This window comes from Brachybacterium sp. GCM10030268 (genome assembly GCF_042666305.1).
Taxonomy (GTDB): domain Bacteria; phylum Actinomycetota; class Actinomycetes; order Actinomycetales; family Dermabacteraceae; genus Brachybacterium.
Map to the genome: position 1 here is coordinate 1 of NZ_JBHTCW010000007.1, position 53,728 is coordinate 53,728.

The following is a 53,728-nucleotide window of genomic DNA, read 5'->3' on the forward strand; positions in this document are numbered from 1 at the left end:
GTGCTTGGAGTGGTGCAGCTCCATGATCTGCCCCGAGATGGACGGCGCGAGAGCCCCGTAGTCGTAATCGAGATCCGGAAGCGTGTATTCCGCCATGATCAGTCCTTTCGATGAGGGATGCCTCGACCTTAGAACCTCGAGCGGGCTTGAGGTCAAGGCGTCTCACGTCGGCCCGGCGCTCAGCTCTCCGGGATGTCATCGAGCCGTCGCGGGCCGGAGCCGGTCGCGGCGAGGGCGTCATCCGGATTCAGCAGCGCACAGGCCCGCAGCGAGAGGCATCCGCAGCCGATGCAGCCGGTCAGCTCGTGCTCGAGGCGCTCGAGGCCGCGCCGGCGCTCCTCGAGTTGGCTCTTCCACCGGCGGGAGGCGCGCTGCCAGTCGGCGTGCGAGGGCGTGCGCTCCATGGGGACGTCACCGAAGGCCTCGTGCACCTCGGACAGCGGCATCCCCAGACGTTTGGCGACGGTGATCAGCGAGACCCGGCGCAGCATGTGGCGCGCATAGCGACGCTGGTTCCCGGCTGTGCGCACCGAGGCGATGAGGCCGAGATCCTCGTAGTAGCGCAGGGCGGAGACGGCGACCCCGGTGCGACGGCTCATCTCGCCGATGGTCAGCAGCTCGTCGGGTTCGTGCGCGTCCACGGGCACCTCCTCGTTCCGTGTCAGCCGGGTCGTCTCGTGGTGTGTCGGATCGTGTCCCCGTGTGTCCACGCGCGTCTCCCCCGCTTGACCTCAAGTGCACTTGAGATCTTACGGTGCGGGAAGCTTCGATCGGGAAGGACGCTCAGCGTGACCTATGTGATTGCACTGCCCTGTGTGGACGTGAAGGACCGCGCCTGCGTGGACGAATGCCCCGTGGACTGCATCTATGAGGGCGACCGGATGCTCTACATCCAGCCTGACGAGTGCGTCGACTGCGGCGCCTGCGAACCCGTCTGCCCCGTGGAGGCGATCTTCTACGAGGATGACACGCCGGACCAGTGGGCCGACTACTACAAGGCCAACGTCGAGTTCTTCGACGATCTCGGCTCCCCCGGCGGCGCGGCCAAGATGGGCGTGATCCACAAGGACCACCCCCTCGTGGAGGCGCTGCCGCCGCAGGAGAACCCGCTGGAGTAGATGTCGAGAACCGGCCATCGGTTCCGTCCCCCGGGTGAACGCGGCCACAATGGGCCGCACACCCGAGAGGACATCCACCATGGCCAAGTACCTGATGCTCAAGCACTACCGCGGGGCACCGGCCGCCGTGAACGACGTGCCCATGGACCAGTGGAGCCCCGACGAGGTCGACGCCCACGTGCAGTACATGGACGCTTTCGCCGACCGGCTGCGGGAGACCGGCGAGTACGTGGGCTCCGGGGCGCTGGCTCCGGAGGGAACCTTCGTCCGATATGGCGGGGAGGGGAAGCCGCCGGTGACCGACGGGCCCTTCGCCGAGACCAAGGACCTCGTCGCCGGGGGGATGGTCATCGACGTCGACAGCTACGAGCGGGCGCTCGAGCTGGCCGGTGAGCTCTCCGCCGCCCCCGGCAAGGGCGGCGAGCCGATCCACGAATGGCTCGAGCTGCGCCCGTTCCTCGGAGAGCAGGCACCGGGCGCCGAGTGAATCCACCCGCGCTGGACGAGGTCGCGCTCCGAGAGCTCGTGCCCGCCGTCCTGATCGCCCTCCGCCGCCGCGGCGCCGATTTCCCGGCGGCGGAGGACGCCGTGCAGGAGGCCCTGCTCGAAGCGCTCACCGCCTGGCCGCAGAGCCCGCCCCGGGACCCGAAGGCCTGGCTGGTCACGGTGGCGTGGCGGAAGTTCCTCGACGCCGCCCGCTCCGAGACGTCCCGACGGCGCCGGGAGCAGGCCGACGCCGAGGCCGCACCGTCGGGCCCGGTGGCGTCGGCCGATGAGACGCTGCAGCTGTACTTCCTGTGCGCGCACCCCTCGCTGAGCCCGTCCTCGGCGATCGCGCTGACGCTGCGCGCGGTGGGAGGTCTCACCACCAGGCAGATCGCCGCGGCGTACCTCGTGCCCGAGGCGACGATGGCGCAGCGCATCTCCCGTGCCAAGCGCACGATCGCGGGCTCGCGGCTGGATCGGCCCGGTGACGTCGCCACGGTACTGCGGGTGCTGTACCTGATCTTCACCGAGGGCTATTCGGGCGACGTGGACCTCGCAGCCGAGGCGATCCGGCTGGCCCGGCAGCTGCACACCGCAGTGGATCATCCGGAGGTCGCCGGGCTGCTCGCGCTCCTGCTGCTCCATCACGCACGACGCCCGGCCCGTTTCACCGCGACCGGCGCGCTGGTCCCCCTCGCCGCGCAGGATCGCACCCTGTGGGACACCGACGTGATCGCCGAGGGCGTCGGGATCCTGCAACGGGCCCTGGCCCGTGACCGGCTCGGACCGTTCCAGGCCGAGGCCGCGATCGCCGCCCTGCATGCCGACGCTCCGAGGGCGGAGGAGACCGATTGGCTGCAGATCCTTCAGTGGTACGACGAGCTGCTGCGGTTCTCCGACACCCCGATCATCCGCCTGAACCGGGCCGTCGCCCTCGGGGAGGCCGACGGGCCCCGCGCCGGGCTCGCGGCTCTCGCCGAGCTCGACCCGGCCCTGCCCAGATACGCCGCCGTCTCCGCGCACCTGCACGAACGCTGCGGGGACGTGGCCACGGCCGCGCGGCGGTACGTCGAGGCCGCGGCAGCGGCCACCAATGTCGCCGAGCGCGACCACCTCATCAAGCAGGCGGCCCGGCTGAACTCCCCTCCGGCCTGACGCGGCCTCAGCCCGCCTGCAGGATCAGCCGCACCAGCTTGCCGAGATCGGACATCGGGGCGTCGTCCCGCAGAGCGCTCTGCATGGTGCGCACGGTGCGCTCGCGCATCGCATGGCTGAGCACCAGGGCGACCATCGTCCGGGCCGCGAAGGCCGGCTCGACCCCTTCCTGGAGGAAGCCGCGCTCGTCCAGAGCCGCCAGGCACTGCTCCAGCACGTGCTCGTGCACCCGGCGCAGGCGCGCCACCCGGAACCGACCCGGATGGTCGGAGCTGATCACGTTGGCGTCCAGCGTCGCCAGCAGCTGGATCGGCGTGCACCCGGGGTGCCAGAACCTGGCCAGTCCCCGCAGCAGCGTGTCCGGATCGGCGCCGAGCTCGTCGATCTCGTCCAGGGCCTCCTGCGCGTGGGCCTCGAGGAGATCGATGACGGCGTCCAGCAGCGCTTCCTTCGACGCGAAATGGTGCAGCATCCCCGGGTGGGAGATGCCGACCCGCGCCGCGATGTCACGCAGGCTGGCCCCGTAGTACCCGTACTCGGCGAACATCTCCGCCGCGCCCTCGAGGGTCTTCTCGCGGCGCGAGGAGCGCTTCTCGCGGGTCGGTGGCGCCGCGGGGGCCTGCACAGTCGCCGTCGGCGCTGCGGCCGTATCAGCCGGGAGTGCCACACCCTCGGGCGGGACCACGGCCGCTGAGTCGACGCCCGCCATCAGACCACGCTCAGCGCCGGGACGTCGCTGCTCGGTGAGCAGTCGGGCAAGGGCTCGGGAGGGAGCAGGAAGCGCACGGGCTCCAGGACGGAGCGCAGTTGAGCCACGCCCGTCGTCTCGATGTGACGGGCCTCGGTGAGGTCGATCGTCACCTGGAGGGGGCCGAGAGCGCACGCCCGTCGGGCCAGCGGGAGGAGGGTCTGCTGAGTGTCTTCGGTGAGGCACCCGGTGACGAGGAGCCGGATCTCGCGGGCATCCACATCAGCACGAACGGTGACCGAGATTCTGTGGGTCATGGCGGGCCTTCTTGCGCATCACGAACGGCGCGGCCCCATGCTTGACCAGCGAGACCGACTTTACCAGCGGTCCATATCAGATCGAACCCAGCTGTGGCTCAGACCATCCTCAGGCGTCGAAGTGCGTGTTCGGCTCCGCCGGGTCGAGCTTGGTCACGAGTTCCGCGGCCAGCTCGCGCAGCTTGACGTTGCGATGGCTCGAGGCGGCCTTGAGGATCGCGACCGCCTCTTGCTGCGCGCACCGGTTCTGGGCCATGACGATGCCCACCGCCAGATCGATGACGGTTCGGGATTCCATGGCGGCGTGAAGATCCTTCTCGGTCTCCCGCAGTCGCGCCATCCGCACCGCCAGCCGCAGCGCGTTCGAGGCCTGGCGGACCTCGTGCTCGAGCAGCTCGACCTTCTCGGGACCGAAGTCGTTCGGCGTCGGGGAGTAGCTGTTCACGCCCGCGAATCCTTCTTCGCCGAGCTCGAACGGGATCCCCAGCACCGAACGGACACCCTCCTTCGAGGCGATGGCGTGATACTCGGGCCACCGGTTGTCGTCCCGCGTATCGCCGACGCGGATGATGGTGTGCTCGCGGATCGCCGTCAGGCAGGGCCCGTCGGCGAAGCTGGTCTGCGTCTCATCCAGCGCCTCCGCCTGGGGGCTGGAGGCGGCTGCTGTGGCCGCCCTCTTCTCGCGCAGGAGACTGACCGCGCACCACGCGGTCCCCTCGCCGTCCGAGAGTCGCTCGGCCAGGATGGACGTGAACTCCCGCAGGAAGCTGGTGATGTCTTCGCTGTCCAGCAGCAGATCCTGGACAGAATTCGCCGGAGCATCCGCGCCGTCGTCCCGCATGAACCGCCCGTCCCGTAGTAGGTCAGCCGACAGTCCGCCGACCGGTGACGACCGTGGCCGACCTCGCCACTCTACGCGCCGATATGTGGGCATGGGTGGGGCCCATGTCGACCAGCTGGTCGGTCACCTCCCGGTGGTCGCCAGCGCGATCCGGCCGGTCCCGGACACGTGCAGAGAGCACTCATCGGGAGTGATGAACAGGGCCTGGCCGCGGGTCGGGGCGGCGCTCTCGTGCCGGCCGCGCAGCTGCGGGGCGCCGTCCAGGACGAGGGCGATCCCTGGGCCGTTCAGCTCGGCGGAGACCTCGCCGTCGGCCGGTGCGCTCAGCACGCTGAGCTGGAAGTCGCGTTCGTCGGGACGGTAGATCGCCACGCCCTCGGCTGGCTGGTCCGCCGTGTGGACGGGTCCCGGGGTCTCCGCGAAGCGCGTGATGCGCTGGAGCTCGTCGACGTCGAGATGTTTTCCCGTCAGGCCCGCGCGCACGACGTTGTCGGAGGCGGCCATGACCTCGACGGCGAGGCCCCGCAGATAGGCGTGGACGTTGCCCGGCGGCAGGTAGACGGCCTGGTCCCGCTCGAGGGTGACGCGGTTCAGCAGCAGGGCGACCAGCAGCCCGGGATCACCGGGCCGGGCGGCGGCGATCTCGGCCAGGGTGGTGATCTCGGCGGCGAACTCCCCGTCCACGGCCGGCTCGGCGACCGCGGCCGTGACAGCGTCCAGCAGCGGCGCAGCGGCGGTGTCGTCGAGGAACTGCGCCATGACCTGCCGCAGGGCGGGCTCCGTCGGCCCTTCGAGCTGCGCGGCCAGCTGGGTCAGGATGCGCTGGGCATCCGGCCGGTGGGCGGCTCGCTCGCTCAGCTCGGTGAGCAGCCGCCGAGTGCGCTCGAGAGGCCGGAACCCCGCCAGCGCGTCGAAAGGATCCTCGAGGGCGAGCGCGATCTCGGGTTTGTGCCGGGGATCCTTGTAGGTGCGCACCGGGCTGTCGACGGGAACGCCCCGGGCGTTCTCCGCCTCGAACCCCTCCCGGGCCTGCTCAGCATCGGGGTGAACCTGAATGGACAGCGGCTCGCCGGCGGCCAGCAGCTTCATGAGGAACGGCAGCTCGTCACCGTCGCGGTCAGCACCCAGCGTGCGCTCCGGCTCGGCCGCGATCCAGGCATCGAGGTGCTCGTGACCGCCGGTACGGGAGGGGTCGAGGATGCGGCTGGGGCACAGCGGGTGCGCACCCAGCCACAGCTCTGCCTCCGGGTACCCGCTGGGAGCGCGTCCGAGGAACTCCGGGATGAGCGTGCGTGATCCCCAGGCATAGGGCCTGGGCTCGTTCGTGATCTCGACGAACATCAGCGCCGACGCATCTCGGTGCCGCGCACGGACGCCTTGACCGTCGCGTGCTCGCCCTCGCCGAGCGGACGGATCCGGTACCGGCCCACCTCGGCGGGGACGATGAAGGTCTCCGCGTAGTGCACGGTGAAGGGGTCGAAGGCCCCGTCGGGACTCTCGATGACCGCTTCGGTGCCCTGGACGAGGTTCAGCACGTTCACGGTGCCCTCGGTGTCGTGCTCGACGGGCGCGGTGAACCAGTGCCGGCGCACCTCGATGAACTCGAGTTCGTGCAGCCCGGTGCGCTCCTCGCGCCAGCCCTCCCCCTCGGCCACGGGCTCGACGGGGTTGACCAGCTGCTCGCGGGTCCACTCCGTGTCGCGGTCCCATTGGACGTTGGCCATGGCGTGGTCGAGGTGGATCGGGCGCGGGATGCCGTCCAGGCCCACCCGGCCCCAGTCCCACATCTTGAAGGTGAAGATGTACGGCGTCGCGGAGATCTCCAGCACCATCGATCCGGCGCCGGAGGCGTGCACGGTCCCGGCCGGGATCGCGAAGTGGTCGTGCGCCTGCGTCGGGAAGGTGTTGACGTACTCCTCCGCCTCGAAGGGCGCCTCCCCTGTCTCCGCGCGGCGCAGCGCGGCCTCCATCTCCCGGGGGTCGATGCCGGGCTTGAGCCCGAGGTAGACCTTCGCGTCCTCGTCGGCGTCGAGCATGTAGTAGCTCTCGTCCTGGGTGTAGGTCATGCCGAAGGTCTGCTTGATGTATTCCGTCAGCGGGTGGACCTGCAGCGACAGGTTCCCGCCGCCGATGGTGTCCAGGAAGTCGAAGCGGATCGGGAACTCCGCGCCGAAACGGGCGAAGGTCTGTGGGCCGAGCAGCTCGCGCGGGTGGCTGATCACCACGTCAAGAGCGGGGATCTCGAGCACCTCGGAGCCGACGGACAGCAGCAGGCTGTTCTCCTCCGGGACGCAGTCGAAGCACCAGGCGTAGTTGGCGGCCTCAGGATCCAGACCGCAGACCTCCTTCATCCACTGACCGCCCCAGACGCCGGGATCGAAGAACGGCACCACCCGGAAGGGGCGCCGCGCGGCAGTCTCCAGGCCCACACGGAGGGCATCACCGGTGGTGAGCTTGACCTCATCGACGGAGGCATTGGCATCCAGCAGGAAATCCAGGTGATCGAACAGGCTCAGCTTGTGGCGGTCGGCCGTGCGCCATTCGACGAAGTAGCCGCGCTTGAACTTCCGCAGTGCGTCGTCCTCGCCGTTGCCCGCGCGCCAGTTGCCCCCGCCCCGGCGGAAGCGCTGCTGGATCTCCCAGCGCGCCAGATCGGCCAGCACCAGAGTTGCCGGCTCCAGCGGGACCAGCGCCGCGCCCCACCCGATCAGCACGTGCTGGCGGGGATCACCGACGACGCGATCGGCCAGCGCCTGCAGGCGAGCGGCGTCGTAGAACTCCTCGAGCCGGTGATGGGACATGATCCCGAAGACCCGGTCGTCGGTGAGGTCGCCCTCGATCTGGGCGGCGATGGTCTCGGGCGGCAGCGCCGCCTCCTCCTCCACGTCGATCACGACGGCCTCCGGCATCGCCTCATCGGCCGCGGCGATCAGGGCCGGAAGGTCGCTGCCGGGATAGGCGTCGATGACGATGGTGCCCCCGTGGGCATGCTCCGCCAGTGCGGTCCAGGCCGCGGATCCCCGCCACGCCTCGTGGTCACCGGGGACCTCGATCACGGGCTGCTTGTCATAGTTGCGCGCCGCGGCGCTGGCTGGGATCCGCATCGTGCTCCTGCTCATCTGCTTGGTATCGTTACCACAGCATGCCACACGCGCCGCGAACACGGAAGGATGGGCCGATGCCCCTCGACCCACAGACAGCGAGCACCGTCACCGCGGTGGACATCGGCGGGACGCACGTCTCCTCCGCCCTCGTCGCGCGGGGGCAGGAGGTCCGTCAGGAACGGCGCGACCCGCTGGACGCCGACGCTGCGGCCGAGGTCATCCTGGACCGCATCGCCGACTGCGCCCGCGAGCACAGCCGCCGCAGCGAGCGGGTCGCGCTCGCCATCCCGGGCCCCTTCGACTACGCGCGGGGCCACGGCGACTTCAAGGGCGTCGCGAAGTTCGCCCAGCTCAGCGGGGTGGACATGCGCGGCGGGCTCGCGGCGCGCTGGGACCGCGATCCCGCATCGGTGCGCTTCGTCAACGACGCCGAGGCCTTCGGTCTGGGTGAATGGGCGGCCGGCGCCGGCGCGCGCGTGGACCGATGTGTGGCCATCACGCTGGGGACGGGGATCGGCAGCGCCTTCGTCGACCGCGGACGCTGCCTCAGTTCGGGTCCCGAGGTCCCGCCCGACGGGAACCTGCACCTCGCCGAGGTCGACGGTTCCCCGGTGGAGGACCTCGTCTCCCGCCGCGCCCTGCGCCAGGCCTATCGCGAGCGCACCGGCCGACTCGCCGACGTCGCGGAGATCGCCGCGTGCGCCCGCACCGGCGACCGTGATGCCATCGCGACCCTCGAGACCGGGATGGACGCCCTTGGCCGCGCCCTGGCTCCCTGGCTGCAGCGTTTCGGGGCGGAGCGCCTGGTCATCGGCGGTTCCATGGCCGCCTCCGAGGATCTGCTGCTCCCGACGCTGCGCCGGAGGCTCGCCGCCTCCCTGGGGGGCGAGGAGCAGGTCCCGCACGTGGCGCGCGGCGTGCTGCCCACCGAGCAGGCGAGCATGATCGGCGCGGTCCTGGGCACGTCGGAGGCCTGATACCCGACGCATGCGGGTATCGCTACCACCGCGGCAACCCCGCTGGACGGGGCGCCTTCGACACCAAGGGGCCATCGTCCCGAGTTTGTCGGCGTCTACCTGCGGCATCGGCGCCAACCCCAGACAAGCCCCTTGCGCGCCGTCGCTGTTAACGTTACCTTCGTGCCGTCACTCCGGCGCGGTAGTCCTCTCCGTGCTGCCGATGTGCCCTGAGAGAGATAGGAGCCCCGGTGTCAGCGACGACTCGGATCACCACGCCGGTCAGCAGACGCACCGCACTGTCCGCCGCAGGAGCGGCCGGTGCCGTCGCCCTGCTGCCGGGATGCGCCCGCGGCACGCTCACCCGGGCCGCCCCCGGGCCCGACGTGACGCTCAGCAACGACAATCCCACCTGGGCGCCCGGCCTCACCGACGCCGGGGACCTGCTGCGCGAGCAGACCGGCCACGGCATCGCCGTGCGCGCCACTCCCGACGTGAGCAGCTACCAGCAGATCGTGCGGACCTCGGCCCGCACCGATTCGACCACCGGCCTGGTGAAGTGGTGGAACGGCTACCGGCTGCGCGACGTGGCCCGCAGCGGCATCTTCGCGGACCTCACGCAGATCTGGGACGAGGCGGAGGCCCAGCAGTGGGTCGACCCCGCGATGAGGGAGAGCTTCAGCGTCGACGGCACGCCCTACGCGGTCCCGCTGCACCAGTCCTACTACGCGATGTTCTACTCGCGGCCGGCGTTCGACAAGCTCGGCCTGCAGCCCCCGCAGACCTGGGACGACCTCCTCGGCGTGGCCGACGAGCTCAAGGCCGACGGCATCACCCCCATCGCCAGCGGCGGCACCAGCACCTGGGAGGCGATCATCTGGTTCCAGCAGCTGGTCAACGGCCTGGACCCGGACTTCTACACGGACCTCACCGAGGGCCGGGCCTCCTACCTCGACGACGTCGCCGTCGAGGCGATGGAGACCTGGGCCGAGCTGTACGACCGCGGCATCTTCTCCCCGCCGGACTTCTCGGTTCCCGAGGTCCCCGGCCGCTTCGAGGAGGCGACGGTGGGGATGAACCTCTACGGCACCTGGAACGCCAACACCTACGTCCAGGCCGGCCTCGGCGACGTCTTCGGACTGTTCATGGTCCCGCCCGTGGACCCGTCGGCCGCGCCGACCATCGTCACCGAGAGCGGGGCGCTGGCCGTCGCCGAGAACGCGCACAAGCGCGAGGAGGCGCTGGCGGTGCTCGGCTCCTGGCTGCGCACCGATGTCCAGCAGGTCTGGGTCGACTTCCTCAACGATCTCTCGGCGAACCTCGAGGCGCTGCCGCCCGTGCCCGCGGTCCAGGAGCTGGCCGCGACGGTCGCCGAGACCGCACCGCAGTTCGCCACCCGCTACTGGGAGGCGTCCCCGCCGGTGATGGTCGAGGGCAATGTGCAGGAGCTGGGCGCCTTCATGGCCTCGCCCAGTTCGCAGAACGCCACGGCGACGCTGGTGAAGATGCAGAAGCGCGCCGAGGACGAATGGAAGAAGTGGAACCTGTGATGACGACGTCGACCTCCGCCCGACCTGCCGCCCCCACCCGCACCCGGACCACCCGCGGTGTGCTCGCCCTGTTCCTCACCCCGGCCGTCGCCCTGGTGGCCGTCGTGCTGTTCACGCCCTTCGTGGTCACCGTCTACCGCAGCTTCTTCAGCGACAACGGCCTGCAGCGCAGCTGGGTGGGGCTGGAGAACTACGTGACGCTGGTGGGCGATCCGAACTTCGGCCGCTCCCTGGTCAACACGGGCATGTGGACCGTCGGCAGCCTGCTGCTGCCGGTGCTGCTGGGGCTGCTGATCGCGGTGGGCACCAACAACCTCGGCTGGGGGCGCATCGCCCGCTTCGCCGTCGTGCTGCCCTACGCCCTCTCCGGGGCGACCACCGCGATCCTGTGGAACTTCATGCTCGCCACCGACGGCGCGATCAACGACATGCTCGGCATGCTCGGGCTGACCGCCCTGCAGCAGGAATGGCTGCTGCAGTGGCCGATGAACACCATCGTCATGATCCTCGCCTCCACCTGGCAGGCGACCGGGGCGGCGATGATCCTGTTCCTGGTGGGTCTGCAGTCCATCCCGCCGGAGACCATCGAGGCCGGCCGGCTGGACGGGGCCACGGGCCCCCGCATGCTGGTCAGCATCATCCTCCCCCAGCTGAATCCCATCACCATCGTGGTGGTCGGGATGTCGCTGGTGGCCAGCCTCAAGACGTTCGACATCGTCTGGCTGCTGACCAAGGGCGGCCCCGGCACGGCCTCGGAGACCCTGGCGCTGACGATGTACCGCCAGACGTTCACGCTGAGCCGCTACGGCTACGGGGCCGCGGTCGCCGTGGTCCTGACGATCATCGTGCTCGCCGCCTCCTGGATCTACCTGCGCCGCCAGCTGCGGACGACCGCCTGAGGAAAGGACCCTCGAGATGATCCGACGTCTGCATGGCGCCCTGCTGATCCTGGTGGCGGTGATCTGGCTGATCCCCTCCTACCTGGTCGTGGTCAACGCCTTCACCGCCGCCGACGCCTACTCCGGGCCGAGCTGGTGGTTCGTGTCCTTCGACTTCCTGGCCAACCTGCGCGTGGCCTTCGAGACCGCCGCGATCGGGCAGGCGATGGTCAACAGCTTCCTGTACTCCGCGGGGGCCGGCGTCCTCTCGGTGCTCATCGCCGCGCTGGCCTCGTTCGCCGTGGTGGTGATGCCCGTGCGGCACCCCGCCATCTGGTTCTGGGCGATCTACGCCGGGACCCTGCTGCCGCTGCAGGTGTTCCTCTCGCCGCTGTTCAACGGGTACGCGGCCACGTCCCTGTACGACACCCAGTACGGGATGCTGCTGATCTACACGACCCTGGCGATCCCCTTCGCCTTCTTCGTGGTGCGCAACTACATGACCACCGCCCCGAAGGAGATGATGGAGGCCGCCCAGCTGGACGGGGCGAGCTGGATCGTGATGTTCCTGCGCATCCACCTACCCCTGGCCCGCGGCGCCCTGATCGCCGCGTTCCTGTTCCAGTTCCTGGCCACCTGGAACGACCTGCTGTTCGGGATCACCCTCTCGACCAGCCCCAACGTGCGACCGTTGATGGCGGCCCTGGCGGAGCTGAACGGTCAGTACGCCGGCCTCGGCCCGCCGGTCATCCTGGCGGCGGGCATCATCGCCTCGCTGCCGACGGTGATCCTGTTCCTGTCCTTCCAGCGGTTCTTCGTCGGCGCCCTGCGCCTGGCGCCCTGAGCACCGCTGGCCCCCGACCCACCGCACCTGACGACGATTGGTCCCCTCGATGACAACCGCACTGGTCAAAGACGAACCCTGGTCCCTCGACCGAGCCCGCGCCGGGCTCGTCGACCGCGCCGTGGCCGCCGAGGCCGTCCTCGGCGGCCGCCGCCTCCGCGCTCTCCCCGAGCCCCTGCTGCGTCGCGTCGACGGGCGCATGCACCAGTCCATCCGCCTGCTGGTCGACGGCGAGGTCGACCCCGGACACATCCGCCAGGTCCGCCTGCGCGGGGCCGACGGGTCGTCGGCCCCCGTGCAGACCCTGCCCGGGCCGGCCGGCAGCGTCCGCGCGCTGGTCCCGGCCACCGAGGAGACCCGGCAGATCACCCTGGACCTGCCGGACCTGGGCGCCGACGATGCCGTGACCCTCGAGCAGGCCCCGGTGCGCGAATGGTCCATCCACCTGGTCCAGCACTCGCACTACGACATCGGGTACACCGATACGCAGGGCATCGTGATGCGCGAGCAGCTGAACTTCTTCGACTCCTGCGTGGAGTTCGCCCGCGCCTCCCGCGACCTGCCCGCCGAGGCGCAGTTCCGGTGGACCGTGGAGGCGCTCGAACCGTTCGTGGCCTGGATCGAGTCCCGGCCCCGCGCGCACGTCGAGGCGTTCATGGATCTGGTCCGGGCCGGGCAGATCGAGCTGACGGCTCTGCCCTACAACCTGCACATGGACACCTGCTCCACCGATGAGCTGCACGAGCTGCTGCGCATCCAGCGCGACCTGCGCCGCGAGCACGGCGTGGAGATCCACTCCGCCATGCAGACCGACGTGCCCGGCCAGCCCGTCGGCCTGCCCGCGGCGCTGGCCCAGCAGGACATCTCCTACCTCTCGGTGGCGCACAACTGGGCCGGCCGCTCGGTGCCCCAGCTGATCGGCGGCCAGCATCTGCCGCGCCTGTTCCGGTGGGCCTCCCCCTCCGGCGAGAGCGTGCTGGTGTGGATGACCGACTCCCCGCACGGCCTGGCCTACATGGACGGCGCGAACGTGGGCCTGTCCAGCGACTACGACAGCGTCGAGGAGTACCTCCCGGCCTACCTCACCTCGCTGGCGACCAACGGCTACCCCTACGCCCCGGGCGCCTTCGGCTGGCACGGCCCGGCGGTGGAGGACCGCGAGCCGTACCCGCACGACATCCTGCACATGCGGGTCCTGGGCCGGCACAGCGACAACGCCCCGCCCACGCTCCTGCAGTCGCGCATCGTGGAGCAGTGGAACCGGACCTGGGACTTCCCGCGGCTGCAGATGTCCACCCACACCGACTTCTTCCGCGCCGCCGAGGAGCGCGTGGGAGAGCAGATTCCCGCTCTCACCGGCGACTGGGGCGACTGGTGGGTCGAGGGCATCGGCAGCGGCGCGCGCCCGCAGGCCATGGCCCGCCGCGCCCAGGCGCTGCTGACCGACGCCCAGCTGGTCAGCGCCGTCGGCAGCGAGCTCGGCGGCGAGTCGATCCCCTCCGAGCCCGAGCGTGCGCGCCGGCTGCACGAGGAGATCTCGCTGTTCAACGAGCACACCTGGGGCGCCTCGGATCCCTGGACCACCGCCGACACCGGGCGGAATGCCGGCGAGGAGCAGTGGCACTGGAAGTTCGCCCGGGCCCTGGAGGCCCGCGACGATGCCGAGCTGCTGCTGGACACGGCGGCCGCGCACGCCGGCGTCGGCCTCCGGGAGGACCCGGAGGCGATCGCCACGTTCGCCGCCATCAACCCCACCTCTCTGACGCAGAGCGGCACCGCCTCGCTGTTCATCAGCGAGGCCCGCTCCCCGCTGGGTCAGCCGCTGGTGGTGCGCGATTCCCGCACCGGCGAGGCGCTCCCCCACGAGGCCGTGCCGCAGACCAACCCCGACAACCGCGCCGCCGGGCACTTCCTGCGGGTGCGGGTGCCGGACGTGCCGGCCACGGGCGCCGTGCGCCTCACCGTCGAACCCGGCCCGACCGAGCAGCCCGAGGAGCCGGCCCCGTCGGAGGCCGGCACGGTCCTGGAGAACGAGCACCTCCGCGTCGAGGTCGACCTCGCACGCAGCTGCATCGCCTCGATCCTCGACAAGGCCACCGGCCGCGAGCTCGTCGCCCAGGACGCCGTGGTGGGCATGAACGCCTACCTCTACGACACGTACACCTCGGCGCCCGGCTACAACCACCAGGCAAACAAGACCTCCTCCTCCGAGGAGCTCGAGCTGCTGGGCAGCCGCAGCCTCGCCAAGCCCGCGGTGCTGCTGGAGCACACCAGCACCCCCGTCGAGCAGCGCCTGACCTACGAGTTCCCGGCCGACGGGGTGGACTGGGCGCGGGTGACCCTGCGCCTGCCCCGCGACTCAGCGCACGTGGAGATCGAGAACCGGCTGGCCAAACCCACCACGATGACGAAGGAGAGCGCCTTCTTCGCCTTCCCCTTCGCCCTCGAGGCGCCGCGCACGCGCTACGAGATCACCGGCGGGGTGACCGGCCCGGACCTGCCCGAGGTGCCCGGCGCGCCCCAGCACATGAAGGCGATCCGTGACGGGGCGACCTTCGAGGACGATTCCCTGGCGGTCGCCTGGTCCACGGCCGACGCGCCGCTGATCCACCCCGAGGTGGTCGCCCTGCCCTACGCCCCGTTCCCCGAGAGCATGTCGCCCCGCCAGCCGGGAACCGTGTACTCGTGGATCCACAACAACGTGTGGGACACCAACTTCCCCGTCGAGCAGGCCTTCGAGACCACGTTCCGCTACGCGATCGGCGTGCGCCGCGCGGGCGAAGACGTCTCCACGCCCGCCCTGGCGCACCGGACGGCCTCCCAGCTGACCCATCCCCTGCTCGGGGTGCTCGCCACCGGCGGGCAGGCCGGCGCAGCCGCTGCCCCGGCCGAGTGGTCGCTGCTGGAGCTGGACGACGACCGGGTGCGCCTGGTCGGCGTGACACCGGGCGAGACGACGGGCACCCGCCTGGTGCGTCTGCAGTCCTACGCCGAGGAGCCCGTCACCGTGCTCCTCCGCCCGACCGGCACGGTCTCCGCCGCGCACCGTGCCACCTACCTGGGTGATCCGCTCGCCGACCTCAGCGTCGGCGAGAACGGGATCGCCGTGGACCTCGCACCGTGGGAGATGACCGCGGTGCTGCTGACAAGGAGCGGTTCATGACCCGCGTGCCCCGACCCTCCCGCCGTTCCCTGACCCTCGGACTCGGGGCCACGGGCCTTGCCGCGATGCTGCCGTGGGCGGCGGCGCCCGCCTCGGCCGCTCCCGCCCGCGGCCGCTGGCGCCGGCGCGCCGCGGACACCTACGCCGCCATGCAGCGCCACACGTATCTGCCCGAGCAGCGACTCCACCTCGAGGAGAAGGGCGAGGCCGGCGACCCGTACGCCTTCGTGTGGACCGCGAGGGAGACCGCCGCAGCCACCGTCGACCTCGACCGGCTCCCGCCGGCCGGCACACGCTACGGCACCGATCTCGAGGCACGCTTCGACGCCCTCGAGCACTACTGGGACGACGAGAGCGGGTCGTACGCCTCCTATCCGGTGCCGCCGCTCGGTGCGGGCGGTGACTCCTACTTCGACGACAACGCGGTGATCGGCCTCGAACAGATCCGCCGCTACCGGATCACGCAGGATCCCGACGCCCTCGCCGCCGCCGAGCGCATCTTCGAGTTCCTCCCCCGCGCCTGGGACCCTGCCGGCGGCATGCACTGGGTCGACGCCGACTGGAACCCCCATCGCGGAGCCACCAACGTCACCTCCCTGACCTCGGAGCTGGCCGCGCACCTGTACGAGCTGACCGGGCACGAGCACTACCTCGAGTGGGCCCACCGCACGTGGAGCTGGGTGCACGAGACCATGCGCCGCGAGCCCGGCCTCGACGCCAACAGCATCGACACCGACGGTAGCGTCAACGAGACGCTGTGGACCTACAACTCCGGCGCGATGATCGGGGCGGCGGTGCTGCTGCACCGCGCCACCGGGGAAGCCTCCTACCTCGAGGCCGCCCGGGAGGACCTGCGCGGGGCGCTGGACCACTGGGGCGCGCAGGAGACCCTGTACGCCCAGCCGGTCATCTTCAACGCGATCCTGTTCGCCAACCTGCTGCTGTCGACCACCGTCGTGCCGGAGACCCTGAGCGAGATCGAGGGCGTCATGGAGCCCTACGCCCAGCGGCTCTGGGACGAGAACCGGGACGCCGAGAGCGGCCTGTTCTCCTTCCAGGCCGGAGGCGGCGGCGCGCCGGATCCGTCGGCCACCGCGCAGACCCTGCACCAGGCCGGGGCGATCCAGGTGTTCGCTCTGCTCGGCTGGAGGCCGAAGGACTACCCGCTGGCGACCTGAGTCAGACCGGGGCGGCGGAGCTGCGGCGGCGCGTACGGATCCGGGTGGGAAGCTCGATCGTGCGCGTCGGCCGGTCCGTCCGCTTGCCCTGCAGGCGCATGACCAGCAGCTCCGCGGCGGTCCGGCCGAGCTCGCGGGCGTCGTGGGTGACGATCGAGATGTCCCCGGGGACCAGCTCCTCGAGGTCGAAGTCGTCGAACCCTGCCAGCCGGACCTCATCGAACAGGTCCACGCCCCGCTCGCGGCCGGCGGCGTGGACGGCCTTGACGACTCCGACCATGTTGCGGTTGTTGGCGCTGAAGAAGGCCGTCGGCGCCTCCTCGAGCGCGAGCAGCTCCCCGGCGGCGACCTCGGCGGCGCGCACGTCCTGCTGCGCCCGCCGCACCAGCTGCCCCAGCACCGGGACGCCCGCGGCGCGGTGGGCCCGCTCGAAGCCCTCGTACCGCCGCTGACCGGTGAAGACGGAGAGCGCGTTGCCCATGAAGGCGATGCGCCGGTGGCCCTCGGCCAGCAGCTGCGCGGTGGCCTCCTCCGCCCCGCGGATGTCGTCGACCAGGACGGAGTCGACGTCGACCCCGTCCTCCCGGCGCGAGGCGAGGACCAGCGGCACGCCGTGACGCTGCTCGGGCTGGAGGTGCTCGGTGGAGCCGCCCGCGGGGACCACGATGAGTCCCTCGGCCTGCCGGCCCACGAAGTCCGCGACCAGCGTGGCCTCCTGCGCCACGTCTTCGTGCGAGATGCCGACGAGCACCCGTCGGCCGTCCTCCCCGAGGATCTCCCCGATGCCGTCCAGCAGCTCGGCGTAATAGGGGTTGGTGAGGTTCGTGATCACCACGCCCACCAGGCCGCTGCGGTGGCCGGGGCGCAGGCTGCGCGCATTCTCGTTGCGCCGGTAGCCCAGCGCACGGGCGGAGGCTTCGACCTTCTCCCGCATCCCGGGGCTGACGTTCCCGGTGCCCGACAGCGCGCGGGAGACCGTCATCGCGCTCACGCCGGCATGACGCGCCACGTCGCTGATCGTCGGGTGCGAAGAAGCCATGCGGCCAGCTTATGGCACCAGGTAGCGCTGGAGCGTGGACCCCAGGGCGTCGACGACCTGCCCTCGGTCCATCTCGACCACCGGGGGCAGCTGGAGGATGTAGCGGCACATCCCCAGCCCCAGCATCTGGGTGGCGACCAGCCCGGCGCGGTGGCGGGCGTCGGCCGGCTCGATCCCGAGCTGCTGGACGGCCCGCACCACCTGCTCGGCGAAGATCGCGCGGAGGCGGTCGGCGGCGGCGGGCGTGGTGGCGGCCGAGCGCAGCAGGATCATCAGCAGCTCGTCCTCCCCCTCCCAGCGGTCCAGGAAGTGCGCGGTGAGCACGGCGCCGATCTCGTCGGCGGGGATCTGAGAGAGGTCGGGCAGGCGCAGATCGAGGTCCACGGCGTCCGCGAAGAGGGCTTCCTTCGATCCGACGTGACGCATGACCAGGGCCGGGTCGATCCCGACGTCCTGCGCGAGCGCCCGGATCGTGGTGCCCTCGTACCCGTCGCGGGCGAAGCGCTCCCGGGCGGCGGCACGGATCAGTTGCTTGGTCTCGGCGGCGGAGCGTCTCATGGCCCCATCCTAGGTCAACGCGTGTTGACATAGCCGCCGGGCGGTGATCCACTGAGGTCAACACGCGTTGACCTACGGAAGGAACCGCCATGCTGCCCGCCACCACCCGAGTCCTCGTCGTCGGTGCCGGACCGGTGGGACTGGCCGCCGCCGTCGTGCTGCGCCACCTCGGCCATGAGGTGACCGTCGTCGATTCCCAGGCCGAGGCCGCGAACACCTCCCGCGCTGCGGTGGTCCATCCGCGCACCCTGGAGCTGCTCAGCCCCTACGGGGTGGTCGAGGAGATGGTCGAGCGCGGTGTCCACACCCCCCGCTTCACCGTGCGCGACCGGGACGCGATCCTTGTGCCGGCACCGTTCAGCAACCTCCCGACCGACTACCCGTACGCGCTGATGCTCTCCCAGGCGGACACCGAGGCCTACCTGCTCGCCCGGCTCCGCGAGCTCGGGGGCGAGGTGGTCCGGCCCGCCACCGTCGAACGGCTCGACCGGGAGGCCGACGGGGTCATCGCGACGTTCGAGGACGGACGACAGGTGCGAGCCGAGTACGTCGTCGGCGCCGACGGGATGCACAGCACGGTGCGCGAGCAGTCCGGCATCAGCTTCACCGGGGATACGGTCTCGCAGTCCTTCAGCCTCGCCGACGTACGGCTCGGCTCCGGAGTGTCCGGCCGGGACGTCATCCTGTACTTCTCGCCTGCCGGGACGCTCGTGTTCGTCCCCCTGCCCGACGGGCTGCACCGCGTGGTGGCCACCGTGGCCGAGGCGCCCGAGCATCCCGACGTCCCCTTCGTCCAGCGCCTGCTCGATGCCCGCGGTCCGAAGCGGCGGCCCGCGGTCGTCGAGGAGGTCATCTGGGGCTCCCGCTTCCGCGTGCACGAGCGGCTGGCCGATTCCTTCCGGGTCGGGCGGATCCTGCTCGCCGGCGATGCCGCCCACGTCCACTCCCCCGCCGGCGGCCAGGGCATGAACCTCGGTCTCGATGACGCCGTCCATCTCGGCCGGGCCCTCGCGCAGGTGCTCGACGGTGCCTCGGACGCGGTGCTCGAGACCTACTCCGACGTCCAGCTGCCCAAGGCCCGCCACGTCATCCGTCTCGCCGGGCGGCTCACGTCGCTGGCCACCGTGCCCGGCGCGGCGCGTCCGGTGCGCAACATCGCGCTGTCCCTGGCGGGCCGGATGCCGGCCCTCCAGCGAACCCTGGCGCGGCAGCTCGCCGGGCTGGATCGGCCCGACCGTGCCCCCTGAACAGGCACCCTCACGCCGGCATCTTCAGTGATCCGCCGTGCACGGCCCAGTTCGAGCCGACCGCGCTGGGCATGGTCGGCGACGAGAGCAGGATGATGGTCCGGGCGATCTCATCGGGTTCGATCAGCTTGCCCGTGACCATCCCGTTCTGCGCCGGGAACTGCTCGAGGAGCTCTTCGTGCGTGACCCCCATCTCGGCCGCCAGCTTGGCCACCAGGCTGTCCGCTCCGGTCAGCAGCGGCGTGCGGGTCGCCGACGGAGTGACGACATTGATCCGGACCCCGGACGGCGCCACTCGTTCCGCCAGTCCACGGGAGAACGTGATGAGCGCGGCTTTGGCGGCCGGGTACGGCGCGGGGACGCTCCCCGGAAGCAGCACCGAGTCCGAGCCGATGTTCACGATCGCCCCGCGGGTCGCCGCAAGTGCCGGCAGCGCCGCACGGATCGTGCGCACCGCCGAGTAGAGGGTGAGCGAGAAGGTCGCGTCCCAGATGCCGTCGTCCCCGCCGAAGGGATCGCCCAGCACCCCATCCGGTACGTCACCTCCTCCGGCGGCGTTGACCAGGACGTCGAGTCGCGGATCGGCCGAGAGCACCGCGTCGACCATCCGTCCGGGGCCCTCCGAGGTCGCCAGGTCGGCCGCGACAAAGGCAGCCCCCGAGGCCTCCAGCTCAGGCGTGCTGCGACGAGCGACCGCGGTGACCGAGGCCCCTTCAGCGAGGAAGGCGCGCACGGTCGCCAGACCGATTCCCTTGCTCGCTCCGGTGACCAGTACGCGCTTGCCTGCGAGGTCGAGATCCATGGTGTCTCCGATGTCCGACTGAATGAGGTACGAGTAGTGAAACCCCGGGATCGAAGTTATGTCAATAGCTGAGGCATAGCTGTCTCAGTTGCAGGCTGAACACGGTAGGCTTCGGCGCAGTACGATGCCCTCATGGAGCGCAGCCGATGAACGACGCCGATCGGACTCGACCGTTGCGTGCAGATGCGCGGGAGAGCATCGCCCGCATCCTCGATGCCGCGCAGGAGGTCTACGCCGGCGACCCCAACGCGTCCCTGGACCGTGTCGCGCAGGTCGCCGGGGTCGCTCGCGCCACCGTGCACCGTCACTTCAGTTCGCGCCAGGTGCTGCTCGACGCGCTGGTGCGGGACCAGAACCGGCGCTACCGGGAGGCTCTCGAGCAGGCCCGCGTCACCACCGTGCCGCCCCTGGTCGCGTTCTATCGCGTGGTCGAGCGGATCTTCGAGCTCAAGCTGGCCCGTCCGTTCGTCCTCTCCATCACTCCGGGACCGGAAGAGCCCGGTTCACCGGCATCGGATCCCGAGATCGCGCAGAGCCTGGATCTGCTGCTCAGGCGCCTGCACACCGCGGGAGACATCACCGTCGATGACACCGCGTGGGGCCGGCGGGTGTGCTTGGCACTTCTGCACGAAGCCCACGAGCTCCCGGCCGGCTCCCCCGCCCTCTCGGCACCGGGCAGCACCGCGCCGGACGATGTGGGGGCACGGGTGGACCTGGTCGTCAGGTCCGTCATCGGCGCGCTCGGCGGGGACAGCAGATAGTCCAGGGCCGGCGCCTGGGCATGGCTGCACGCCGCCCTGCGTGATCGCGCCCATCATGCCGCGCCCGAGTCCCGCCGCCCCTGCTCACGGCCGGCCTGCTCATGGCGCAGCGCCCGGGACGACGCGACAGCAGCGCGACCTACGCGAGATCAGTGTTGAGCGCGCGCGCTGCCCCGACACGGCGGTCAGCTTCGGACGGCGGCTACGGCGTCGTCGTAGAGGCGCTCGAGGGAGACCGCGCCGTTCTGCTGGATCCAGTGCTCCCCCGCGACATCGAGGCAGGTGAGCGAGGCGACCACGATGGCGGCCGCGGCGAGCTCGGGCTCGATGGCCGAATCCGGATCCGCCGCCCGGACGCGCTCGGCCATGATCGGGACCAGCAGCTCCTGCCAGCTGAGCTGCTTCTCCAGGTGGCGTGCCCGCAGGGACGGGGTGTCGTACAGGATCCGGCCGAACTCCAGTTCCATCTCGTCACTAACTCGCATCGACGCCTGCAGCTCGAGCAGGGCCGCCTTCATCGCATCCCACGGCGACTCCTCCGCCGGGCGCTCGGCGAGCGCGGCCGCCACGATCGCTCCCCGATCGGCCAGCTCACCGACGACGACGTCCTCCTTGCTGGCGAAGTACCGGAAGAACGACCGACGGGAGATGCCTGTCTGCGCCGCGATCTGGTCGACCGTCGTGGCCTCGAAACCCTGCTGGACGAACAGCCCTGTCGCTGCCTGGGCGATCTGCCGGCGAACCTCCCGCCGGGTGCGGTCGCGAAGGCTCTCCGGGGAATCGGTCATCCGGCGATGATATCGACCAGCAGACCTCTGCGCCACTTCTGGCACTCAGTGCCATACGTGACGTATGGTGGCGTCATGACGAACCTCGACTTCTCTTCACAGACCACCCTCATCACCGGCGCCAGCTCGGGTATCGGCCGTGCCGTGGCTCGGGAGCTTGCCGCCCGTGGCTCCGACCTCGTTCTGGTGGCGCGCCGGATCGACCGGCTCGACGCCCTCGCCCATGAGCTGCGGAACGCTCACGACATCCGCGTCGAGACCGTCCCGGCCGACCTCTCCGTGCGTCGTCCCGGCCCGGCGATCCGCGACGAGCTGGCGCGGCGCGGAGTGGGCGTCACCAGCCTCGTCAACAATGCCGGTTTCGGCAGCGACGGAGCGTTCGAGGACGAGGACCCCGAACGATTGGCCGACGAGGTCGCCGTGAACATCGCGGCCGTGGTCGACCTGTGCCACACCTTCCTCCCCGACCTGCGCGCGGCGGGTCACGGCATGCTGATAAACGTCACCAGCGAAGCGGGGTACCAGCCGATCCCGGGCATGGCCACCTACGCCGCGACGAAGAACTTCGGGATCGCGCTGACCGAGGCCCTGTGGTGGGAGCTGCGCGGCAGCGGTATCCGCACCGTGGCCTTCGCCCCCGGCCTGACCGCCACCGAATTCTTCGACCGGATCGGCGGCGAGCAGTACAGCGGGAACCGGAAGACCCCGGAGCAGGTGGCGACGGCCATGCTGCGCGCCGTCGAGAGACCCGTCCCCGGCCCGACCGCCGAGGCGAACCGGTCGACGGGTCCGGTCGCGTGGGTCGCGGGTCTGCTGCCGCGGCGGGCGCGGCTCGCCCTGGTCGCGCGGGTCGCGGGCGCCGATCGGCTCATGCAGGCTCGCCGGCCCGTCGCTCAGGCCGGCTGATGCTCCGCGGCGGCCGAGGGGTCGAGGATCGCCGGCACCTGACCGTCGTCCGTCGCGATGAGCTCCTCGAGCTGGGAGCGGCAGGTGCCGCAGCCGGTGCCGGCGCGGGTGGCCTTGGAGACGGCCGCCGGGGTGGCGCATCCGGAGCGGATGGCCCCGCAGATCGTGCCCTTGGTGACCCCGTTGCACTGGCAGATCACGTCGGCGTCGTCCATCTCCTGCGGCCGGCGCACGGGAGCCGCCGCCTGGGACGCCAGTGGCCTGGCGAGCAGATGCACCGGGTCGCGCGGGACCGGCGTGCGGCGGGTGAAGGCCGCGCTGAGCGAGGCCGCCGCCTCGTCATCCCCGATCACGGTGGCGGCGATCAGCCGGCCTTCCTGCACCACCACCTCGGTGTAGCGGCCGCCGGAGGGGTCGCTCAGGCGTACTGACCGCGGCGCATGTGCTTCCGGCTCGGGCCGATCTATGCGGCCCATCGCCACCAGCGCGAAGCCGACGGCTTTGACGCGCACCAGCTCGCGCCCGCGCAGCGAGTCCGTCGCGGCGGCCGGTGCGACCGGCGCGTCCGCGCTGCGCGGTGTCCAGGACTCGACGAGCCGGCGGGCATGCTCCCAGCCCTGCGCGACCAGGCCGCTCGCCCCTTCCGGCGGCTGGGCGCAGTCCCCGATGGCGAACACGGCTGGATCCAGCGTGGTCGCGAGATCATGGCCGACGACGATGCCGCGATCGCACTCGAGCCCCGCCTCGGAGGCCAGCGCCACGTGCGGGACGGTGCCGGCGCACAGCACCATCAGCTGCGCCGGGTGCGAGCTGCCGTCGGAGAGCTCCACGCTCGCCACCCGGCCCTTCTCGAGAGTGGCGCGAGCAGCGGTGACGCCGGTGACGACGTCGATGCCGAGCCGCTCCAGGGAGGTGCGGGCGATCTCGGAGGCATCCGGGTCCAGCTGCCGCTCCATCAGCCGGTCGCGGTGGTGGACCAGCGTGACGCGCAGTCCCCGGGCGGCGAGGCCGGTGGCGACCTCGAGGCCGAGCACGCCGGCTCCCAGGACGAGGGCCCGTTCGGCACGGCCCGCGGTCTCCAGGATCCGTCGGGCGTCGTCGAGATCCTTCAGGGCGCTGATGCCGCCGGCGAGCCCGTCGGCGGCGCGCAGGCCGGCCACGTCGGGGATCCGCGGGGCGGAGCCGGTGGCGAGCACGAGCCGGTCGTAGGTGTGCAGCTCGCCGCGGGCGTCGGTCACCTCGCGCCGGGCGCGGTCGATGCCGACGGCCCGCACCCCGCGCAGCACCCGCAGGCGGTCACTCGACTCGGTCTCCAGCGCGAGGGAGCCGGCGTCGGTCCTCCCCGCGACCAGGGAGGAGAGCATCACGCGGTTGTACGGCTGGTGGTCCTCCTGGCCCAGCACGGTGACCTGGGCCGGCGGGTCGGCGCGCACGATGTCGGCGGCGAACCTGGAGCCGACCATGCCGTGTCCGATCACGACGATCCTCATGCGGGACTCCTCTCCTGGGGGGTGATCTCGACGGCGGTCATCTTGAATCCGGGCATCCCGGAGAACGGGTCGGTGGCGTCGCTCGTCAGCAGGTTGGCGCTGCCCGGCCCGGAGTAGTGGAAGGGCATGAACACGGTGTCGGGGCGGATGGCCTCGGTGATCCGTGCGGGCGCGGTGGTCTCCCCGCGACGCGTGCGCAGGTGGACGCCGTCGCCCTCCTCGATGCCGAGCCGGTCCGCGAGCAGGGGGTGCATCTCGACGAACGACTCCGGCCGGGCCGCCAGCAGCGAGGGCACCCGGCGGGTCTGCGCCCCGGACTGGTACTGCTCGAGCAGGCGCCCGGTGGTCAGGTGGATCGGGGCGTCGGTGCGCACGTCGTCGTGCGAGACGAGGTGCTCCACGGGGATCAGGCGCGCGCGGCCGTCGGGCGTGGGGAAGCCGTCGAGGAAAACCCGCGGAGTGCCGGGATGGTCAGGAGCCGGGCACGGCCACTGGATGCTGCCCTCGCGGTCGAGGCGCTCGTGGCTGAGACCGGCGTAGTCGGCGCGGCCGCCGGCGGAGGCGCGGGCCAGCTCGTCGAACATGGCCGAGGCGTCCGTGGGGAAGCCCTCGGGGTGGCCGAGACGGGCGGCGAGCTCGTGGAGGATCCACAGTTCGCTGCGGGCCTCACCGGGCGCCGGCCGGGCGCGGCGGCGACGGATCACGCGACCCTCGAGGTTGGTCATGGTGCCCTCCTCCTCGGCCCATTGGGCGACGGGGAGGATCACGTCGGCGCACTCGGCGGTCTCCGAGGGCACGGTGTCCAGCACCACGAGGAGATCGAGCGAGGCCAGCCGCTCCCGCACCGCCGCCGAGTTGGGGGCGGAGACGACGACGTTGGCGCCGCTGACGATCAGGGCGCTGGGGCCGTCCGGCGTGCCGAGCACGCTGAGCAGCTCGACCGCGGGCACGCCGGGGCCGGGCAGGGAATCGGGGTCGATGCCCCAGACGCCGGCCACGTGCTCGCGGGCGGCGGGGTCGGCGATCTGGCGGTAGCCGGGCAGCTGGTCGGACTTCAGTCCGTGCTCGCGACCGCCCTGGCCGTTGCCCTGGCCGGTGATGGGCCCGTACCCCGAACCGGGCCGGCCGATCAATCCCAGCAGCAGGGCCAGGTCGATGGCGGCGGTGACCGTCGCGGTGCCCTGCGTGGACTGCTCCACGCCGCGGCCGGTGAGGATGTAGGCGCCACCACCGCCTCGCGACGGGGACGCCGCGGCGAGAGAGCGCGCGACGCCGCGGATCTGATCGGCCCCGATCCCGCACACGGCTTCGGCACGCTCGGGCCACCACAGGCCCGCGGCGGCGCGCAGATCCTCGAGCCCCGTGGTGCGCTGGTCGACGTACTCCTCGTCGACCAGTCCCTCGGCGAGGACCACGTGGATCAGGGCCAGGATTACCACCAGATCGGTGCCTGGCACAGGGGCGAGGTGGGTGCCGGCCCCGTCGGACGTCAGCGCCGCGGTGGCCGAGGCGCGCGGGTCGAGCACGACGAGCCCGCCCCGTTCCCGCACTCCGGCCAGATGCTGGACGAACGGGGGCATGGTCGCGGCGACGTTCGAGCCCAGCAGCAGCACCGCGTCCGCGCCGCCGAGATCGGCGAGCGGGAATCCCAGACCGCGGTCCAGCCCGAGAGAGCGGTTCGACGCGGTCGCAGCGGCGGACATGCAGAAGCGGCCGTTGTAGTCGATGAAGCGCGAGCCCAGCACGACCCGCGTGAACTTGCCCAGGGCGTAGGCCTTCTCATTGGTCAGGCCCCCACCCCCGAACACGGCGACGGCATCGGCACCGCGGCGCGCCTGCTGCTCGCGGATGCCGGAGGCGACGACGTCGAGGGCCTCGTCCCAGCTCGCGTCGCGGAATTGCCCGTCGGCCGTACGCAGCCGGGGCGTCGTGATCCGGTCCGGGGCGGTGAGGACCTCCGCCGAGGTCCAGCCCTTGCGGCACAGGCCCCCGCGGTTGGTGGGGAAGTCGCGGCCGTCCACCTCCAGCGGCTCCCCATCGGTGGCGGTGAGCGTCTGGGCGCACTGCAGGGCACAGTACGGGCAGTGCGTCGCAGTGCTGGACATATACCCGAGACTGGGCCGGGGCGAGGATCCGGTCAGTATTCGGCCACCGCCCGGGACGCGCTGTCACGGTTCGGTAACTGTCGCGCTGACCGCTGTACGCCTCGAGCTTCCCGGAGTTCGGCGGTCCGTCCTCAGGTGTCCACTGAGAGGTCACCTGGATTCTCCCCGCGCGGCGCACCCTGTGGGCGGACAGTCCTCTCATTCCTCGGGAGCTCCTCACATGTCTCAGGACACCGCCCCGCCCCGCGCAGACATCCCCACCGAGAAGGCCGGGTTCCTCGGCCCGGACCGCTGGTGGCATGTCAGCTTCGGCCTGCTGATGGCCATCGCACTGATCGGCTTCACCCTGTGGTCCTTCGACTACATCGGGGACGAGGCGAACCGCACGATCCTGATCACCACGATCATCTTCGGGCTGTTCATGGCCTTCAACATCGGCGGCAACGACGTCGCCAACTCCTTCGGCACCTCCGTCGGCGCCGGCACCCTGAGCATGAAGCAGGCCCTCATGGTCGCGGCGATCTTCGAGGTCAGCGGCGCCGTGCTCGCCGGCGGCGAGGTGACCGACACGGTCCGCAGCGGCATCGTGGACCTCGGCGCCGTGGACCTCGCCCCCATGGACTTCGTGTTCATCATGATGTCCGCCCTGCTGGGCGCGGCCGTCTGGCTGCTGATCGCCACCCGCATGGGCTGGCCGGTCTCGACCACCCACTCCATCATCGGCGGCATCGTCGGGGCGGCCCTGACCCTCGGCGTCGTCACCGGTGCGGGCGGCGCGGAGATGATCCAGTGGGGCCAGATCGGCCAGATCGCCTTCTCCTGGGTGCTCTCCCCCGTCCTCGGCGGAGCCGTCGCCTGGTTCCTGTTCGGCCGGATCAAGCAGCACATCCTGGTCTACAACGAGGAGGCCGACGCCAAGCTGCGCGAGTTCAAGCAGAAGCGGGCCGAGCTGCGCCGCGAGCACCGCAGGGACTTCGAGCGGCTCGACGAGCTCCAGCAGATCTCCTACACCAACGCGATGACCCGCGACGCCGTGACGGTCACCCAGCACGATGTCGATCCCGAGGAGCTCGAATCGGACTACTTCCGCCGCCTCCACGAGATCGAGTCCGATCGGGACGCGGTGGACACCCATCGGGCGCTGGAGACCTGGGTGCCGCTGCTGGCGGCGTTCGGCTCCATCGTCATCTCCTCGATGCTGCTGTTCAAGGGGCTGAAGAATCTCCACCTGGAGATCAGCTCGGTGGGGAACTTCCTGATCATGGGCATGATCGGGGCCGCCGTGTGGATGGCTGTGTTCATCTTCGCCAAGACCCTGAAGGACCAGACGCTCTCGCGCTCGACGTTCCTCATGTTCAGCTGGATGCAGGTCTTCACCGCCGCCGCGTTCGCCTTCAGCCACGGCTCCAACGACATCGCCAACGCCATCGGCCCGTTCGCCGCGGTGATCGACGTGCTGCGCGACCAGTCCATCGACGCGGAGGCCGCCGTGCCGCTGCCGGCCATGGTCACCTGCGGTGTCGCGCTGATGGCGGGGCTGTGGTTCATCGGCCGACGGGTGATCCGCACCGTCGGCACGAACCTCACCACGATGCATCCGGCCTCGGGCTTCGCCGCCGAGCTCTCCGCCGCGGGCGTCGTCATGGCGGCCTCGGTGCTGGGCCTGCCCGTCTCCAGCACGCACATCCTCATCGGCGCCGTGCTCGGCGTCGGCATCGTCAACCGGGCCGCGAACTGGAAGCTGATGCGGCCGATCGCGCTGGCGTGGGTGATCACCCTGCCGTGCGCCGGACTCATCGGCGCCATCAGTGTCGTGACGCTACGGGCGATCTTCGGCTGAGGCTACTGCGGCGCGCCGACGTCCGCGAAGGAGTACGGGGGCCAGGGCCCCAGGAAGCGGATGCGGGCGGCGGGAAGGGAGTCGTCGATCTCGGCGAGCTCCTCGCCCAGGGCCCGGGTCGCATCGGCCCGGACCAGGCAGGCGGCAGTGATCACCGGCACCAGAGAGGCCTCGCGGACCGGCGCGCGGTACTCCTCGATCTCGAGGCAGTGGGCGGCGATCCGCGAGCGCCACGAGGGGTACAGCTCGTCGGCCGCCGCATCCGTGCGCTCCTTCGAGGTCTTCTCGAGCTTCTTCTCCATCAGCCGGCGCACCCCGGCGGGACGATCGGCCAACTCCTCCAGCTGACGCGCGATCTCCGGGTCTGCCTGCGTGTGCTCCTCACGGTCCAGGGAGATCTCGATGCGCAGCTCGGCGGTCCCGTCGAGCTCGCCGAGCCGGCGCGCCAGGCCGTCCCCGGTGGACTCCAGCCAGGCCCGCAGCTGATCGGCGGCCGAGGCGCCCGTCTCGTCGTCCGGCCGCACGATCACGTTGAAGGACACGGGCAGTACCGCGCCGGCCCCGTTCCAGGCGTCCTCGACCACGTCGCTGTGCTCGAGGATCCAGCGCTTGACCTCGTCGTCGGGCCCCTCGTACGGCGGCGCGTCATGAGCGTGGACGACGGCGGCGACGCCGGCAGCCTCGGAGGTGACGACGTCCAGCTCCTTGCCGTCGATGCCGCGGACGCGGGGGCGGAACGGGCCGGCCGGAACGACCGCATAGACGTACAGCTCGCTCATCCAGTGGTGTCCTTCCGCTGCTCCTCGGCCCAGCGGGCGGGATTGATCAGTTTGTCGACCACCTCGTCGACGACGTCGTCGAGTCCGTGGTGGAGGTCGGTGACGGAGTCGGTGATGCCGTGCTCGGCCTTGATCTGCTCCATGGCCTCATCGAGCTCGAGCAGCGCCTCGCCCAGCCGGTCCTGCTCCTCCTCGGTGAGATCGCCGCCCTCCATCCGGCGCACGGCCTGGGTCTCCAGCGCCTCCTGGATCACCTCGACCAGCGTGACCACCAGGGTGAGCACGCCGTGCTTGAGGCTCGCCTCATCGACTTCCAGTGCCATGGGAGACCTCCTTCCGCTCCTGGAGCTGCTGCTGCCATTGTGCGATGTCCGGGGCCGAGAGGCGGATCGTGCCGTCGGCGGTGGTGAGCTCGAGGATCGTCGCGTCGGCCGTGGGGTCGGGCACGTCCGTGAGCTCCGCCGCGGTGATCTCGGCCGGCTGGATCCGCACCGGTGCCCGCATGTCCAGCGGCGATCTCCACACCAGGCCCTCGTCGGCGCTGAGCACTGCCCGGCCGGTGCGCCAGATCCCCCCGTCGGCCCGCGGTTCGAGGTACCACATGGGCCCCTCGCGCAGAGGGCCGACGTCGACGGGCTCGTCGTCGCCGGTCAGCCCGGTCTGCTCGCGGACGAGCGAGATGAGGCGGTCGGGCTCGACGGCGGAGAGCTTGGACTCGGTCCCGTCCTCGAGCGTGACCAGGATCCGGGTGCGCTGCTCGCCGCCGACGGAGTCCTCGCGGATCGGGCGTATCGCGGTGATCGCTGCCAGCGGCGCCTGCCAGAGGGTCTCGGCGGGATCGCGGCGGTGGATGATCAGGCGCCGGTCGGTGAGGTAGGCGCTGCCGGGGCGCCAGGTGCGGTGGAAGCCCTCCTGGTAGTGGCCGCCGGCCATCTTGGCGATCAGGTCCTCCCCGTCGGCCAGCGGCAGGTGGCGGGCCATCGAGGCGCGCACCCAGGCGCGGGTCTGCTCGTCCCACTGGCGCATCATGCCGTACTCCAGCATGGTCTCGATGCCGGCGATGGTCGCGCGCAGGTTCACCCCGATCAGCGGGATCTCCGCCACCGAGATGATGAGGTCCAGGTCCAGGTGGACGCCCTTGTTCAGCAGGACCTCGATGAGATCCGGCAGGGTCGCGCGGGGGTCGCGCGTGGGTTCCAGGGCGCGCTGGGATCCCTCGGAGGGCTCGGCCACGACGGCGGCCTCAGTCGTCCCGGGTCCCCGCGTCGGCCTGCGCCGCGGAGTCCAGCTCCCGGGTCTCCCCCGCCTCGAGGCTCTTCGACTTCGCGCTCTGCCAGCCGCACCAGGGGCAGAACTCGTTCATCAGCTGCTTGAGCTCGGCGCGCTTGCCGCACTGCGGGCAGGTGTCCTTCTGCTCGATGGCCTCGCGCCAGGCGACGGTGTCGCGGTCCGTGCCGGCGGGGAAGTCCAGGCCGTAGCGGGCTGCGGTCTCGAACGAGGCCAGGGCCGCGCGGATCCGGATGCCCAGCAGCTCGACGCCGGCGACGGAGACCATGATGTCGGCGTTGAGGACGAGCCCCTTGTCCAGCAGGGTCTCGACGACGTGCAGGAGGGTCCCCTCGCGGTCGCGCTGGGGCTCCATCGCGCGGCCGGACTGGTTGACCATGCTCATCACTGACTCCTGACTGTCGGGACCCGGGACTCAGTCCGAGGGGCGGCCGCGGACGTATCGGTCCTTCCGATCATAGGAGAGCAGGTCGCCTCCGCCGTCGAGATCGACCTCGTACTCGGCCAGCAGATCGGCGCTGTCCGGGACGCGGCGGGATTCGACCACCTCGAGGCGCACCTTCCAGCGGTCCTCGTGCCAGCGGACGCCGACGACGGACTCGGGGGCCCGGCCGGTCAGAGTGCTGAACTGGTCGAGGGCCTTCTTGACGGCGTCGACGGCGGAGACGCGGCGGCTCTGCTGCTCGGCCTGGTCCTGGCTCTGCTGCTCGCCCTGGTCCTCGCCGTGGCCCTGCTGCTGGTTCTCGTCGTCGTTCATGGTGTCTCCTTCGCGCGGGCTCGGCGGGTCGATTCCATCAGCCGGGCGACCAGTTCGCGTTCGAGCCGGTCGGCCTCGTCCTCGTCGATGCTGCCGGCCTGGCGGGCGTCGGCGACCTCCTCGAGGGCGCGGCGGATCGCGGCGGGATCGTAGTACTGGCGCTCGGCTTCCTCGAGCACCTGCTCGGCGACCCAGACGGTGCCCCGCATCGGCAGCAGCGGTGCGCCCAGGAGGGCGGAGAACAGTCCCATGCTCGCTACACCTCCGGCACGAAGTCGTACGGGGCCTGCGGCCCCACCAGTCGGAAGCGCAGGCGTTCGTGGTGCTCGCGGGCGAGGTCCTCGATCGCGGCCTCGAAGGGCTCGAGCTCCCCGCGGGGGACGAGCACCGCGGCCTCGACCACGTCGTCCGCCCCGCCCGTGCTGCGCACGGAGACGTCGGCGGTGACCTCGCGGAGCCGGGCCAGGACCATGTCGGATTCGGCCGGCTGCCAGCTCTCCAGGGTGCGCACGATGATCTCGCCCAGGCGGATCCGCTGCGGGCGGGTCTCGTCCTCACTGGTGCCGGCGATCGCCTCGCGCAGGCGGGCCGCCTCGTCGTTGCTGGTGACGATCTCGCGCAGTGCCTGGTCGCGGTCGAACCGCACGGCGAGCGTGTACTGGGTGTGTCCCTCGAGGTGCTCCAGCGCCTGGACGTAGACGTCCTCGCGGGGTGCGAGCACGTCGGCCTCGACGTCGGCGTCACCCTCCAACACGGTCGCGAAGGCCATCGGCAGCACCGGACGCGTCCGGCCGATGGCATCGAGCACGCGCGTGTGCGCCATCAGGTCGTCGGGGGTGCCCAGTGCCTCGGTCGGCTCCAGCTCGCCCACCACCGCGGCGGTGCGGCCGGAGCCGACCGTGCGCACGGGCTTGCCCTGCACGCCCTGGAGGTCGCCCGGGACCTCGTAGTCCGACGGCACGACGCCGTACAGGTACAGGTCAGAGGTCTCGGTGGTCATGGCAGGGGTCGACGTCACTCGGACTCCGAGGCCTGCTTCTGCGTGTTCTGCTCGGCGTTCTGCTCATCGCCGTCCGAATCGCCCTTGCCGGGCATGACGGCGTCCTTCAGGCCCTGGACCGCGCCCTTGGTCTTGCCCTGGGCGCCGTCCTCGACCATGCCGCCCATCATGTCGGGCAGATCGCGCCCGCCCTGCTGGGTGAGGTCGAGCCGGTTGGTGGCCTCGGCGAAGCGGAGGTACGTGTCGACGCTGGCGATGACGACGCGGAGGTCGACCGTCAGGATCTCGATCCCGACCAGCGAGACGCGGACGTAGGCGTCGATGACCAGGCCCTTGTCCAGGATGATCTCGACGACGTCGGCCAGCGAACTGGACGACGGACGATCGACGTAGCTTCCTCGTGATCTCTCGACTGTGCTCGTGCTCATCGCGCTCCCTGCTTTCTGGGGCTGAGACTGCGTCGTGTGACTGTGCGCTCAATCTCCCCGCTCGGGGGACCGACGTCAAGAGGTGGGAACGTCCGGCCGGTCGGGGGCGAGGGAATCCAGCAGCATCGTCAGGCCGTGCTCGAACTCGGCGCCGAAGTCGTAGCCCTGCTGCAGCGCATGGGTCCGGGCGAACTCGGTGAAGAAGGGGTAGCGGCGGGCCGTCTCCTCGTCCAGGAGGGCTTCCGCGACGGCTTCGAGCTCATCGGGGCTGGAGAACGGCAGGCTCACCTCCTGCAGCACGAACCCGTAGATATAGGCGTCCAGTGCGGCGACGGCGTGCGCGGTGGCCGGGACGGAGAAGCCGTGGGTGCGCAGGGAGCGCAGGGTCGCCTCGTGGTATTCGAGCGTGGCCGGGCCCGGCCGGCTGCGGGAGTCGAGCAGGCCGACGGCCCAGTGGTGGCGCGCGAGCACGGCGCGCGCGGAGCAGGCTCGCTGCTCCATCGCGGCCCGCCAGCCGGCCGCGGGATCGGGCGGGGAGATCTCGGAGAAGACGGCATCGACCATGTGGTCGAGCAGGGCCTCGCGGCCCGGGATGTGGTTGTACAGCGACATCGCCTGCACGCCCAGGCGGCCGGCGACCGCGCGCATGGAGACGCCCGCGATGCCGTCGGCGTCGGCCAGCTCGAGCGCCGCCGCGACGATGCGCTCCGGTGTGAGCGCTGCGCGCTGCGTCGACCGCCGCGAGTCCATCCGTCGTCCGCCCCCTCGTCCGTTCCCTCGGCCGCAGACCGCCCTTGACGTCCGCGCGAAGCCAGCCTACGTTGACTTACAGCGTAAGGCTTACGGCGTAAGGGGAATGTTATGCGCGCACTCGTCCAGGAGCGCTTCGGAGGGCCGGAGACGCTGCCGCTGCGGGAGCGGCCGATGCCGCAGCCGGGACCGGGAGAGGTCGTGGTGGAGGTGGCGGCCGCGGGGCTCGATGCCGGCGTGGTCCATCTCCTCGAGGGCCGGCCGGCCATGGTGCGGCTCTCGCGCCCCGGGCGGGAGGGCCGTGTGCTGGGCAGCGATCTCGCCGGGCGCGTCCACGCACTCGGACAGGACGTCGAGGGATTCGCGGTCGGTGACGAAGTGTTCGGCCTGGCCTGCAGCGGTGACGGATCCCTGGCTGAGTTCGCGCGGGCCCGGGCCGACCGGCTCCACCGGCGCCCGGACACGCTGGGCGCCGAGGAGGCCGCGGCCCTGCCCGTCTCCGGCTGCGCGGCGCTGCATGCAGTGCGCGACGCGGCTCGGGTGCGGCCCGGTCAGCGGGTGCTCGTGCTCGGCGCCGCGGGCGGCGTGGGGCATCTCGCCGCTCAGATCGCACGGGCCGACGGCGCGGCGGTGACCGGGGCCTGCAGCACCGGGAAGGTCGAGCTGGTGCGCGAGCTGGACATCGCGGAGGTCATCGACCACACCCGGGAGGACCCGCTGGAGCGCGGCCCATTCGACGCCATCATCGACACCGGCGGCCACCGCCCGCTGCGGCGCCTGCGCTCGGCACTGACGCCGACGGGCGCGCTGGTCATCGTCGGCTCCGAGCCCGAACGGGCCGTGGCCGGCGGGCTGGGCCGCTCCGCGCTGGCGGCGCTGCTGAACCCTGTCTCCCGGCAGCGCCTGGTCATGCTGGTCTCCCACGAATCCCGGGAGGACCTCGCCGCCCTGCTCGACCTGGTGGAAAGCGGCCGGCTGCGGCCGACGGTCAGCGCGCGCTACCCGCTCGAGCGCGGCGCCGAGGCCCTCGCGAGCCTGGGCCGCGGCCGGGGCACGGGGAAGGTCGTGGTCACGATGAGCGAGCCGTGATCCCCTCAGCGATCGCGACCCCGATGTAGGTCCCGCTGAAGGCGACGAAGCTGATCACGACGGCGACGGCCCCGCCCAGCAGGGCCGAGTGAGGTCACGGGCGGGCTCACGGATGGCCGTCGGTCACCGTGATGACGTCGTCGAGCCGGCGCAGGGTGTCCTGCAGCTCCTCGGCCCTGGCCCGGACCCGCTCACGCACGGTGCGGAGCATGCTGCGCTGCTCCGCGTCGATGTGACCGGCCTCCACGCACGGCATCAGCTGGGCGACGTTCCGGCTGGTCAGGCCCGCGGTGAACATCTCCTGGATGACCGCACCCGCTCCACGACATCGGCGGTGTACAGACGCTGGCCCGACGGGCTGCGCTCGGCGCTGACCAGTCCCTGCTGCTCGTAGTAGCGCACAGAGACGCCGGCGCGCTGCGCCACCTCACCGATCCGCATCATTCCTTTGTGGTGGTCATGGTGTGCTCCCGATCGCGTTGCCTCTGACATTGGTGTCAGCTCCTAGCGTGCCTCACATGGACATCAACAATTCAGTCGCACTCGTCACTGGCCTCCGCCGGACCATGTCCTGGCGATCACCCGCCCGCTGGCCCATTGGACCTGGGTGCTCTCGCAATCGGATCGGTGGGGACAACGGCTTCAGCTCCCGCTGGAAGCGAAACAGATCAGCGGCACCGACCGAGGAGACGTCTTGCCGTGCGAACTCGTCGGCCGCCTCAATCTCCGGACGGCACCGGCTGTTCGCGACTGCGATAGCTGAGCAGGCCGTCCACGCCGCGGAGGAACGTCTCGCAGATCGGCGCCTTGTCATCCGCGAGACATCCGGCTGCCATCGCGCCGTCCCGCAGCATCACGAAGTGCCGGGCGGCAGGTTCGGGATCGATCTTCCCCGTGGCGGTGAAGAGCTCGCACATCGTGGTCAGGAACCACTCTCGCTGCGTCAGGACCGCCTGGTGCACAGGGTGGTCGGGATCGGGATACTCGGCAGCGGCGTTCAAGAAGGCGCAGCCCCGGAACCCGGGCCGTTCGATGTCGCCGGTGATCGTCCGGCTGACGGCCCGGACGCCCTCATCGGCATCCGCAGACTCCGCGCGGGCTGCGTCGATGCCGGCCCGGATGGCCTCATCGGCCCGAGTCAGGTAGGCGACGATCAGATCGTCCTTGCTGCGGAAATGCTTGTACAGCGTCGCCCGGGTCACCTGCGCCTCCGCGATGATCCGATCGATGCCGACCGCGTGGATGCCCTGGCCGTAGAAGAGCTCCGTCGCAGTGTCGAGCAATCGCGCGCGAGCCTGTGACGTCTGTGCTTCCATCTCGATCTCTCCTCAGCTCCCTTGCAGGTCCCGGCGGTCCGACGGGCGAAGCGTCGATGTTCCGGGCGACCCACGCTAACAGATAGAACGATCGGTCTTGACACCGTGCGACGGCCCGGTCACTATATGGGTGTACCGATCGTTCTATCTAGCCGAGGAGAACCCCATGTCATCCGATTCGCTGTCGTCCCCTTCCCTGCAGGCCCGCGCAGCAGACCCCGTCCCCGACACCACCGGTAGCACGAAGGCTCTGCGCAATCTCTACTTCGTGCGATTCGGGTTCGCCATCATCTGGGCGATCCTGCTGATGCTGATCGCGACCAGGATCAATCCCGCCGCCATCGCCCTGATCGTCATCTACCCCCTGTTCGACGTCGCGGCCGCGATCATCGACTACCGCTCATCCGGATCCAGCCGACCGAAGGCGCCGCTCTACATCAACATGGCCCTGAGCCTGCTGACCGCCATCGGTCTGGCCATCGCCGTCGGCTCCGGCGTGCCGAACGTTCTGCGGGTGTGGGGCGCGTGGGCGATCACCGCGGGCATCGTGCAGCTGATCGTCGCCATCCTGCGCTGGCGCCTCGGCGGCCAGCTGGCGATGATTCTCAGCGGTGGGATCTCCGTCCTGGCCGGTGGCTCCTTCATCGCGATGGCCGGCGGCCCGGGCGCAGCCCTGACGGGTGTCGGCGGCTACGCGATCCTCGGCGGCATCTTCTTCCTGATCTCGGCCATCCGGTTGCACGTCGTCATCCCGAAGGCGGTCGAGTGATGACCGGGCCCGCCAGCACTGCTGCCGACGTGATCATCATCGGCAGCGGACCGGTCGGCGAGAACGTCGCCGACCGGGTCGTCCGAGGCGGCCTCACCGCGACCGTGGTGGAGCAGGATCTCGTCGGCGGTGAATGCTCCTACTGAGCATGCATGCCGACCAAAGCACTGCTCCGCGACGCAGCCGCCCTCCGCGCCGCCCGTGCGCTCCCGGCCGCCGGCCGGGCGGCCCAAGGTTCCCTGGACTCGGCTGCGGTGGTGGCCCGCCGGGACCGATTCGCCTCGCAATGGAACGACGCCGGGCAGGTCGAGTGGCTCCGCAGCGCCCAGATCACCCTCGTCCGGGGACAGGGACGGATCACCGGCCCTCGTACGGTGAGCGTCACCGATGCCGACGGCACGACCACCACGCTGCACGCGCGCCACGCCGTCGTCATCGCCACCGGAAGCAGTGCCCGTATCCCACCCGTCGCGGGGCTGTCGGACGTCGCCCCGTGGACGAGCCGAGAAGCGGCTGCGGCGCAGCGGATCCCCGACCGGTTGGCGATCATCGGAGGTGGCGTCGTCGGCTCGGAGATGGCCACCGCATACAGCGCGCTGGGATCGCAGGTGTCCCTGGTCTCGCGCACCCGGCTGCTCCCGGGCACCGAGCCGTTCGCCGGCGAGCAGGTCGCCGCGGCGCTCCGGTCCTCCGGCGTCGCCCTGCATCTGGATGCCGGCGCCACCGAAGCTCACCGGTCCGCATCCGGCGAGGTGGAGATCCGACTGTCCGACGGCACGACTCTCACCGCCGACGAAGTGCTGGTCGCCACCGGGCGGAGAGCCAACACGGCCGACATCGGCCTGGACCGGATCGGACTGGAACCAGGCAGCTGGCTGACCGTGGACGACGCTCTCGCCGTCCTGGATCCCCACGGCAGGCCGGTGGCGGACGACTCCCCCGACGGGCCGGGCACCGCCTGGCTCTTCGCCGCCGGAGATGTCAACAACCGCGCTCCGCCGACCCATCACGGCAAGTATCAGGCCCGAGCGCTCGGCGACGCCCTTGCCGCACGGGCCGGCGGCACCCCACCGGACTTGCGTCCGTGGGGACGGCACGCGGTCACCGCGGATGCCCAAGCGCCTACGCAGGTCATCTTCACCGATCCCGAGGTCGCGGCCGCAGGCATCACCGCCGAGGTCGCCGCGGCGGCCGGGAAGAGAGTCCGCGTGATCGACCACGACCTGGGGGCCGTCGCCGGTGCCGCCCTGCATGCCGACGGCTACCAGGGCCAGGCACGCATGGTCATCGATGCAGATCGGAACATGCTGATCGGATTCACCGCTGTCGGCCCCGATGTCGCCGAGCTGCTGCATTCCGCGACCGTCGCGATCGCCGGAGAGGTCCCTATGGACCGGCTCTGGCATGCGGTCCCGGCCTACCCGACGATCAGCGAGATCTGGCTTCGCCTGCTGGAGTGCGATGGTCGGGATCACTGAACCGGATCATTCCCAGCAATCGCCTGGCCCGCTGCAGGGACCAGCGCGGGCGGCGGGTCCGTTTCGGTCACGGCAGTTGGTGCACGCTCTGAACCGTCATCACCTCGCCAGGTCGATGGGGAAGGCCGGTGCTGCGGGGGACAACACGGCAATGGAAGCCTTCTTCGCGCTGCCCCCGAATGAACGTGCTGGACCGAGGTCGTTGGCGCACCTGCGAGAAACTATGGTTTGCGATCATCACCTGGATCGAGCGGGCCTACCACCATCGCCACCGAAGGGCCCGGCCGAGCTCAATGGTACCGATCAAATTCGAAACCATCATAATCCCAAACGTATGCCTGGCGGCCTAACCCCAGCTGACACCTGAATGCGCATGAGTCCCGACGGCCCTGTGTGCCGGCGCTGAACATCCTCCCGTGCGTGCGAGCGCTATAGGCCGTCGGCGTTGGGCCGGCTTGGTCGCTCTGAGCGCGTCTCGCGGGCCTCGCGGGCCTCGCGGCAGACGGAGGTTGTCCGCGCCGCGAGTCGGTTGCGATAAACCTGAGGCGTCATTGCTCGGCCTCGTGCGAGGCGTTCAAGAGGTCCCCATGCGGAGCATCCGCCCGGGTCATCGCTCTAAAGAATCGGATCAGGATATCGCGCTCGCTGGGCGTCATCGCGGCCGCTGCGGCAAAGCGGCGGGAGTGCTGCCTTCCGACCGTGGCCCGCGCGGAGCGACGCGTCGACTCGGTGACGCGGATCTCGGTCGTCCTGCGGTCGGAGGGGTGCTCTGTGCGCGTGAGATGCCCGCCGTCGACGAGGCGGTCGACGAGTTTGGTCGTCGACGCGCTCGAGATGCCGACGTCGTGTGACACGTCTTTCGGAGTGACGATCTCTCCGCGCTGCTGCGCCCGCATGATCATGCGGATCGCACGCATGTCGGTCTCGTTCAGTCGCATGTATCGCGCCGAGATCTTCGCGAGTAGGCGAGACGCCTCCTGCCATTCGGCCAGCGCATCCATCACCTCGAACGTCTGTGCGATGTCACTCTCGGCGAGTTCGGCGACATCCAGGAGGCCAGGGTCGATCGACGCATGGCGCGGGCTCATCCTGGACTGCTTCTGATCGACCACACGTACATCGTACATATCCTATGGTAGGTTGATGTCTCGCTAGGCGAAAGAAATGGAGCTGGTCCGTGGAGCACGTGGTTCTCGTTGATGATGATGGCGTCGCTGTCGGCACCCACCCCAAGGAGACCGCTCACGGGGAGAAGACCCCGCGCCACCTTGCCTTCTCGTGTCACGTGGTGCGATCGGACGGTCACGTGCTGATGACGCGTCGCGCGCTCGGCAAGCGCACCTGGCCGGGGGTGTGGACGAACTCGTACTGCGGCCATCCCGAGCCTGGCGAGAACCTCGAAGACGCTGTTCGACGGCGGGCGAAGTTCGAATTGGGCCTGGAGATCGAGATCCTTTCGTGTCCCCTACCTGAGTTCCGATATACGGCCCGCGACGCCTCGGGCATTGAAGAGAACGAGTACTGTCCGGTCTTCGTGGCCAGAGCAACGTCTTCTCTCGAGCCGAATCGCGATGAGGTGGCAGAGACCCAGTGGATCTCGCCCGACGACTTGTCGGCGGCCGTGAGCGCGGCGCCGTGGGCGTTCAGCCCGTGGCTGGTGTCCCACCTTCCGGGCGTCATGTCCGCACTCACTCCGCGCAGAGAGTGCGCGGACCCTGTGCCACTTTTCCCTGTCTTCGAAGCTCGGATGACGGAGATACTTCGCTCTGGCCGTGACGAAGCCCCACGCTTTACACCGTCGTACGTACGCCTGTGGGAGACGGTCGAAACAATCGCGCACGGGGGAAAAAAGGTCCGCCCACGTCTTCTGCTCGACGCCTACCGCGCGCTCGGCGGCGAGGACGATCGCGCGGCCGTCGACGCCGCATGTGCGATTGAACTGCTGCACGCCGCGCTGGTCATCCATGATGACGTGATCGACGGCGACCTCACGCGGCGCGGTCGTGAGAACGTCGCGGGACGATTCGCCTCCGAGGCGCAGGCGGCCGGTGCGACGCAACGCGACGCGCGTGCGTGGGGAGATGCGTCGTCGATCATCGCGGGGGACCTGCTTATCACGCGCGCCCACGGCCTCATCGCGACGCTCGACGTCGCCGAAGATCGGCGTCGGTCCGCGCTCGAGATCTTCAGCGAGACGGTCCTGGAGAGCGCGGCTGGCGAGCATACCGATGTGCTTCTCAGCATGCACTTGTCCGACCCGACCCCGGACGACGTCATTGCGATGATCGAGCACAAGACGGCGGCGTATTCGTTCCGCGCGCCGCTGGCTCTCGCTGCGGCGCTGTCAGGGGCACCTCGTCGCGTTGCCGATGCGGTCGACGTGATCGCGCGGCAGATCGGGGTTATCTACCAGCTCCGTGACGATGTGCTCGGCACATTCGGCGACGAGTGTGAGACGGGGAAATCGGTCCTGAGCGACCTCCGGGAGGGCAAGGAGACACTGCTGATTTCGTACGCGCGCCATGATCCTGCGTGGTCCGACATCGCGCGTCACTTCGGCGACGAGAGCCTGACGCCGGCGGATGGCGCGCGCGTCCGAGACGTCGTCGAGCGATCGGGCGCGCGCGCGTACGTCGAATCCCAGATCGACGCGCGACGCGATGAGGTCCGTCGGCGCATTCACGCCGCTGACCTGCCCGTGAAGCTGGTGCGACTGCTGGAGGAGGCGAGCAACGAATGCAGCGCGCGCCGGGCCTGAGCGTCACCGATCTGAGCCTCTACAACCGAGCCGCAACGGATAGCGCGACTACCGTACTGCGCCGCTACTCGACTTCGTTCGCCTGGGCGAACCGGCTCATGCACCCTCGTGTCCGCACCAATATCGCTCGGATCTACGCACTCGTCAGGATCGCCGACGAGCTCGTCGACGGCCCCGCGGAAGCGGCGGGAGTCGATGAGAACGAGCGGCGCGCGCTCCTGGACGCGCTGGAGACCGAGACGACGCGCGCGTGTGAGCGCGGGTACAGCACCGATCTCATCGTCCACGCATTCGCACTCACCGCGCGAGAGTACGGAATCGGCCGAGATCTCATTCGGCCCTTTTTCGCGTCGATGCGTGCCGATCTCGGTGCCGTCGAGTTCGACGACAAGGCGCTCGCGACCTATATCTACGGGTCCGCGGAAGTCGTCGGACTGATGTGCCTGGCTGTCTTCGAGGGAGATCGACCTCGCTCCGACGGCGAGCGCCAGGAGTTGCGGGCGGGTGCGCGCCGGCTCGGCGCTGCGTTCCAGAAAGTCAATTTCCTGCGGGACTGGGCAGACGATCGCGACTCGCTGGGGCGGCGCTATCTCCCCGGCACGGGCGATGGGCTCACGGACACGGCGAAGGACGGTCTCGTGCGCGAGATCCGCGACGACCTCGCGGAAGCTGACGTCGCCATCTCGCTGTTGGATTCATCGTGTCGCTCTGCCGTCTGGGCCGCGCGCTCGCTCTTCGGCGAACTCGTCGCGCGCATCGATCGCGCCCCGGCCGCCCTCGTCGCCCGCGAGCGCGTGCGTGTGCCCGACCCGGTGAAGGCGCAGATCCTGGTGCGTGCGTGGGCGCGGAAGGTCGCACGATGAGCCGCTCACAGGTGGTCGTCATCGGGGGCGGCGTCAGCGGGCTCGCGACAGCCGGTTTGCTGGCGCGCGACGGACACGACGTCACGCTCGTTGAACGCCGCACCGATCTCGGCGGTCGCGCCGGAGCCTGGGAGTGCGACGGCTTCTCATTCGACACGGGGCCGTCGTGGTACCTCATGCCCGAGGTCTTCGAGCACTTCTACCGCCTGATGGGCACGACAGCCTCGGAGCACTTCGACCTCGTCTCGCTAGACCCCGGCTATCGGGTCTACGGCGAGCCCGACGGGTCCGCGGATCGCGCGCCGATCGACGTGCGGTCGGGGACGGACGCCGTCGCAAAGCTGTTCGAAGCGCGCGAGCAGGGCGCCGGACGGCGTGTACGACGATACCTCTCTTCGGCGACGCGGACCTACGAGGCAGCGCGCGAAGCGTACCTCTACAACACCTTCTCCTCCTGGCGGTCCTTCGCCGCGCCCTGCGTGCTGCGGAACGCGCCCGCGATCGTCCCCCTTCTCACGCGCTCGCTCTGGTCGATGATCTGCCATAGGGTCGCCGACCGTCGGCTGCGACAGATCCTCGGCTACCCGGCAGTGTTCCTCGGCACGTCCCCGTTCGACGCGCCGGCGCTTTACCATCTGATGAGCCACATGGATCTCGTCGACGGTGTGCGGTACCCGCGAGGCGGCTTCCGCGGCTTCGTCGGCTCGCTCGTCGAACTCGCGCGTGCCCACGGCGTCCGGATCGAGACAGAGAGCGAGGTCGCCGAGATCCTCTCGGGTGATGGCGCTGTACGCGGCGTCACGGTCGATCGTGCCGGCGTGCGACGGACGATCGAGGCCGATATCGTCGTGTCGGCGATCGACGAGCACCATGCGGAGACCGCGCTGCTCGCCGAGAGCGACCGCTCATATCCTGACCGCCGCTGGACCGAGCAGGTCTCCGGACCGGGGGCCGTGCTGGTCATGCTCGGTGTGCGCGGCGAACTGCCGCAGCTTCGGCACCATACGCTGTTCTTCTCCAACGACTGGCACGAGAACTTCGACGCGATCTTCGGATCCGAACCGCGGGTGCCCACGCCGCCGTCTCTGTACGTGTGCATGCCGAGTGCAAGCGACGAGCACGTCGCCCCCGACGGCCACGAGAATCTTTTCGTCCTCGTGCCGGTGCCGCCCGACGTGAGCATCGGACGCGGGGGGGCGAACGGTCTCGGCGACGTCGCCGTGACCGAGATCGCCGATCACGCCATCACACAGATCGCCGAGTGGGCGGCAATCCCCGATCTCGCGGACCGCATCGTCGTGCGCCGCACGATCGGACCCGGGGATTTCGCCGTCGAGTTCCATGCGTTCCGCGGTAGCGCGCTGGGGCCCGCGCATACGCTCCGGCAGAGCGCCTTCTTCCGCGGGGTGACGCGGTCGCGGCGTGTCGGCGGACTGTTCTACACCGGAGCGACCGCGGTGCCGGGCGTCGGGGTGCCTATGTGTCTGATCGGCGCGGAGCTCGTGCTGAAGCTCGTCCGGAATGACCGGTCTCCCGGGCCGGTGAACGTGCCATGAGCGCTTTCTACGCCGTCTCCCTGATCGTGAGCGGCGCGTGTGTCGGCCTCGTGGACGCTCGCTATCGGCTCGCGTTCGGCGGCGCTCCGGTCCGCACGGGAGCCGCGCTCGGCGTCGGCACCGTGTTCTTCCTCGCGTGGGATGCCGTGGGCATAGGCTTTGGGGTCTTCCGTCATCTCGACTCCCGATGGGCGACCGGCGTGCTGCTGGCACCACACTTCCCGCTCGAAGAGCTTCTGTTCGTGTCGTTTCTGACGTATCTGACGCTCGTGCTGCTGGGCGGCTGGCAACGGCTGACGGAGAGGAGCGAAACGCGATGACTTACCTGCTCATGTCGCTTCCGTTTATCATCGTCGGCCTGATCGTGTTCGCGGTCGGGGCCGCTAACGCGCACGGCCGCGGCCGTCTTCGGACGTACGTCACGACGTGGGCAGCGACGACAGCATGCCTGACGATCCTCACCGCTATCTTCGACAACATCATGATGGCAGCCGGTTTGTTCGATTTCGGGCATGGGCACACGCTGGGGTGGCGTCTTGGGCTCATGCCGCTGGAGGACTTCCTCTACCCGGTCGTCGGCTCGCTCCTGCTCGCCGGAGTGCGTGAGCTTCTCGCCTCGCGTCAGCGCGGAGCGCGCCGATGAGCGGCTACCTCTCCACCCTCACCACGCTCACTGTCGCGTCGCGTCCTCTCAGCTGGATCAACACGGCCTATCCATTTGCTGCGGCCTATCTGCTCACCACGGATGGCCTGGGCGCGGCATTCCTCATCGGCACGCTCTTCTTCCTCGTGCCTTACAACTTCCTCATGTACGGCGTCAATGACGTCTTCGACTACAGCTCGGATCTCGCCAACCCGCGAAAGGGAGGGGTGGAGGGCGCGACGCTGCCTCCGCGCCTGCACCGGGTGACGCTCATCGCGGCAGTGGCCCTCGCCGTCCCGTTCGTGGTCGCGCTGGTAGTGCTCGCATCCGACCAACCACGCTTCTGGGCGCTGCTTGCGATCAGTCTGTTCGCGGTCATCGCCTACTCGGCCCCCGGCCTGCGCTTCAAGGAGATCCCCTTCCTCGACTCCGTGACATCGAGTCTGCACTTCGTGCTCCCTGCGCTCTGTGGACTGGCTCTCACCGGAACCACCGTGACGGGGCCGATCGTCGTCACGATGACGGCCTTCTTCCTGTGGGGCATGGCGAGTCACGCATTCGGAGCCGTGCAGGACGTCGTTCCCGATCGCGCTGCGGCGATCGGGTCCGTGGCGACCGCGCTGGGCGCGGCCGCCACCGTGAGACTTGCCGTCGGACTATGGCTCGGTGCGGGCGCGCTCATGCTGTTCACTCCGTGGCCCGCATCGCTCGCCGCGGCCGCCGCGGTGCCCTACGTCGTGAGCGCAGCGCCGTATCTTCGCGTGGGCGACGACGAGTCCGGAAACGTCAACACTGCGTGGCGGCGCTTTCTCGCCATCAACTATGTGACCGGATTCGCAATCACCATAATTCTCATCATCAACTTCCTAGAGGAACTCCACCTATGACACGTGTGCTCGTGACGGGAGCCACCGGGTACGTCGGCGGGCGGCTGGTGCCGCAGCTGCTCCAGGCAGGCTACGAGGTCACCTGCCTGGCGCGCTCGCCGTGGAAGCTGACCGACGTGCCTTGGCGCGGTCGTGTCCGTATCGCCGAGGGCGACCTGTCGAATTCTGCGGCCGTGCGGCGCGCGATGACCGGTGTCGACGTCGCCTTCTACCTCGTGCACTCCATGCGAGCCGGCAAAGATTTCGGGGCAGCGGAGAGACGCGATGCCGAATCGTTCGCGCAGGCGGCGGAGGATGCGGGCGTGGGGAGGATCGTCTACCTCGGCGGGCTGCATCCGTCCGAAGCCGCACTATCGCCCCATCTAGCATCGCGCGCCGCTGTCGGTCAGGCTTTCCTCGATTGCGACGTCCCGGCGATCGTGTTCAAGGCAGGGATCGTGATCGGATCTGGCTCGGCGTCGTTCGAGATGATCCGGCATCTCACCGAGGTGCTGCCGTGCATGCCTGCCCCTCGCTGGGTGCGCAATCGCGTGCAGCCGATTGCTGTACGCGACGTGCTCCGCTACCTCGTCGAATCGGTCGCGCTGGATGAGCGCATCAACCGGACCTTCGACATCGGTGGACCGGACGTGCTGACTTACGGCCAGATGATGAACGACTACGCTCTCGAAGCCGGGTTGCCTCAGCGGCCCATTGTTGCTCTTCCCGTCCTCACTCCCTGGCTCGCCTCGCAGTGGGTGAACCTGGTCACTCCGGTTCCACGCCGGATCGCGGTACCGATAATCGCCTCGCTTCAGAACGACTGCGTGGCGGACGAGCGCGACATCGACCGCATCATCCCGCCGCCCCGAGACGGGCTGATGTCCTACCGAGGCGCCGTGCGGCTGGCGCTGAGCCGCGAGCGCGACGGCCAGGTGGAGACCAGCTGGCAGAGCGCCACCGTTCCGGGGGCGCCGAGTGACCCGTTGCCGAGCGACCCCGATTGGGCAGGGGGTGCCGTGCGCACCGACGTGCGCGAGCGTCGCAGCGAGGCGCCGCCTGAAGAGGTCTGGAAGATCATCGAATCGATCGGCGGAGACAATGGCTGGTATTCCTCCCCGTTCGCCTGGGCCGTACGGGGGTGGATCGATCGGCTGTCCGGGGGGGTCGGAATGCGGCGCGGACGACGGCACCCGTCCCGCCTTCACACAGGCGATGTCGTCGACGTGTGGCGCGTGGAATGGCTCGACCGCGGCCGCGCGCTGCGCCTATCCGCAGAGATGCGGATGCCGGGCCGCGGGTGGCTCGAGCTCGGGGTCGAGCCGGACGGACGAGGATCCGTCTATCGTCAGCGGGCTGTGTTCGTTCCGAAGGGACTTGCGGGGCGGGTATATTGGGTGACATTGTTGCCGATTCACGGCGTGATCTTCGGCGGTATGGTCACGAGCATCCTGCGTGCAGCCGAGCGCTCATCGGGAGCGGCCTCATGAGACTCTGGTCGCTCCATCCACAGTATCTCGACCGAGTAGGACTCGTCGCGGCGTGGCGGGAGGCGCTCCTCGCCCAGGCCGTGGTCCTGAACCCGGGCCGCGGGTATTCGCACCACCCGCAGCTGCGGCGCTTCCAGCAGACCGATGACCCGCTCACGGCGATCGGCGACTTCCTCACGGCGATCGTCGATGATGCCGATGCGCGGGGCTATCGATTCGCGCGCGAGAAGATCCTCGCGACGGGGTCCCGCGCGGAGATCACAGTGACGACAGGGCAGCTCGCATACGAGTGGTCGCACCTGTCCGAGAAGCTGCGGCAGCGCAGTCCCGGCGTCTGGAAGCACTGGCAGGGGATTCACGCGCCGCACCCGCACCCGAGCTTTGTCGTCGTCGACGGGCCGGTCGCCGACTGGGAGAAAGTGCCACCGAACGAAGTGACCGTCGCTCGACACTCTGGTTCCCCCGATAACAGGAGACACGCATGACAGATACCTCAGCTTCGACCCCTCGACGCGAGACAAAACCACCGCAGGCCACGGGCGTGCACCTCGAGCCAGGAGCTGTCGTCGCCTCGGCGACGCCGGCCGCGCAGTCCGGTTCAGCGCACATCACAGAGCCGGTCTCCTACGACGCCGTGCTCCTGTCCGGGTTCGGCGGTCCGGAGGGACAGGAAGACGTGCTGCCGTTTCTGCGCAACGTGACCCGCGGGCGCGGGATCCCCGATGAGCGTCTCGAAGAGGTCGCGCGGCACTACCGTGTCTTCGGAGGTGTCAGTCCGATCAACGAGCAGAACCGGACGCTTCGCACAGCGTTGCAGGAGGCGCTCCTGACCGCCGGACTGGACCTCCCGGTGTACTGGGGCAATCGAAACTGGGCGCCTTATCTCGACGAGGCGCTCGCTGCGGCCGCGCGGAATGGCGCGCGGCGCGTCATCGCGATTCCGACGAGCGCGTACTCGTCATACTCTTCGTGCCGCCAGTATCGCGAAGACTGGGCGGACGCGCTCGAGTCCGCCGGACTCAGCGAGGTCCTGCAGATCGACAAGGTGCGCCAGTTCTTCTCGCATCCCGGATTCGTCGAGCCGTTTGCGGAGGGGCTGCGCGAGGCCGTTGTCTCGGCCGAGTACGCGGGCCACCGTCGAGACGCGATCGAAGTGCTGTTCACGACGCACAGCATCCCATCGGCCGATGCGGCGCTCTCGGGCGCGGGCGCATCCGATGATGCCGACGGCGAGGGTTACGTGGCGCAGCATCTCGCGGTCGCCGAGCAAGTCGTCGCCGATGCCGCTCCCGACGTCTCGTGGCAGCTGGTCTACCAGTCGCGCTCCGGCGCACCGTCGACTCCGTGGCTCGAGCCCGATATCAACGACGCAATCGCGGCGCTCGATCGGCGCACTGCGGTCGTCGTCGTGCCCATCGGGTTCGTGAGCGATCACCTCGAGGTGCTCTGGGACCTCGACCGCGAGGCACGAGAGACGGCGGAGGATCACGGGCTGTGGATGACGCGCGTCCCGACTCCCGGCGTGCACCCGACATTCGTCGACGCTCTTGTCGATCTCGTGCGCGAGCGCATTGTGGGGCGCCCGGTCGACGAGCGGGCAAGCGTCACGCGGATCGGCCCGTGGTTCGACGTGTGCCGCCCGGGCTGTTGTGCGAAGGCGGAAGCGAATGCCCGCCCGGCGATCGCGGGTATTATGCCGTGACGGCCGGAACCCCCGGCGGCGAGTCCCGCTGCTCTCCGATTCAGCATCGTGTACGCGTCCAGGAAGCGGCTCCGTCCGCGGACGAGGCGTTACTTTTATCTCGGTGACGAGGGGGGCCTCGTTCTGTTCGTCGGGGCTTACTGCTCATCGATATCACGGTGTCGCGGTGACATTTTTGCTCGGACGCTTTGATCTCACCGACCTGGTTCCGCGTCGACTCGTTGATAATTCGAGTGAGCGGGCCGTAACCGAAATGAACGACAATGTCGCCTCGGTCAGTGCTCTGCTCACAGTGTCAGCGGTCTACGCGGTGATCCGCTTCGTGCAGGTGATGTTGCTCAATTATGGCCACTACGTGCTTGAAGCGTCTGTCCTGGGCAGTTCGCCGATCGCTGACCGCGAGAGCTACTCGGCCCGGGAGCTCTCCGGGGCGATTGTCCCTCGTGCCGGACGTGGCTTACAAGTACCTCTCCTACTCCCGGCACAATATGCACGATACCGGTACCACGGCTCGCCGCGACGCGGCGAGGGTCGCCCGCGACCGCGGCTGGCTCCGACGAACTCGATGAGGCGTCGAGGGTCGGTGCGATGACGGCGCGTCAGTTCCAGGCGTAATGAACGTCTCCGCTGTGCACGACTGTCCAGGTGCCGCAAATATGGCCCTCATCGGGTAATGACTCCGGTAGCCATTGGGCGTCGATTCGCGGTTCGGTGGAGACCGCGCCTTCGGTGCAGAGCTCCGAGGTGAACGGCGTCGGGCTAGTCCACTGGAACACGTTCTCATCACTGTCGAGCTGCGCGACGAGTCTGATGTCGGTGGCGTCGTCGGGAAGGAATCCTTGGAAGCGGAAAGACTCGCTCGACGCCTTCGCCTCGGCGGCGGTGTCGAAGGTAAATTCCCTCTTTCCTATCTGGAAGGCGTCCTGAAAGATCGTGCAGCCGCTGAGGAGCATCGTGGCAGCCGCTCCAACGGCAGAAAGCTGAACGGTTCGACGTGGGGTGGCCATGGTGTGCCTCCGTGCGGTGTGGGAGAGATCGACCGCTCACAGCGGTCTCGGAGCGGCGGGCGGGGCGGCTCGGTGTCGAATCACCCCACCAGCCCGATGGCGGGTGGGACGCGGCTGGCGTTCCACATCGGGATCGCCGCGGCCGCGATCGCAACAGCGATCACTGCGAGGAACAGCAGAGCGAGGGCTCCGAGGGGTGGCGTCCCCACATCCATACCGAGGATGTGCAGAGCGAGGGCGCCGAAGATGCTTCCGAGGCCGACACCCGTGCTGGCGCCGACCGCTGCTGCGAGTGCGGCCTCGGCACCGATCGAACGACGTGTCACGGCCCGGGTCAGGCCCAGCGCTCGCAGCAGTGAGATCTCTTGGCGCCGCTCGGTGACCGAGAGGGCCAAGGTGACCGTGACGCCGATCAGTGCGACGAGGATGGTCACGCCGGTCATCGCGCCACCGACGGCTTGTCCGATGAGGATCATCTGGTCGATACCCGACTGCACATCTGCCGCCCAGAAGACGTCTGTGCCAGGGTCGGTGGTCTCGAGCACCGCCGTTCGCAGCTCGTCGTCGCTCGTTCCCGGGCTCGCGTCGATGAGAATGTCGAGATCGTCGATCCGTGCCTCGACGGAGGGGTGCTCGTCGAGTTGAGCGACAAGGGCGTGCGGGTCCTCGACCATGTCGGTAGGGATGATCGCTGGTGCGGGGAAGTTCCGAGCGACCCCTTCGCGGGCGTCCTGCGTGGCACCTGCGACTCCCACGGTGAGCGCCGCGGTGAGCCCTACTCCGAGAGTGAGCACGGTGGTTATCGCGGCGGTGCGCCGTGACGCGCGACGGGCGTTCGCGACCGCAAGACTCATCGACGGGAACCGGGACGCCAGTGGCCTCAGCACGGTGGCGGCGAAGCTCACCAAGAACGGTCCGACGAGCACGAGCGCGAGGAACACCAGGGTGCCGCTGAGCGCCACGAGCGCCAACCCGAGGAACTCCTGCTCGGTAGAGACGAGCACACCGAGGCCGGCGGCTGCCACCGCCGCGGCCGTGAGAGCGATGGCGAGGACGAGGCGCAGCCGTCGTCGCACCGGACGTGCCTCGGTCGAACGAGAGCTGCCGAGCGCTTCGACGGGTGACGCCTGCCCGGCGGCGCGAGCCGCGGGCAGCGCCGCGACCAGCGAGGACACCGTGGCCAGGGCAACGCAGCCGATCAGTCCCGCCACGGGCGCGCTGAATGGGTCGGCCAACAGTCCCGCGTCCCGAGCGATCGCGATCATCGCCGCACCGACGCCGGTGCCGATGCCGACCCCGAGGATACCGCCGACGATACCGATGCATACGGCTTCGACGAGCACGAGCCGACGCACCTGCGCCCGGGTCGCCCCGATGCAGCGCAGAAGGGAGAGCTCGGTGGCACGGCGAGCGAGGAGGATGCGGAAGGTAGAGCTCACGATCACCACGGCCGCCAGCATGGCCAGGGCGACGAACAGGACGAGACCGCCGATGACGCCGACGAGGGTGTCCGTCACCGTCCGCGCCTCCTCCGCTCGCTTTTCCTCGCCACTGAAGACCACGCTGCTCGGCGCCACAGCCTCGAGCTCGGTGAGGTCCACGTCGCCAGTGACAAAGATCTGGACAGGAGTCATGACGGAGCCGAAATCGGCGGCGTCCGCCTCGCGGATCAGTGCCGCGTCCCGCCCGAACTCGTGCACCGGTCCGATCCCGGCCACCGTCAGCTCACGGCCCTCCACGACAAGCGGGTCCCCCACCGAAACTCCGGATCGATCGGCTGTCCGTTCGCCCAGCACCACCTGGCCGAGCTCCGGCGCGCTGCCTGAGGCCAGGTCGGGCACCGCGGTCAGCGGACCAGAGCCCGGATCGCTGCTCAGCTTCCATGTCGAGGTGGTCCCGCCGATCTCCACCTCCACGTCTCCGAGGGATTCGACGACGACCTGATCCGTGTCGGGCAGCGCCCGGACGGCCTCCGCGATCCCGTAGACCTCCCCCGCCTCCAAGTCCCCAGGCGGGACGATCACGCCGTCCGCCGCCTTCGGGGTGGTGATCCCGAACGCTTCCAGGGCGACTCGTCCGTTGATGGCAAGGAGGAGCGCCGCGGCGGCAAAAGCGGTGGCGGCAACGACGGCAATCCCGATCAGGATCGCCTGGCGCGGGCGCCGGAGCGCGCTCAGAAGGGCGGTGCGCAGGATCATCGCCTGCTCACCGCCTGACGGGTGGCGCTCTCGCCGACGCGCTCGAGCACTGCCTTGCTGCTCGCGGAGGGGAAAGCATCGACGGCCCGCCCGTCCTCGAGCAGGATCACCTCGTCGGTGAACGCCGCGGCGGCAGGGTCGTGCGTCACCATGACCACGGTCTGCCCGTAGTCGTCGACGCACCCGCGGAGCATCTCCAGGAGCTGGCGGCTCGAGGTGCTGTCCAGGGCGCCGGTCGGCTCATCGGCCACGACCAGGTCCGGGCGTCCCAGCAGCGCACGCGCGACGGCGGCGCGCTGGCGCTGCCCACCGGACAACTGCGACGGCAGGTGGCCGAGTCGGTCCACGATGCCCAGGCGCTCGACGAGCTGCGTGCGCCATGACCGGTCGGGACGACGACCCGACAGAGAGGCACCCAGGTCGATGTTCTCGCCTGCGGTGAGATGCGGGAGCAGGTTGCCGTCCTGGAACACGAAGCCGATCCTGTCGCGGCGCTCGGCGGTCAGTGCACGGTCATCCAGGGAGCCGAGCTCAGTTCTGCCCAGCAGGACCCGTCCGGAGGTCGGCGGGTCGAGGCCCGCCAGGCAGTGGAGAAGAGTGGACTTGCCCGAACCGGACGCACCCATGATCGCGGTGAAGCGATTCGCCGCCACGGCGATGCTGAGGCCGTCCAGAGCGCGGACCTTCCCGGTGCCGGAGCCGTACTCGCGCACGACGTCGAGCACACGGACGGCGTACTGCTTCTCTGTATCGTCGGTGGTCTCCGGAGAGTCGTTCATGAGGGGAGGCATGTCTTCATGATGCTGAGCGGGCCCCTCCGTACGCCTCGGCCGCAGGAGCGATCTGCGCCGCCGCTGATCGTTCGTTCGGACGAGAATCCGTCCGGCCGCGACTGCCCCGCAGCCGCAGCCCGGCCCCGTTCTAAACTATTCGCGTGGTGGACATCATCGAGGGATGGCAGGTGCGGCGGGCCTCTCGCCCGGTATGGATGCGGCCTGTGTCGGTGGTGGTCGAGCTTCTGCTGTTGATGCTGCTCCTGGCGATGGACTTCGAGCTCGGCGTGCGGTTTATGCCCCCGGACCCCGGCATCGAGGCAATCGCCGGAGCGCTGGCTACGGCGCTCGTCGCGTTCATCGCCGCCGCCATCGCCCTCCTGCGCTGGTTGCTGCCCCCGCGCGCCACGGTGGTGACGATGCTTTCGCTCTCGCTGCTTGCCTCTCTGCTCGCGGCCTTCACCGGCCACCTCGCGCCGTCCGTGACCGAGGCTGCTGCGTTGCTCGTGGCCACCGTGGTCGGGATGCGGCGCGAGTCCTCGCCCCGCGGTGCGGTCGTCATCGGCGCCGCGACGCTGCTGGCGGTCCTCGCCGGTGTGCTGCTGCGTCTCGAGCCTGATGCCACCTCCGCTCTGCTCGGCATCGTGCTCTGGGGCTGTGCGGCGACAGCCGGGATCGCGGCGCGACACGTCCGGTCGACTCGACAGGCGGCGCTGGATGACGCTCGGCGCGCGGAGCGGCTGGAGCTCGCACGGGAGCTCCATGATGTCGTCGCTCATCAGGTCAGCGGCATCGTCGTGCAGGCCCAGGCGGCGAACGCTGTCGCCCGCACCGATTCCGAGAGAGCAGCAGCGGCGTTCTCCGCGATCGAGGAAGCCGGCTCCGAGGCGCTTTCCGGTATGCGACGCATGGTCGGCGCGATCCGCGATGAATCGGCACATCCCGCCCCGCTCTCCGTCCCCTACGGTCTGGCAGATATCCCGGCCCTCGTGGACAGCTTCGACCCGGGGCGGGAGCGGACCACACTCACCCTCGATGCTGCGGACGCCTCTCTCTCTCGGGGCTCGGGGAATCTGCCTACCGGATCGTCCGCGAGGCGCTGACCAATGTGCGGCGGCACGCCCCGGCCGGACGTACCTGGGTCGATGTGCGGAGGGTCGGCGCAGAGCTGGTCCTCGAGATCCGCAACGACGGCGTCCGGCAGCATGCCGCTGGCCAGGGACCAGCCGGCTACGGACTGGCGGGCATCGCGGAACGGGTCGCGATGCTCGGCGGACGTCTGGACGTCGGGCCGGACGTGCCGGGAACCTGGTGCGTCCGCGCGTGCCTCCCGACAGGCGCGGCGCGATGATCGGCGTTGTCCTAGCCGACGACCACGAGATGGTCCGCACCGGCTTCCGCATGGTGCTCGAAGCAGAGGACGACATCGCCGTGGTCGGCCTCGTCGGGACCGGGCAGGACGCGGTGAGCGCGGCGAGACGGCTGCGCCCCGACGTGGTGCTGATGGACATCCGTATGCCGGGGATGAACGGGCTGGACGCGACACGGCTCATCACCACGATGCCCGAGGCTCCGCGCGTGGTCGTCGTGACCACCTTCGACACCGATGAGTACCTGCGCACCGCGATCCTGTCGGGGGCCTCGGGGTTCCTGCTGAAGGACGCCGGCCCGCGCCTCCTGGTCGAGGCTGTCCATGCTGCAGCCAGCGGTGACGCCCTCGTCTCCCCCTCGATCACGATGAGACTGCTCGGCGAGATCGCCGACAACCAGCCGGCGCCGGATCCCTCGCACGACCTCTCCTCGCGCGAACTCGAGATCGCGACCGCCATAGCCCGGGGTCGCACGAACGAGGAGATCGCAGCCGACATGTTCATCACCGTCTCCACGGTGAAGACCCACGCACGGAATATCAGCGTGAAACTCGGGGCCCGCAACCGCGTCGAGATTGCCGCGTGGGCCTGGCGCGCACAACTCATCCGGTAGGCCGTCGATACCCTCGGTGCGCTGTCGGGTCACGATGGTTTCGGCACGATCCGATTCGTGGATGTCCGCGCAACCGAGCTGGAGATCTACTGTTCCGCGGCGTCCCGGGCGGAGTCTGTGGGACCTTCGAGCGCGAGCCGGTGCGCCTGGCGCAGCACCTCTACCTGGGCGGGGTTATAGAGGTCGGTGACCGCCTGGGCGAAGTCTTCCAATGCGGCGCGACTGACGATGCCCGTCGGCGGGGTCCGCGTGCCCGGGTACTGCTCGTGGATCGCGCGGAGCACTGGAGCCAAACGTGCGTCGACAGCCCGGATCTCGTCGGCGGTGGCGTCCGGAGCGAGCTCGTCGAAGGCATCGTCGGCCTTCCGGTGGTGCGCGGCGATGGCCCGCATGTCCTGGCGGCCCTGCTCCTCGTAAAACTG

The 53,728-nt window shown here is 70.0% G+C and carries 56 protein-coding genes and 2 pseudogenes (1 of these 58 cut by a window edge); 28 read left to right on the forward strand and 30 right to left on the reverse strand.

The window, feature by feature from the left end:
• Positions 1-96, reverse strand: a pseudogene (locus ACFQRD_RS10890) (superoxide dismutase); the annotation flags it as partial.
• A gap of 83 nt (positions 97-179) precedes the next feature.
• Positions 180-641, reverse strand: coding sequence for a redox-sensitive transcriptional activator SoxR (gene soxR, locus ACFQRD_RS10895; protein ID WP_377018061.1), 462 nt, complete (start codon positions 639-641; stop codon positions 180-182).
• Between the two features lie 147 nt (positions 642-788).
• On the opposite strand from soxR, the gene fdxA reads away from it, so the two are divergent.
• The 3 genes from fdxA (at position 789) to ACFQRD_RS10910 (ending at position 2,759) form a co-directional block, all read left to right on the forward strand.
• Positions 789-1,118: a ferredoxin gene (gene fdxA / locus ACFQRD_RS10900; protein WP_377018060.1), complete on the forward strand. Its 330-nt coding sequence runs from the start codon at positions 789-791 to the stop codon at positions 1,116-1,118.
• Positions 1,119-1,197: 79 nt separating this feature from the next.
• Positions 1,198-1,605, forward strand: coding sequence for a YciI family protein (locus tag ACFQRD_RS10905; RefSeq protein ID WP_377018059.1), 408 nt, complete (start codon positions 1,198-1,200; stop codon positions 1,603-1,605).
• 11 nt (positions 1,606-1,616) lie between these two features.
• On the forward strand, positions 1,617-2,759 hold the full coding sequence (locus tag ACFQRD_RS10910; RefSeq protein ID WP_377018134.1) for an RNA polymerase sigma factor: 1,143 nt from the start codon (positions 1,617-1,619) through the stop codon (positions 2,757-2,759).
• Positions 2,760-2,766: 7 nt separating this feature from the next.
• Here the strand turns inward: ACFQRD_RS10910 and ACFQRD_RS10915 are convergent, their stop codons facing one another.
• The 5 genes from ACFQRD_RS10915 to ACFQRD_RS10935 all read right to left on the reverse strand — a co-directional run bounded on the left by ACFQRD_RS10915 (position 2,767) and on the right by ACFQRD_RS10935 (position 7,709).
• Positions 2,767-3,468: a TetR/AcrR family transcriptional regulator gene (locus tag ACFQRD_RS10915; protein ID WP_377018058.1), complete on the reverse strand. Its 702-nt coding sequence runs from the start codon at positions 3,466-3,468 to the stop codon at positions 2,767-2,769.
• On the reverse strand, positions 3,468-3,764 hold the full coding sequence (locus tag ACFQRD_RS10920) for a hypothetical protein (protein ID WP_377018057.1): 297 nt from the start codon (positions 3,762-3,764) through the stop codon (positions 3,468-3,470). The genes ACFQRD_RS10915 and ACFQRD_RS10920 overlap by 1 nt, the downstream gene beginning before the upstream one ends.
• 109 nt (positions 3,765-3,873) lie before the next feature.
• Positions 3,874-4,605, reverse strand: a complete 732-nt coding sequence (locus tag ACFQRD_RS10925; RefSeq protein ID WP_377018056.1) for a GAF and ANTAR domain-containing protein — start codon at positions 4,603-4,605, stop codon at positions 3,874-3,876.
• 123 nt (positions 4,606-4,728) lie between these two features.
• Positions 4,729-5,946: a mannose-6-phosphate isomerase, class I gene (gene manA / locus ACFQRD_RS10930; protein ID WP_377018054.1), complete on the reverse strand. Its 1,218-nt coding sequence runs from the start codon at positions 5,944-5,946 to the stop codon at positions 4,729-4,731.
• Complete coding sequence (locus ACFQRD_RS10935) at positions 5,946-7,709, reverse strand: class I mannose-6-phosphate isomerase (RefSeq protein ID WP_377018053.1); 1,764 nt, start codon at positions 7,707-7,709, stop codon at positions 5,946-5,948. Before ACFQRD_RS10935 ends, manA begins: the two co-directional genes overlap by 1 nt.
• A 74-nt stretch (positions 7,710-7,783) precedes the next feature.
• On the opposite strand from ACFQRD_RS10935, the gene ACFQRD_RS10940 reads away from it, so the two are divergent.
• The 6 genes from ACFQRD_RS10940 to ACFQRD_RS10965 all read left to right on the forward strand — a co-directional run bounded on the left by ACFQRD_RS10940 (position 7,784) and on the right by ACFQRD_RS10965 (position 16,278).
• Positions 7,784-8,686, forward strand: a complete 903-nt coding sequence (locus ACFQRD_RS10940; protein ID WP_377018052.1) for an ROK family protein — start codon at positions 7,784-7,786, stop codon at positions 8,684-8,686.
• 230 nt (positions 8,687-8,916) lie between these two features.
• A complete protein-coding gene (locus ACFQRD_RS10945; RefSeq protein ID WP_377018051.1) occupies positions 8,917-10,215 on the forward strand; it encodes an ABC transporter substrate-binding protein in 1,299 nt (432 codons plus the stop codon).
• Entirely contained in the window at positions 10,215-11,114 is a 900-nt protein-coding gene (locus ACFQRD_RS10950; protein WP_377018050.1) for a carbohydrate ABC transporter permease, read from the forward strand. The genes ACFQRD_RS10945 and ACFQRD_RS10950 overlap by 1 nt, the downstream gene beginning before the upstream one ends.
• A gap of 16 nt (positions 11,115-11,130) precedes the next feature.
• Positions 11,131-11,937, forward strand: a complete 807-nt coding sequence (locus tag ACFQRD_RS10955; RefSeq protein WP_377018049.1) for a carbohydrate ABC transporter permease — start codon at positions 11,131-11,133, stop codon at positions 11,935-11,937.
• Positions 11,938-11,986: 49 nt separating this feature from the next.
• Entirely contained in the window at positions 11,987-15,100 is a 3,114-nt protein-coding gene (locus ACFQRD_RS10960; RefSeq protein ID WP_377018048.1) for a glycoside hydrolase family 38 C-terminal domain-containing protein, read from the forward strand.
• On the forward strand, positions 15,097-16,278 hold the full coding sequence (locus ACFQRD_RS10965; RefSeq protein WP_377018047.1) for a glycoside hydrolase family 76 protein: 1,182 nt from the start codon (positions 15,097-15,099) through the stop codon (positions 16,276-16,278). Before ACFQRD_RS10960 ends, ACFQRD_RS10965 begins: the two co-directional genes overlap by 4 nt.
• Position 16,279: 1 nt before the next feature.
• On the opposite strand, the gene ACFQRD_RS10970 is transcribed toward ACFQRD_RS10965, so the two are convergent.
• Together ACFQRD_RS10970 and ACFQRD_RS10975 are read right to left on the reverse strand one after the other, a co-directional pair.
• Entirely contained in the window at positions 16,280-17,317 is a 1,038-nt protein-coding gene (locus ACFQRD_RS10970; protein WP_377018046.1) for a LacI family DNA-binding transcriptional regulator, read from the reverse strand.
• A gap of 9 nt (positions 17,318-17,326) precedes the next feature.
• Entirely contained in the window at positions 17,327-17,875 is a 549-nt protein-coding gene (locus ACFQRD_RS10975; protein ID WP_377018045.1) for a TetR family transcriptional regulator, read from the reverse strand.
• Positions 17,876-17,964: 89 nt separating this feature from the next.
• Between ACFQRD_RS10975 and ACFQRD_RS10980 the strand changes: the two genes are divergently transcribed.
• Positions 17,965-19,122, forward strand: a complete 1,158-nt coding sequence (locus ACFQRD_RS10980; protein ID WP_377018044.1) for an FAD-dependent oxidoreductase — start codon at positions 17,965-17,967, stop codon at positions 19,120-19,122.
• A gap of 10 nt (positions 19,123-19,132) precedes the next feature.
• Here the strand turns inward: ACFQRD_RS10980 and ACFQRD_RS10985 are convergent, their stop codons facing one another.
• Positions 19,133-19,924: an SDR family NAD(P)-dependent oxidoreductase gene (locus tag ACFQRD_RS10985; RefSeq protein ID WP_377018043.1), complete on the reverse strand. Its 792-nt coding sequence runs from the start codon at positions 19,922-19,924 to the stop codon at positions 19,133-19,135.
• A 146-nt stretch (positions 19,925-20,070) separates the two neighbouring features.
• On the opposite strand from ACFQRD_RS10985, the gene ACFQRD_RS10990 reads away from it, so the two are divergent.
• Positions 20,071-20,685, forward strand: coding sequence for a TetR/AcrR family transcriptional regulator (locus ACFQRD_RS10990; RefSeq protein ID WP_377018042.1), 615 nt, complete (start codon positions 20,071-20,073; stop codon positions 20,683-20,685).
• A 185-nt stretch (positions 20,686-20,870) separates the two neighbouring features.
• Here the strand turns inward: ACFQRD_RS10990 and ACFQRD_RS10995 are convergent, their stop codons facing one another.
• Positions 20,871-21,473, reverse strand: coding sequence for a TetR/AcrR family transcriptional regulator (locus ACFQRD_RS10995; protein ID WP_377792419.1), 603 nt, complete (start codon positions 21,471-21,473; stop codon positions 20,871-20,873).
• Positions 21,474-21,548: 75 nt separating this feature from the next.
• Here ACFQRD_RS10995 and ACFQRD_RS11000 point away from each other — a divergent pair, with 75 nt between their 5' ends.
• Positions 21,549-22,379 (forward strand): SDR family NAD(P)-dependent oxidoreductase, encoded by an 831-nt coding sequence (locus ACFQRD_RS11000; RefSeq protein WP_377792418.1) that lies wholly within the window; start codon positions 21,549-21,551, stop codon positions 22,377-22,379.
• On the opposite strand, the gene ACFQRD_RS11005 is transcribed toward ACFQRD_RS11000, so the two are convergent.
• Positions 22,367-23,869, reverse strand: coding sequence for an FAD-dependent oxidoreductase (locus tag ACFQRD_RS11005; RefSeq protein WP_377804231.1), 1,503 nt, complete (start codon positions 23,867-23,869; stop codon positions 22,367-22,369). The genes ACFQRD_RS11000 and ACFQRD_RS11005 overlap by 13 nt on opposite strands.
• Positions 23,866-25,974 carry a molybdopterin oxidoreductase family protein gene (locus ACFQRD_RS11010; protein ID WP_377804233.1) on the reverse strand — a complete coding sequence of 703 codons (2,109 nt, stop codon included), beginning with the start codon at positions 25,972-25,974 and terminating at the stop codon, positions 23,866-23,868. The genes ACFQRD_RS11005 and ACFQRD_RS11010 overlap by 4 nt, the downstream gene beginning before the upstream one ends.
• 220 nt (positions 25,975-26,194) lie before the next feature.
• On the opposite strand from ACFQRD_RS11010, the gene ACFQRD_RS11015 reads away from it, so the two are divergent.
• The gene (locus ACFQRD_RS11015; protein ID WP_377804235.1) at positions 26,195-27,814 is read left to right on the forward strand and encodes an inorganic phosphate transporter; all 1,620 of its coding nucleotides are present in this window, start codon (positions 26,195-26,197) and stop codon (positions 27,812-27,814) included.
• A 2-nt stretch (positions 27,815-27,816) separates the two neighbouring features.
• Here the strand turns inward: ACFQRD_RS11015 and ACFQRD_RS11020 are convergent, their stop codons facing one another.
• The 9 genes from ACFQRD_RS11020 to ACFQRD_RS11060 all read right to left on the reverse strand — a co-directional run bounded on the left by ACFQRD_RS11020 (position 27,817) and on the right by ACFQRD_RS11060 (position 32,815).
• Complete coding sequence (locus tag ACFQRD_RS11020) at positions 27,817-28,593, reverse strand: GvpL/GvpF family gas vesicle protein (protein ID WP_377804237.1); 777 nt, start codon at positions 28,591-28,593, stop codon at positions 27,817-27,819.
• Positions 28,590-28,916, reverse strand: coding sequence for a gas vesicle protein K (locus ACFQRD_RS11025; protein WP_377018033.1), 327 nt, complete (start codon positions 28,914-28,916; stop codon positions 28,590-28,592). The genes ACFQRD_RS11020 and ACFQRD_RS11025 overlap by 4 nt, the downstream gene beginning before the upstream one ends.
• Positions 28,897-29,826: a gas vesicle protein gene (locus tag ACFQRD_RS11030; RefSeq protein WP_377804238.1), complete on the reverse strand. Its 930-nt coding sequence runs from the start codon at positions 29,824-29,826 to the stop codon at positions 28,897-28,899. Before ACFQRD_RS11030 ends, ACFQRD_RS11025 begins: the two co-directional genes overlap by 20 nt.
• A 10-nt stretch (positions 29,827-29,836) precedes the next feature.
• Positions 29,837-30,265 (reverse strand): gas vesicle protein, encoded by a 429-nt coding sequence (locus ACFQRD_RS11035; protein ID WP_377018031.1) that lies wholly within the window; start codon positions 30,263-30,265, stop codon positions 29,837-29,839.
• Positions 30,266-30,295: 30 nt separating this feature from the next.
• Positions 30,296-30,637: a gas vesicle protein gene (locus ACFQRD_RS11040; RefSeq protein ID WP_377018029.1), complete on the reverse strand. Its 342-nt coding sequence runs from the start codon at positions 30,635-30,637 to the stop codon at positions 30,296-30,298.
• Complete coding sequence (locus ACFQRD_RS11045) at positions 30,634-30,888, reverse strand: gas vesicle protein GvpG (RefSeq protein ID WP_377018027.1); 255 nt, start codon at positions 30,886-30,888, stop codon at positions 30,634-30,636. The genes ACFQRD_RS11040 and ACFQRD_RS11045 overlap by 4 nt, the downstream gene beginning before the upstream one ends.
• Before the next feature lie 5 nt (positions 30,889-30,893).
• Complete coding sequence (locus ACFQRD_RS11050; RefSeq protein ID WP_377018025.1) at positions 30,894-31,655, reverse strand: GvpL/GvpF family gas vesicle protein; 762 nt, start codon at positions 31,653-31,655, stop codon at positions 30,894-30,896.
• A complete protein-coding gene (gene gvpJ / locus ACFQRD_RS11055; RefSeq protein ID WP_377018022.1) occupies positions 31,652-32,065 on the reverse strand; it encodes a gas vesicle protein GvpJ in 414 nt (137 codons plus the stop codon). Before gvpJ ends, ACFQRD_RS11050 begins: the two co-directional genes overlap by 4 nt.
• 75 nt (positions 32,066-32,140) lie before the next feature.
• Complete coding sequence (locus ACFQRD_RS11060) at positions 32,141-32,815, reverse strand: TetR/AcrR family transcriptional regulator C-terminal domain-containing protein (protein ID WP_377018020.1); 675 nt, start codon at positions 32,813-32,815, stop codon at positions 32,141-32,143.
• Between the two features lie 111 nt (positions 32,816-32,926).
• Between ACFQRD_RS11060 and ACFQRD_RS11065 the strand changes: the two genes are divergently transcribed.
• Positions 32,927-33,904 (forward strand): NAD(P)-dependent alcohol dehydrogenase, encoded by a 978-nt coding sequence (locus ACFQRD_RS11065; RefSeq protein WP_377018018.1) that lies wholly within the window; start codon positions 32,927-32,929, stop codon positions 33,902-33,904.
• Positions 33,905-34,010: 106 nt separating this feature from the next.
• Here the strand turns inward: ACFQRD_RS11065 and ACFQRD_RS11070 are convergent, their stop codons facing one another.
• The 3 genes from ACFQRD_RS11070 to ACFQRD_RS11080 form a co-directional block, all read right to left on the reverse strand.
• Positions 34,011-34,202 carry a hypothetical protein gene (locus tag ACFQRD_RS11070; protein WP_377018016.1) on the reverse strand — a complete coding sequence of 64 codons (192 nt, stop codon included), beginning with the start codon at positions 34,200-34,202 and terminating at the stop codon, positions 34,011-34,013.
• Entirely contained in the window at positions 34,184-34,345 is a 162-nt protein-coding gene (locus ACFQRD_RS11075) for a MerR family DNA-binding transcriptional regulator (RefSeq protein WP_377018014.1), read from the reverse strand. Before ACFQRD_RS11075 ends, ACFQRD_RS11070 begins: the two co-directional genes overlap by 19 nt.
• 278 nt (positions 34,346-34,623) lie before the next feature.
• The gene (locus ACFQRD_RS11080) at positions 34,624-35,220 is read right to left on the reverse strand and encodes a TetR/AcrR family transcriptional regulator (RefSeq protein ID WP_377018012.1); all 597 of its coding nucleotides are present in this window, start codon (positions 35,218-35,220) and stop codon (positions 34,624-34,626) included.
• Between the two features lie 166 nt (positions 35,221-35,386).
• Between ACFQRD_RS11080 and ACFQRD_RS11085 the strand changes: the two genes are divergently transcribed.
• Both ACFQRD_RS11085 and ACFQRD_RS11090 read left to right on the forward strand, forming a co-directional pair.
• The gene (locus ACFQRD_RS11085; protein ID WP_377018010.1) at positions 35,387-35,989 is read left to right on the forward strand and encodes a hypothetical protein; all 603 of its coding nucleotides are present in this window, start codon (positions 35,387-35,389) and stop codon (positions 35,987-35,989) included.
• Positions 35,989-37,467: pseudogene (locus ACFQRD_RS11090) on the forward strand (dihydrolipoyl dehydrogenase family protein). The gene ACFQRD_RS11085 and the pseudogene ACFQRD_RS11090 overlap by 1 nt, the downstream one beginning before the upstream one ends.
• A 548-nt stretch (positions 37,468-38,015) precedes the next feature.
• Here the strand turns inward: ACFQRD_RS11090 and ACFQRD_RS11095 are convergent.
• Positions 38,016-38,579, reverse strand: coding sequence for a MarR family winged helix-turn-helix transcriptional regulator (locus ACFQRD_RS11095; RefSeq protein ID WP_377804241.1), 564 nt, complete (start codon positions 38,577-38,579; stop codon positions 38,016-38,018).
• Between the two features lie 65 nt (positions 38,580-38,644).
• Between ACFQRD_RS11095 and idi the strand changes: the two genes are divergently transcribed.
• From idi to ACFQRD_RS11140, 9 genes are read left to right on the forward strand one after another with little or no spacing between them, the layout of a single operon-like run.
• Complete coding sequence (gene idi / locus ACFQRD_RS11100) at positions 38,645-40,225, forward strand: isopentenyl-diphosphate Delta-isomerase (RefSeq protein WP_377804243.1); 1,581 nt, start codon at positions 38,645-38,647, stop codon at positions 40,223-40,225.
• Complete coding sequence (locus ACFQRD_RS11105; RefSeq protein WP_377804245.1) at positions 40,204-41,088, forward strand: phytoene/squalene synthase family protein; 885 nt, start codon at positions 40,204-40,206, stop codon at positions 41,086-41,088. Before idi ends, ACFQRD_RS11105 begins: the two co-directional genes overlap by 22 nt.
• A complete protein-coding gene (gene crtI, locus ACFQRD_RS11110; protein ID WP_377018002.1) occupies positions 41,085-42,644 on the forward strand; it encodes a phytoene desaturase family protein in 1,560 nt (519 codons plus the stop codon). The genes ACFQRD_RS11105 and crtI overlap by 4 nt, the downstream gene beginning before the upstream one ends.
• The gene (locus ACFQRD_RS11115; protein WP_377018000.1) at positions 42,641-42,964 is read left to right on the forward strand and encodes a lycopene cyclase domain-containing protein; all 324 of its coding nucleotides are present in this window, start codon (positions 42,641-42,643) and stop codon (positions 42,962-42,964) included. Before crtI ends, ACFQRD_RS11115 begins: the two co-directional genes overlap by 4 nt.
• Complete coding sequence (locus ACFQRD_RS11120) at positions 42,961-43,287, forward strand: lycopene cyclase domain-containing protein (RefSeq protein WP_377017998.1); 327 nt, start codon at positions 42,961-42,963, stop codon at positions 43,285-43,287. Before ACFQRD_RS11115 ends, ACFQRD_RS11120 begins: the two co-directional genes overlap by 4 nt.
• A complete protein-coding gene (locus tag ACFQRD_RS11125; RefSeq protein WP_377017996.1) occupies positions 43,284-44,174 on the forward strand; it encodes a prenyltransferase in 891 nt (296 codons plus the stop codon). The genes ACFQRD_RS11120 and ACFQRD_RS11125 overlap by 4 nt, the downstream gene beginning before the upstream one ends.
• Positions 44,171-45,643, forward strand: coding sequence for an SDR family oxidoreductase (locus tag ACFQRD_RS11130; protein ID WP_377017994.1), 1,473 nt, complete (start codon positions 44,171-44,173; stop codon positions 45,641-45,643). The genes ACFQRD_RS11125 and ACFQRD_RS11130 overlap by 4 nt, the downstream gene beginning before the upstream one ends.
• Positions 45,640-46,128, forward strand: coding sequence for a pyrimidine dimer DNA glycosylase/endonuclease V (locus ACFQRD_RS11135; protein WP_377017992.1), 489 nt, complete (start codon positions 45,640-45,642; stop codon positions 46,126-46,128). The genes ACFQRD_RS11130 and ACFQRD_RS11135 overlap by 4 nt, the downstream gene beginning before the upstream one ends.
• Positions 46,125-47,345, forward strand: a complete 1,221-nt coding sequence (locus ACFQRD_RS11140) for a ferrochelatase (RefSeq protein ID WP_377017990.1) — start codon at positions 46,125-46,127, stop codon at positions 47,343-47,345. Before ACFQRD_RS11135 ends, ACFQRD_RS11140 begins: the two co-directional genes overlap by 4 nt.
• A 599-nt stretch (positions 47,346-47,944) precedes the next feature.
• Here the strand turns inward: ACFQRD_RS11140 and ACFQRD_RS11145 are convergent.
• From ACFQRD_RS11145 to ACFQRD_RS11155, 3 genes are all read right to left on the reverse strand, one after another.
• A complete protein-coding gene (locus ACFQRD_RS11145) occupies positions 47,945-48,352 on the reverse strand; it encodes a hypothetical protein (RefSeq protein WP_377017988.1) in 408 nt (135 codons plus the stop codon).
• An 80-nt stretch (positions 48,353-48,432) separates the two neighbouring features.
• A complete protein-coding gene (locus tag ACFQRD_RS11150; RefSeq protein ID WP_377017986.1) occupies positions 48,433-50,550 on the reverse strand; it encodes an FtsX-like permease family protein in 2,118 nt (705 codons plus the stop codon).
• Entirely contained in the window at positions 50,547-51,341 is a 795-nt protein-coding gene (locus ACFQRD_RS11155; protein ID WP_377017984.1) for an ABC transporter ATP-binding protein, read from the reverse strand. The genes ACFQRD_RS11150 and ACFQRD_RS11155 overlap by 4 nt, the downstream gene beginning before the upstream one ends.
• A gap of 143 nt (positions 51,342-51,484) precedes the next feature.
• Between ACFQRD_RS11155 and ACFQRD_RS11160 the strand changes: the two genes are divergently transcribed.
• From ACFQRD_RS11160 to ACFQRD_RS11170, 3 genes are read left to right on the forward strand one after another with little or no spacing between them, the layout of a single operon-like run.
• The gene (locus ACFQRD_RS11160) at positions 51,485-52,426 is read left to right on the forward strand and encodes a histidine kinase (protein ID WP_377804247.1); all 942 of its coding nucleotides are present in this window, start codon (positions 51,485-51,487) and stop codon (positions 52,424-52,426) included.
• Positions 52,427-52,431: 5 nt separating this feature from the next.
• Positions 52,432-52,674: a sensor histidine kinase gene (locus ACFQRD_RS11165; protein WP_377017980.1), complete on the forward strand. Its 243-nt coding sequence runs from the start codon at positions 52,432-52,434 to the stop codon at positions 52,672-52,674.
• On the forward strand, positions 52,647-53,306 hold the full coding sequence (locus ACFQRD_RS11170; RefSeq protein ID WP_377017978.1) for a response regulator: 660 nt from the start codon (positions 52,647-52,649) through the stop codon (positions 53,304-53,306). The genes ACFQRD_RS11165 and ACFQRD_RS11170 overlap by 28 nt, the downstream gene beginning before the upstream one ends.
• Positions 53,307-53,392: 86 nt before the next feature.
• On the opposite strand, the gene ACFQRD_RS11175 is transcribed toward ACFQRD_RS11170, so the two are convergent.
• Positions 53,393-53,728, reverse strand: the 3' portion of a protein-coding gene (locus tag ACFQRD_RS11175; protein WP_377017976.1) for a hypothetical protein. 228 nt of this gene lie beyond the right edge of the window; only the last 336 of its 564 coding nucleotides appear in the window; the start codon falls outside the window, past its right edge; the stop codon is at positions 53,393-53,395.

Bases quoted from the DNA above. Each gene is read 5' to 3' on its own strand.
- ACFQRD_RS11145 (WP_377017988.1), bottom strand. From the start codon at position 48,352: ATGGCCACCCCACGTCGAACCGTTCAGCTTTCTGCCGTTGGAGCGGCT.
- ACFQRD_RS10965 (WP_377018047.1), top strand. From the start codon at position 15,097: ATGACCCGCGTGCCCCGACCCTCCCGCCGTTCCCTGACCCTCGGACTC.
- gvpJ (WP_377018022.1), bottom strand. From the start codon at position 32,065: ATGAGCACGAGCACAGTCGAGAGATCACGAGGAAGCTACGTCGATCGT.
- ACFQRD_RS11105 (WP_377804245.1), top strand. From the start codon at position 40,204: ATGCAGCGCGCGCCGGGCCTGAGCGTCACCGATCTGAGCCTCTACAAC.
- ACFQRD_RS11005 (WP_377804231.1), bottom strand. From the start codon at position 23,869: ATGAGGATCGTCGTGATCGGACACGGCATGGTCGGCTCCAGGTTCGCC.
- ACFQRD_RS11150 (WP_377017986.1), bottom strand. From the start codon at position 50,550: ATGATCCTGCGCACCGCCCTTCTGAGCGCGCTCCGGCGCCCGCGCCAG.
- ACFQRD_RS11120 (WP_377017998.1), top strand. From the start codon at position 42,961: ATGACTTACCTGCTCATGTCGCTTCCGTTTATCATCGTCGGCCTGATC.
- ACFQRD_RS11060 (WP_377018020.1), bottom strand. From the start codon at position 32,815: ATGGACTCGCGGCGGTCGACGCAGCGCGCAGCGCTCACACCGGAGCGC.
- ACFQRD_RS11155 (WP_377017984.1), bottom strand. From the start codon at position 51,341: ATGCCTCCCCTCATGAACGACTCTCCGGAGACCACCGACGATACAGAG.
- ACFQRD_RS11065 (WP_377018018.1), top strand. From the start codon at position 32,927: ATGCGCGCACTCGTCCAGGAGCGCTTCGGAGGGCCGGAGACGCTGCCG.
- manA (WP_377018054.1), bottom strand. From the start codon at position 5,946: ATGTTCGTCGAGATCACGAACGAGCCCAGGCCCTATGCCTGGGGATCA.
- ACFQRD_RS11015 (WP_377804235.1), top strand. From the start codon at position 26,195: ATGTCTCAGGACACCGCCCCGCCCCGCGCAGACATCCCCACCGAGAAG.
- crtI (WP_377018002.1), top strand. From the start codon at position 41,085: ATGAGCCGCTCACAGGTGGTCGTCATCGGGGGCGGCGTCAGCGGGCTC.
- ACFQRD_RS10980 (WP_377018044.1), top strand. From the start codon at position 17,965: ATGCTGCCCGCCACCACCCGAGTCCTCGTCGTCGGTGCCGGACCGGTG.
- ACFQRD_RS10960 (WP_377018048.1), top strand. From the start codon at position 11,987: ATGACAACCGCACTGGTCAAAGACGAACCCTGGTCCCTCGACCGAGCC.
- ACFQRD_RS11020 (WP_377804237.1), bottom strand. From the start codon at position 28,593: ATGAGCGAGCTGTACGTCTATGCGGTCGTTCCGGCCGGCCCGTTCCGC.
- ACFQRD_RS10935 (WP_377018053.1), bottom strand. From the start codon at position 7,709: ATGCGGATCCCAGCCAGCGCCGCGGCGCGCAACTATGACAAGCAGCCC.
- ACFQRD_RS11075 (WP_377018014.1), bottom strand. From the start codon at position 34,345: ATGCGGATCGGTGAGGTGGCGCAGCGCGCCGGCGTCTCTGTGCGCTAC.
- ACFQRD_RS10905 (WP_377018059.1), top strand. From the start codon at position 1,198: ATGGCCAAGTACCTGATGCTCAAGCACTACCGCGGGGCACCGGCCGCC.
- ACFQRD_RS11045 (WP_377018027.1), bottom strand. From the start codon at position 30,888: ATGGGACTGTTCTCCGCCCTCCTGGGCGCACCGCTGCTGCCGATGCGG.
- ACFQRD_RS11070 (WP_377018016.1), bottom strand. From the start codon at position 34,202: ATGTTCACCGCGGGCCTGACCAGCCGGAACGTCGCCCAGCTGATGCCG.
- ACFQRD_RS10920 (WP_377018057.1), bottom strand. From the start codon at position 3,764: ATGACCCACAGAATCTCGGTCACCGTTCGTGCTGATGTGGATGCCCGC.
- ACFQRD_RS10975 (WP_377018045.1), bottom strand. From the start codon at position 17,875: ATGAGACGCTCCGCCGCCGAGACCAAGCAACTGATCCGTGCCGCCGCC.
- ACFQRD_RS11025 (WP_377018033.1), bottom strand. From the start codon at position 28,916: ATGGCACTGGAAGTCGATGAGGCGAGCCTCAAGCACGGCGTGCTCACC.
- ACFQRD_RS10970 (WP_377018046.1), bottom strand. From the start codon at position 17,317: ATGGCTTCTTCGCACCCGACGATCAGCGACGTGGCGCGTCATGCCGGC.
- ACFQRD_RS11035 (WP_377018031.1), bottom strand. From the start codon at position 30,265: ATGAGCATGGTCAACCAGTCCGGCCGCGCGATGGAGCCCCAGCGCGAC.
- ACFQRD_RS10940 (WP_377018052.1), top strand. From the start codon at position 7,784: ATGCCCCTCGACCCACAGACAGCGAGCACCGTCACCGCGGTGGACATC.
- ACFQRD_RS11040 (WP_377018029.1), bottom strand. From the start codon at position 30,637: ATGAACGACGACGAGAACCAGCAGCAGGGCCACGGCGAGGACCAGGGC.
- ACFQRD_RS11085 (WP_377018010.1), top strand. From the start codon at position 35,387: ATGTCATCCGATTCGCTGTCGTCCCCTTCCCTGCAGGCCCGCGCAGCA.
- ACFQRD_RS10955 (WP_377018049.1), top strand. From the start codon at position 11,131: ATGATCCGACGTCTGCATGGCGCCCTGCTGATCCTGGTGGCGGTGATC.
- ACFQRD_RS11135 (WP_377017992.1), top strand. From the start codon at position 45,640: ATGAGACTCTGGTCGCTCCATCCACAGTATCTCGACCGAGTAGGACTC.
- ACFQRD_RS10985 (WP_377018043.1), bottom strand. From the start codon at position 19,924: ATGGATCTCGACCTCGCAGGCAAGCGCGTACTGGTCACCGGAGCGAGC.
- ACFQRD_RS11080 (WP_377018012.1), bottom strand. From the start codon at position 35,220: ATGGAAGCACAGACGTCACAGGCTCGCGCGCGATTGCTCGACACTGCG.
- ACFQRD_RS11130 (WP_377017994.1), top strand. From the start codon at position 44,171: ATGACACGTGTGCTCGTGACGGGAGCCACCGGGTACGTCGGCGGGCGG.
- ACFQRD_RS11125 (WP_377017996.1), top strand. From the start codon at position 43,284: ATGAGCGGCTACCTCTCCACCCTCACCACGCTCACTGTCGCGTCGCGT.
- ACFQRD_RS10915 (WP_377018058.1), bottom strand. From the start codon at position 3,468: ATGGCGGGCGTCGACTCAGCGGCCGTGGTCCCGCCCGAGGGTGTGGCA.
- ACFQRD_RS10995 (WP_377792419.1), bottom strand. From the start codon at position 21,473: ATGACCGATTCCCCGGAGAGCCTTCGCGACCGCACCCGGCGGGAGGTT.
- ACFQRD_RS11140 (WP_377017990.1), top strand. From the start codon at position 46,125: ATGACAGATACCTCAGCTTCGACCCCTCGACGCGAGACAAAACCACCG.
- ACFQRD_RS10950 (WP_377018050.1), top strand. From the start codon at position 10,215: ATGACGACGTCGACCTCCGCCCGACCTGCCGCCCCCACCCGCACCCGG.
- ACFQRD_RS10990 (WP_377018042.1), top strand. From the start codon at position 20,071: ATGAACGACGCCGATCGGACTCGACCGTTGCGTGCAGATGCGCGGGAG.
- ACFQRD_RS10925 (WP_377018056.1), bottom strand. From the start codon at position 4,605: ATGCGGGACGACGGCGCGGATGCTCCGGCGAATTCTGTCCAGGATCTG.
- ACFQRD_RS11010 (WP_377804233.1), bottom strand. From the start codon at position 25,974: ATGTCCAGCACTGCGACGCACTGCCCGTACTGTGCCCTGCAGTGCGCC.
- ACFQRD_RS11000 (WP_377792418.1), top strand. From the start codon at position 21,549: ATGACGAACCTCGACTTCTCTTCACAGACCACCCTCATCACCGGCGCC.
- ACFQRD_RS11115 (WP_377018000.1), top strand. From the start codon at position 42,641: ATGAGCGCTTTCTACGCCGTCTCCCTGATCGTGAGCGGCGCGTGTGTC.